The organism is Arenibacter sp. F26102 (assembly GCF_023015865.1).
GTDB lineage: Bacteria > Bacteroidota > Bacteroidia > Flavobacteriales > Flavobacteriaceae > Arenibacter.
Window position 1 is genome coordinate 1 of the sequence record NZ_JALKBC010000020.1, and the last position, 54,389, is coordinate 54,389.

Genomic DNA, 54,389 nt, shown 5'->3' on the forward strand with positions numbered 1-54,389 from the left:
CCGCTAGCGTTCATCCTGAGCCAGGATCAAACTCTTCATCGTTGATTCTTATATAACTTCGATCAACCATATGAGATATCTTCCCGGCCCGTTCTTTCGATTTCTTTTTCTGCACCACATCCCCGTTTCCGGAAATGTGGCGCGCTGTCTTTACAATATATCAATGAACTTATTTCTCTTTTATCGTTCGCCCTGTTTCCCAAAGCGGCTGCAAATGTACAGCCTTTTTTTAATCCGACAAGCTTTTTCGAAAAAATTTTATTTTTCTTTTTGCCAGTAGATCCGAAACAGTAACTTTAATGAACGTGGCGCTCCAAACACCCTTTCCGCCAATTCCGACATTGCTTCGTTAGCGGGGTGCAAATCTACCACCCTTTTTTAAATCCACAAGGGTTTTTTGAAACTTTTTTTTCCTTTTTTTCAAGGGCGCGCACAACGCCCTGTCAACAAGCATATTGCAACAAGGCAGCACACGCAAAAAAGGAAATTTACCTAAGAAAAGAAATTCCAAACCAGTCCAAATCGAATCACAAAATCCCTATAAGGATAATTGGGAGCAGCATAAAAATTATTACCAGAGAAAGAAGAGTTAAAGTGCTCGGCCTTTAAGAATATCCTAGTCTGCTGCACCTTGGCATTAATGAAAAAGTCTAACATGGGAAAACCACCCAATTCCTCCTGGTTCTGTAAATAGAATTCCCCCAACACCGGATTATAGGCATCCGCATTATAGGACGTAAAATACTTAAGGGTCACCCCTGTTTGGAAGTATAAGGCCTTTTTAAACCCGAAGTTCGAATAATACAAAGTGTTTCTTGTGACCACCTGCGGTACGTTTAAAACATTATTGGTCTGGGGTACATCCTGATACATTACCGTATTGTTGAGCGCAAACCCCTTCCATTTAAATTCCTTAGCATATTTGACCTTAAGAATATTAATGGTATTACCCTCCTGAAACGGTTTAATAAATGCCTGTTCCGCACCTTCGACCACAGTTTCCGCGGGATCTGAAGCAAAGTAGCTGTAATTGTCCAAAGAAGTGTATTTAGCCATTACATTGCCAAAAACCTTGGATTCCAGATCAAATTGAAAACCGTTATTGTTTATCTTATTAAAGTCTCCCGTATGTTGCCAGTTGTAATTACTGTAATCACTTTGATATAAAAGGAAATTAAAATTGGGCATACGTGAAGATGAGTGTATGGAAAATTTAAGCTTGTTGTTCTTATTAATGTCATAACTGGCAAAGGCATCCAATAAATTTCCTGACAAATCCCCCGAGATATTGACCTGGGCTGAGCCATTCAACTGAAAACCGCCAATCTTCTTTACATATTTGGCACCGGCAGAGATTTCATCGCCCCTTAGCTGGCTTTGGATAAGCTGGGTAGGTGTTTGTAATACCGAATTAAAAAAATAGCTGTAGTGGTAATGATTAATGAGCCCTGTCAATACACCTAATGTCTTATTGGAAAATTGGGCATAGACCTGATTATAAGTCGTTTTTAAGCTAGCCTTATCCGTAATACTGGACTCATAGCCATCCCCAAAATATTCGTTTTGGGCGGTTTGATTATATTGATAGTATTTGGTCTCATAATTAAACTCATGCCCAAGTGCCAAAGAAGTTGTCCTGGTCTTACCCGAATCTAATTTACTGCCAAATAGAATGTACTGATGATCCAAATAATACCTTTTACCCAATAGACGGTTGGTGGCATCGGAAAAAAGCACATCCAATCTGGAACGGTCGCTAAAATCGGAATCACCAGATTCAAATTGCAATTCCTTATTGGACAAACCACCATTTTCCTCCGTGGCGGAATTCTGGGCAGCAATGTGCGTTCTTAAATTATAGCGCTCATCCTTTGATACGTAATTGGCCGTCATTTTAAAATTTCCCGACTCGGCATCACTATATTGATATTTGCCCAAGGACCTAAAACCTTTGAATCCGATTGAAAAATTCAATCTTCTTGAGGTATTGAAAGCCAATAATGCATCCAAAAGCTGTCCTTGCTCAAAGGTGGTCTTAAACATTAGGTCGCTCATAGGGGTTGCCACATTGTAGTAATTAACATCCCTAGCTTCCATGTAATTATAATGCTTCGCGCTGGCACCCAATTTGGGATAGGTATCCTTTACATCAAAATTAACTCCCAATTTATTATACGGATGCCCTACATTGGCAAAAGGCATTAGCTCAAAATCGTCCCTTCGTAGAAAATTGTATTTATATTCCTTTTGGATAGAGATCGTAGTGTCCAAAAAAGTAGTATCCCTCTCGTAACTTATAATCTTGTAATCCTTTATAGTTACCTCTTGACCCTTTTCTTCACCATTATTTTTAGGTTTAAGGTTTTTAACCTTACGCTCCATACCGGCCTCCCCCTCGTTCCTTGAAGGGGGAATGGAATCTTCTTGTGCACTAATGGCCTGACTAAAAAACACTATTAAAAGTGTCAACAAATATCTCATGCTACGAACTTACGCTGACAAAGTTAATTTTTTTGTCCTTAATGAAATGTGAAAGTTTAAAAAACAGGAAAACAATACCTTATCAGGCGTTCCAAAATTAATGATAGCCGTATCCCTTAAATCTTGGAAATCCTATTAGCCAATTCCAAAACACACCAATTCCCATTCTGGCAACAAAAAAACCTGCAGGGGACACCTGCAGGTTTTAAGACTTAAAATTATAGTCTATTCTAGTTCAAATCCCAGAAAAGTTTGGTCTCTGCTTCATCACCTCCTATAGCAGAAGAAGCGGTACCGTAATTGGCCCCGTTCAAGGACTGTTCTATAATTGGGTAGGTATATCTATTAGGAAAACCGGAAACCGCCTCTACTGGAGTCGCCATAAGTGGATAATCCAATAATCTTATGGATGTCCAAGCTTCCAATCCCCTATTATAGAGCGCAATCCATTTTTGGGTCCCTATTACTTCTTTCCAAGGCGTAGTAGCCGTACTTGCCAAAATAGCCAAGTCATAATCTACATTGGGCTGAGACAAATACGTTGTTGCTTCGTCCTCAGTTCCACCCCAATCAAGGATAGAGGCCGTAATACCAGCGTCATAATGTTCCTTGGCCGTACCACCGACTTCAAATAACCTGGCCCTAGCCTCTGCAAGCAATAATTCTACCTCGGAATAGTCTAAAATTATACCAGGAAAAGTAGCTTCCTCCATCTGGGCATTTACATGGGTATGCGAGGAATAATTTGCAAGATTACCTATTTCCCCTCCAAAATACACCACCTGTTCAACTGAAGGATCCGCATCTATGTTGGATGCAAAATAATACTTCATCCTTGGATCGGTACTACTGACAGATCCAGGTACTACGGTAGGATCATCCTCATCATTGATGACACCATCCTCATTGGAATCTTCCAAGTACTCATAACTTCTTGGCTGCATAATATCTATAATGGTCATTCCCGCAACAAAATCCTTCCTTCCACTTAAAACCAAATTATCATAAATGGGATTGGTATTGGGGTCGGATCCCAAATATTCATATGCAGCATTATCCTCGTTGCTAGTAAACACACCTGCTGCAACCGCACTTTCTACAGTGGTTTTAGCGAAGGCCGCATCTACATCCGATAAAACAATACCCATTCTTAATTTCAGGGAAGCTGCGAATTTTTTCCATTTTGCCACATCGCCCCCATATATTCTATCCGCTGTACCAAAACTTTCATTGCTCTCGTCCAAAGCACTTATCGCGGCGGTCAATCTACCGATCAAATCCTTATAGACTGTTTCGCCATCATCGTACTTGGGAAGAAGATTGTCAATATCCAATGCTTCTGTATAAGGAACATCTCCAAATGTTTCCACCAAGATACTGTATGCATAAACATTAAGAATCTCAATAATAACCAATTTATTAGGTTTCAAAGCCTCCAACTCTGGAGTAGAGTAGGTTGTTGCCTCAATAACTATCTTGGCCTCATCCAAATCCTTTAAAACATCCTTGTACAATATGCTCCAATGTGTTGCAGGAATGGTTCTGGTCACCTGATCATAGTTACTTTCGTCCGTATACGTGGTTTCCTGTAAATATTGGGCCCAAAGTTTGGTATTATTGTTGTTCACATTCAAATCGACCACTTGGTCTACCAAGCTTTTCTGCGCCCCTGTGAACAAACTTTCACCTGGTACGGCCAAAGGATCCTTGATGTTCTCGTTCAGACTTTCCAAATCACTGGAACAAGAAGCAAAAATCACGGCAGTAATTAATATTGCTAGTTTTTTCATTTTAATTTTTTTTTAGAATTGTAATTTAAGATTGAAACCGAAATCCCTAGTGGTTGGCAAAGAACCAACGGAATACCCCTGAAGGTTACCAGCGGACAAACCTCCTTCCGGATCTTCATGTGGAATGTTTTTGTTTATTATCCATAGGTTAGACCCAATAAGGCTTAAACTAGCATTGGTCAAGAAGGTATTGGTCAATAATTTGCTAGGTAAATTATAGGTAAATGACACTTCCCTAAGTTTTACATAGCTAGCGTCATAGACAAATGCCTTATCCGGCAAGCCTCTTCTGTATCCAAAAGCACCATAATTACTTGCTTGGATCCTAGAAGTGTTTGTTGCACCATCAGGATTAACACCTTCATTGATAAAACCTCCGCCGTCGGCCAAGGTATTCCTAACAGGATTGCCCAAATCATTTATAAATACGGTCTCTGCATACAAGCCAGTGGCAAGACCATAATATTGGTCCAAGGAAAAAATGCTTCCTCCTTGTTGTATGTCGATCAAAAAGCTGAAAGAGAGATTTTTGTAGTTGAATTTATTGGATATCCCCATTAACCAATCTGGGTTAGTATCTCCTATGGTTTGATCCGAAGTAGACGTTTTTATAAATTGCCCGTCAGCCGGATCAACTACTCTCTGCCCATCAATATATGTATAGTCCGTACCATATAAGACACCGTATGGTTTTCCTACTTCGGCATTGAGGGTCACTCCTCCTTGGAAATCCCCTAACTGCAAAGTCTGGATTCCATCTTCCAATGATACTACCTCGTTTTTGTTCTTCGTCCAGTTGACCATGGCTGTCCAACTAAAATTATCCGTTCTTACCGGATTTCCAGAAATGGAAAGTTCCAGCCCCTTGTTTTCAATTTCACCAGCATTTAGGATTTTTTCCTCAAAACCAGTAGCCCTTGATACTGGAACTCCAAAAATTTGATCAACGGAATTAGTTTGGTAATATGCCATATCAAAACTTAATCTGTTGCGCAAAAATTTCATCTCCAATCCAACCTCAAAACTCTCCGTTTTCTCCGGTTTTAAATCGGGATTCTTTTTTTGATTGTCCACAGAAGTACTTGGTGACCCCGGTGGAATATTAACATTATAAGTGTCGTATAGAAAATCGAAAGGCGCACTGTTACCTACCTCTGCATAGTTGGCCCTTAATTTACCAAAAGTGATGAAATCAGCATTAAGAAGATTTGTAAATACAAAACTTGTGGCTATAGAAGGATAGTAAAAAGTACTATTATCTGCTGGCAAAGTAGAAGAGTGGTCCCTTCTAATAGTTGCATCAACAAAAATCATACTGTTATAGCCCAAAGAAGCGCTGGCATAAATACCGTCTACTCCTATTTTTTCAGCAATTTCCACAGGAAGTGCAAGAGGACCATTACTGTTTTGTAAAGAATACAGTTTAGGTACACTCAACCCACCACTTGTAGCAGAATAGATGGATTGAAAATCACTCCTTCTAATGTTGGTTCCAATTATTCCTTTTAGGTTGAAATCCTCGGAAAGATCCTTTTGAAAATTAAACATAAAGTCGTAATTGGTTTCCGTAACGTCCAAGTTTCTTCTACCGTATCCAGAATCCACATTTCCTCTGTTTCCAGCGCTATCAGGAATACCAAAGCTTGTAGGCACACTACCATTGGCCCTTCTCTCCTCCTGTATCTCAGAATAGGTATCGGTAGCTGCCCTTGCAGTAAAGTTTAACCAGTCTGTGAATTCATAATTCAAAGAAACATTACCTATAAAACGATTCCTACTATCGTTTTGGTAATTCTCGTAACGTGACCAATACGGGTTATCCCAAAATATTGGTGCCGAACCGGCTTCGCTTGTAGCTGGGTTCCAAGTAACATTTCTTTTAGTATCAAAATAAATGTCCTTTAAATCTTTAAGATCTACGTTAGTCTGCCACCATTGCTTAAAATTACTTATTTGGTTATCGTTATAACCTGTAGAATTACGGCCGAGCGCTTTGGTATTGATATAATTTGAATATCCGGTAACGGTCAATCGATCTGTCAATTTAAAAGAACCGCTCATCGAAAAATTATGCTTATTTATGGAACTGTTCGGCATAATACCACTTTGATCAAATCGAGTGTAATTTAATCTAAAAGACCCATCATCATCATAAGACCGTGCAAAAGAAACGGAATTGGTTGTTGTTATAGGCGTTTCAAAGAATGTTATTGGTCCGTTCTTGGCATTCACCCAAGGGGTAGCTGTTCTATAGTTGGGTGAATCCGGATCAAAAGAATCCCATTGGTACACCAACAAACTTGAATCGAAAGGCGCTCCATAAGAACCATCTTCGGTATACAGCGCTACCTGATCATCAATTCCGTCACCGGTAATATCTTCTTCGTACCAGAATCCGCCTGGGCCGTCGTAATATGCCCCGTATCCAGCACCGTATTGATCCTGATACTTGGCAAAAGTACTTTTATCTATAGATCCAAAGGTCATTCCAGAATTAACGGTAATGCCAATTCCTTGGGCATCCTTTCCTTTTTTAGTGGTTATCATAATAACCCCATTGGCCGCCCTAGAACCATAAAGGGCAGAAGCGGCAGCTCCCTTTAAAACGTTTACCGACTCAATATCATCTGGGTTTATGTCGGAAGCAGTATTTCCATAATCATAATAGTTACCACTTGCCTCACCTTGATACTTTGAATTGGTGTTGGTATTGTTTACAGGTACACCATCTATAACGAACAAGGCCTGGTTGCTTCCGGTCAATGAGGCATTTCCTCTAATAACCACATTGGTGGAACCACCTAAGTTGTTGTTCTTTTTAATCTGTATACCAGAGGCCTTTCCTGAAAGTGCATTTACGAAGTTTCCACTCTTAACAGTATTCAAATCCTCTCCCTGAACTTCCTGTGTAGAATATCCCAAGGATTTTTTGTCCCTTGAAATACCCAAAGCAGTTACTACTACTTCCTCCAAGGCCTGGGCATCCTCTTGCATAACCACGTTAATTGTGGACGATGCTCCAATTACTTTTGTTACACTCATTTGTCCAATATAGCTGAACAATAACGTTTGTCCTTCACTACCTTGAATGGTGTAATTACCATCAAAATCAGTTTGTGTTCCTGTAGTGGTCCCTTCGACCAAAATGTTTACCCCAGGCAAGGCTAGACCCATTTGGTCGGTCACCGTACCGGAAATTGTTTTTTCCTGTGCGTAGGAAAAACTCATTAATAACCCCATAATCGGAGCTAAAATCCAAGTTAGTTTTGATTTCATTTACTTTTTTTTAAGAATTAGTCAACCACAAACTTGTGAAAAAATCTTAAAAAAACCTAAATTTTTTAACAACATGAATATTTTATGTTAAAAAAATCCCTATTATTGTTTAATTGTTATTTATTAAGTCAATTCATAATCAATAGATCAAAAATAAGCCCATATACCGCTAATATTGTCATCAGATTATTCCTACTTTATTTGTAATAGTGCATTTTGAATTGGTTTTTAACATAAAAACCATACCTCAAAACTGTATTTGGCCATAAAAAATTGGTTGTTTACTTATTACTATTCCAATAAAAAATTACCAAAAGTTCCTCAATTCCTAATCTATAAGGGACTATAATTGATAATGTTAGCTCCATATAAATTAGATTCAATTGGGCACAAATCCTTTTTTTTTAAATTTTTATATTTGGCATCTGTGGTCGTAAGTAAAATCACTTGCTGCTAGGATTCGTCTTGTCAAGGTCCTATAAACAGTTTTCCTTACCCTGTAATACTTTTAGAAAACCTTAAATGTTAAAAGCCAAATACAAATACCTTTTAGAAGCCGGAACCGATGAAGCCGGTCGAGGATGCCTTGCAGGACCCGTAACGGCCGCAGCCGTTATTTTGCCCAAAGATTTTGCAAATGACACCCTAAATGATTCAAAAGTATTGACTGCTTTGAAACGCGATTTCCTAAGACCCATAATAGAAACCAATGCCACGACCTATGCGGTTGCCCAGGTTTTCCCTGAAGAAATAGACAGAATAAATATTTTAAACGCTTCCTTTTTGGCCATGCACAAAGCCCTTGATCAATTAACTGTAAATCCAAAATTGATTATTGTTGACGGCAACAGGTTTAATCCCTACCACAACATTCCCCACTGCTGCATAATTAAAGGAGATGGCAAATACCTAAGCATTGCTGCCGCTTCCATTCTGGCCAAAACCTATAGGGATGCCTACATGGAAAAAATTGACTTGGAATACCCCATGTACAACTGGAAAAAAAACAAGGGTTATCCCACCAAGGAACATAGAGAAGCCATCAGGAAATACGGTTTAACGAAATACCATAGAAAAACTTTTAGACAATTACCGGATCAATTGAAACTGGGCTTATAAAAATCTTAAATTTGTTCAAAGCATTATTTATGAAATTCAAATTAATTGCTGTACTTTTTTTACTCACCTTCGGATGTACAGAACAAAGCACTAAAACCTCGCCACTACTCTACTTCGTTCCACAGAACAGTGCCATTATCATAAAAATCAACGACAAACCCTCCTTTACCAGTGAACTGGAAAACAGCGACCTGATCAAGACATTATCCGCTACCACGGCCTATACCTCCGTATTAGACAAACTTAAGGCTCTAAAATACCTTCAACCCAATGGTGAAAGTATTTTGGCATTCGTAGAATTGGGCAAGGAAAGTTTTGAATTGCTCTTTATTACCCAAAAAAGCGACGACCTATTCCAAATTGATGATGAAAGCAATAAAGTTGTAGAAAATATTAGCTATGAAGGAAAAAACTTTAACAAGTACAGTGTGGATGGGGCTACTTTCTTTTCTACTGTATTGAATGACAAAATAATAGTAAGCTCAGCACAAATGTTGATCGAAAATATTCTTCGCAATGAAAAGGATTTAATGGTTAACGAATCATTAAATAAACTTAATCAGATCGCCAATAATCAGAGTAGTGCAAATGTTTTTGTAAACACCAAACAAAGCAACCCATTACTAGCCCATATTTTTGCCGATGCACAAAAGGCTGACATTTCGAAATTTACAGATTGGGTTTCCCTCGATTTTAACACCAATAAAGACCATATAAAACTCAGTGGTATTAGCATGGCCAATGATTCCATAATAAACTACAGTAATCTTTTTAGGGACAGCCATGCCTTAACCCCCAGAACTCCTAATCTTGCTCCAATGGCTGCCGATGCCATTATGGCCTACACCTTCGACAATTATAAAAACTTTGCGCTGAACCAAAAAAAATATCTGGACCGTTCCATAGTTATTGACACCACTTTTAAGGCAGTGGAAGAAATTGGTTTTGTTTATATGAACAATGAAAAGGCTGTAATTCATCACACTTACGGTTCCGAGAATATACTGAACTATCTGGATAAACTGGAAAAGGCATCCGAAGAATACCAGGGCAATGAAATTGTTGAGCTTTCCAAGTCCGACTTCCTTAATCACTATTTTAATCCTTTAGTACAAGATTTCGAAGCCAAATATTATACCATCGTAGAAAATGCCTTTGTGTTCTCCTCCTCATCGGAAACCCTTAAGACCTTCATTGGTAATTTTAAAAATGCTTCCACTTTTGAAAAAACATCAGTTTATAAAACGGCAAAAGAGCAATTGGCAGACGAATCTTCCATGCTTTTTGTGTCAAATGCAGATGGTGTTGAATATTTTTTAGATACCTATTTTGACAAAGAGATTACCAAGGATATTAAGACCAAAGACCTTTCGGAGTATTCGTTTGCTGCCCAAATGGTCTCTGATGATAATTTCCATCACACCAATATACTTTTTCAAAAAATAGCCCACGAAACCACCCTGAACAAGACTATTCCCTATTTCACACTACAGTTGGATACTGAAATAGTTACTCCTCCTCAATTTGTAAAAAATCATAGGACTAATAAAGACGAAATTATAGTTCAGGACCAGGACAACAACCTATATCTAATTTCTACCGACGGCAAGGTAATATGGAAAAAACAACTAAAAGGTAGGATCCAAGGACGTGTGGAACAGGTAGACCTATACAAAAATGGCCGTTTACAATTGGCGTTCACTACCGATAATGAGTTTCTTATAGTAGATAGGAATGGAAAAGATGTACCACCCTTTAACTTCTCATACGAAGGAGGGAATCTAAACCCTTTGGCCGTATTTGATTACGACCGTAAAAAGGACTATCGATTTGTAGTTGCCCAGGGAACAAAAGTGTTTATGTACAATCGTTTGGGACAGATTGTGAATGGCTTTAAGTACACCAAGGCAGAAAATCCCATTCTAGGCACACCCAAACATTTTAGGGTTGGCAAAAAGGACTACTTGGTAATGAAACAAGAAGGTGGAGTATTAAAAATATTATCTAGGACAGGTGATAACCGTGTTAACGTGAAAGACAAAATAAATTTTTCCGACAACGAGGTACTTCTCCATAAAAATAAGTTTACGGTAACCGACACCAAAGGACGTCTATTCCAAATTGACGAAAAAGGTAAAACAACTACAGCCAATCTAAATCTGCTCCCGGATCATGGTATAGATGCCACAAGCAATACATTAGCCTTAATGAACGATAATATACTGACCATAAGGAGCAAAAAAGTGGAATTGGACCTTGGGGTGTATTCAAAGCCTAGAATATTTTATTTAAACGACAAAATATACATTAGCGTTACGGATATACAGAACCAAAAAATCTATCTTTTCGACAGTCAGGCTGAAGTCATTTCCAACTTTCCAGTTCCCGGGAATTCCAGTATCGACCTAATTGATATGGACAATGACCATAAATTGGAACTGGTGGCAAAAGACCAGGACAACTCGATTATAGTTTATAAGATCAACTAGAAAATATTCTTGAATATAGATTTCCTCCTTAAATAACATCCTCCAGATTTTTCTTTAAATTTTATAAGAAAAATAATAGAATTTTATACGACTAATCCTATACTGCATGGTGGTTCCATGCCCCATTGAACCTCTTTTTTCAAAAACTTTTTTAACTCAAATGTTAACCATAGGGGTTACCATACTATTAATACATAAAAACGTGCAAGATATACACCATTACGGTCCTCAGGCTAAAATTTCGTTAATTTTAGTTAATTTATTGACATGTAGCACATTATAACAAAAATACATTGAGAACAATAAAAATTAAAGATTATGAATAGCTTCAAAATTTTCCCCAGAGTAATATTATCTTTTCTGTTGGTATTCTTTGTCAGCAGCGAAGTACATGGTCAAATATTGAAAAAATTGGGCAAACGCGCAGAAAGGGCCGTAGAGCGGACTGTAGAAAGACGTGTTGATCAAGAAACCACAAAAAAGACGGATGAAGTCTTGGACAGTATTTTGGAACCAGGCTCTAAAAAATCGCCAACAGACCCACAAATTGGAAACCCATTACCTCCTGCAGGCCAGAACAATCCCGGAAATGTGGGTGCAAACAACGGCAGTGGCGGCACGGACAACCAGACTACTAGAAAAACCATTGAGGTATACAGTAAATTTGACTATGTACCTGGAGACAAGCCTTTATTTTTTGATGATTTCTCCAACGATTTCATTGGCGACTTCCCATCCAGATGGAACACCAATGGTGGCGGGGAAGTTGTGTCCGTGAATGATTCTGACGAAAAGTGGCTGGAATTAATTTCTGGATACAACATTTATTATATTCCGGACATACCAAATTTGCCTGAGGAATACACTATTGAATTTGATATTTTGGCCTTAGGACTGGACAATAAGACGTCTTCAACAGCATTCCTTAGAGTAGCTTTAAGTGATGACGACAAATTTAAAGACGGCGCCAATTTTGTACATGCCCATATCCCTTTCTGCCAATACTCCCCAATAGGCATAACCATGGCCAATCACATTAATAACAAAAGAGAAATTTACAGTGTTGTTAGGGCAGATCTTAGGGAAGAGATTTTAGATAGACCACATGTTTCCATTGCTGTGAACAAGCAGCGTTTTAGATTATGGGTAAACGAAGAAAAACATATTGATATCCCCAGGATGGTACCCCAAGGGGCCGTATTAAAAACTTTAAAATTTCATATGAACAATTTTAAGGATGGCAAGGAACGCGTGTTCATTAGCAACATTAAAGTTGCCGAAGGTGGTTTGGACTTACGACGCACATTAATTTCTGAAGGGGAGGTCTCCACTAATGGGATTCTATTCGATTCGGGTTCGGCCAATATCCAACCACAATCCATGGGGATCATTCGACAAATTTCCCAAGTTTTACAGGAAGAAAACGGAATGAACCTAATGATAATTGGACATACCGACGCCGATGGCCCTGAAGACACCAATTTAAGCTTGTCACAAAAGCGGGCTGCTGCGGTGAAGAACGCCCTGGTGGATGTTTATGGTATTGCAGACAGCCGTCTGCAAACCCAGGGCAAGGGAGAAAGCCAACCCATAGGGGATAATAATACTCCGGACGGCAAAGCCCAAAACAGGCGTGTCGTTTTCAAAAAAATATAACATTAAAACATATCCATCTTAAATAAAAAATATGAGAACACTTACCTTTATTTTTAGCTTTTGCCTTGTAACCACAATCACTTTCTCACAGGATTGTAGCAAATACTTCCCAATGGACGAAGGCACCAAATTCCAAATTACCAATTATGACAAGAAAGATAAAGTGTCTGGAGTAATGGATTATGTGGTAAAGGAGTTTAGTGGCAATACTGCTACCCTGTTCTACGAAATGCACGACGAAAAAGGCAAAATGATTTTGAGTTCGGAATATGGAGTCACTTGCACGAATGACGGGATCAAAGTGGATTTCAGCTCCATGATGTCGCCAGAGGTAATGGGACAATACGAGGATATGGAGGTGGAAATGACCGGTACCGATCTTTTATACCCCAATAATATCAGTACAGGACAGTCTCTACCCGATGCCGATGTATTGATGACGGTTAAGATGCCTCCCCTCAACATGAAAATGAATATGAATTTTTTCAACAGAAAAGTAATAGGCAGCGAATCCGTAACCACTCCGGCCGGAACTTTCGATTGCTATGTAATCACCTTTGATACCGAGGCTAAAATGGGCGTAAAGATGACGAATAGTAATAAGTTATGGCTCGCCGAGGGTTATGGCATGGTACAACAGGAAACCTATAATAAAAAGGGAGATATTATAGGCAGGAGTGTACTTACCGGTTTTGAAAAATGATAGGAAAATCTTTTGAAGGATTAATGATATGAATGCTCAGGCCAATCGAAATTTTAATATGTCCAAGGTCATCTTCCTACGCCATTGAGACTAGAGTTAGCTTATTCTTGTTCTCTTTTGGACCTAGGCGCTACCTTCAACCATGAAGAATGTGGACTGCTTCACATCTGCCCAAAGAAAATATAACAAAACAGGTTCGCCAAAAAGGTAAACCGGACATTGTCCTCTAAAACAGAAAAGCCAACCCAACTATTATTTGGAGGATGGGCCAATAGGCTTAACGTTGACCTTAGTATAAGATAACAATTTACAACACCTGAAATAAAGAAAAGGGTAACCTTTTAGTGAAAAGTCATCATTAAGTAAAGTAAAAAATTAAAAATCGAGAATAATGAAAACGCTAAAAACATTTATAATATTAGCCAGTTTAGTTAGCCTTACCTTCGCCAATGCACAGACCGATCCCAAACAAAAACCTGAGGCCACCAATAACTTTTTAGATCTACAGGCCAGGACCCTTGGTAACATCCTTGGTGATTCATTAACGGGCGGCAATGGCATGGTTACCGATTATCTGGACCTAGTGAACAAGAGTGATATGCCCGAGGCTGATAAACAAAATTTACGGGACGCCTATCACCGTTATTCCCAAGCTTTGGATGCCCAGGGCAAAGATTCCTTGTCGATAGCCTTGACCCAAAAGTTTATATCAAAAAACAATAAAGACAGTATAAAATAAAATACACGTGAACTTAATTTGTCCCTTGCCAGAAATTTAGGCGGAATGAGTAGGATCAAGGAAAAGAAAAGTCCTGGACTGAAAATGATTCAGATAAAAATTGAGCAAAAAAATAAGAAGGAAGAAGTTTTGGTTTTACCCAATTATTAACTACTCCTACACTTGAGTTTTGGCCGAAATAAGTTGTGCTTCGAACAGTATCCCAAAATGCTTCAATAGTCTTTGCTTCACCTCGGCCATATCCACTTCCTTTTGGCCAAGTTCCACATTTAAGGAAGTAACGGCCTTACCTTTAATGCCGCAGGGAATCATCAGATCAAAATAGCCCAGATCGGCATTCACGTTCAATGCAAAACCGTGCATGGTTACCCAACGGCTGGCACGTACGCCCATGGCACATATTTTTCGGGCAAATGGTGTACCCACATCCAACCAAACCCCTGTTTCTCCTTTGGATCGCTCCGCCTTAAGACCGTAGTCCGCCAGGGTCAAAATAACCATTTCCTCTAAAATCCTCAGGTATTTATGAATATCGGTAAAGAAATTATCGAGGTCCAAAATAGGATAACCAACAATCTGTCCCGGGCCATGATAGGTGATGTCCCCGCCACGGTTTATCTTGTAGAATTTTGCACCTTTTTCGGTAAGTACGTTTTCATCCACCAACAGGTTATCCATATCACCACTTTTTCCCAAAGTGTATACATGTGGATGCTCTACAAACAAAAAATGATTGGGCGTTTCCAATTGGGAACCCTCCCTCCTATTCCTTATTTTTAAGTCGATAATAGATTTGAACAGTTGCTCCTGGTAATCCCAAGTATCCTTGTAATCTTTACATCCCAAATCTTCTAAGAGAATCCTTTTGTTCATTTTGCAAAGATACAAACTCCGACCATAAACCAAACCTAAAACCCCTAGTTGGGATTGTTAAGGATGATCAAGGCGGCAATAACGCCAGGCACCCACCCGCAAAGAGTGAGCAGAAAAACGATAATAAAGGAACCGCACCCCTTGCCAATTACGGCCAAGGGTGGAAAAACAATGGCCAATATGACCCTAAAACAACCCATGCTTTTTTAAATTTTTATTTGGTGCTGTCCCTCATCGGGACAAGTGCACTAATAAGACTAAAAAACGGGCATTTTGTTACAAGAAAATGGGAATAATTTGGATACGCTATTTTGAAAACAATCAATTCCAGTTTTTGGATTGATAGATTAACGGAGAGTGCCTATATTTGCAGCCTTAATTTATAAGAATATGCAACTTTCGGAACAAGAAGTAATTAGAAGGGAAAAACTTGGCAAGTTAAGGGAAATGGGCATCGACCCCTACCCCGCCGCTCTATACCCAGTAGATAGCACTTCTAAAAAGGCCAAGGAGAATTATGAAGAAGGTAAAAAGGTTGTTCTTTCAGGAAGACTTATGTCCAGAAGAATCCAAGGTAAGGCTTCTTTTGCCGAACTACAGGATAGTGAAGGCCGTATACAGGTCTATTTTAACAGGGACGAAATTTGTACAGGAGAAGATAAAACCTTGTACAACGATGTTTATAAGAAATTGTTGGACATTGGTGATATCATTGGCATTGAAGGGGAGCTTTTCACCACTCAGGTTGGAGAGAAAACCGTAATGGTAAGGAATTTTACCTTACTAAGTAAATCCTTGCGCCCATTGCCGTTACCAAAGGTAGATGCAGAAGGTAAGGTTTATGATGAATTTAACGACCCCGAATTGCGCTATCGCCAGCGATATGTGGATTTGGTAGTAAACCCAAGCGTTAAGAAAAATTTTATAAAGCGTACCAAAATCACCAATAGTATGCGTCAGTTTTTTAACGATGCCGGCTATTTGGAGGTGGAGACCCCTATTCTTCAACCCATTCCTGGAGGTGCTGCGGCTCGTCCGTTTATGACGCACCACAACGCATTGAACATTCCTTTATATTTAAGGGTGGCCAATGAGCTATACCTAAAAAGGTTGATTGTTGGTGGCTTTGATGGCGTCTACGAATTTGCGAAGGATTTTAGAAACGAGGGCATGGATCGTACCCATAATCCTGAATTTACGGTCATGGAACTTTATGTGGCCTACAAGGATTACAATTGGATGATGGACATGACCGAAAAGCTTTTGGAAAAGGTAGCCGTTGACTCCAATGGTACTTCAAAAGTTACCGTGGGCAAAAATGAAATAGAATTTAAAGCCCCTTACCCTAGAGTGCCTATTTTGGAAGCTATTAAAATCCATACCGGTTTTGATGTTGCCGGGATGAACGAGGTGGAACTTAGGGAAGTTGCAAAAAAACTAAATATTGAAGCCGACGACAGCATGGGTGTGGGGAAACTTATCGATGAAATTTTCGGTGAAAAATGCGAACATCACTACATACAGCCTACCTTCATCACAGATTACCCCAAAGAAATGAGTCCTTTGTGCAAGGAACATAGGGACAATCCGGCATTAACCGAACGTTTTGAACTCATGGTAAATGGAAAGGAATTGGCCAATGCCTATTCCGAGCTGAACGATCCCATTGACCAGCGAGAAAGGTTTGAAGAGCAACTTCAACTATCTGAAAAAGGGGATGACGAGGCCATGTTCATTGATCAAGATTTCCTAAGGGCATTGGAGTATGGAATGCCCCCTACGAGTGGTATTGGTATTGGCATTGACCGCTTGGTTATGTTAATGACCAACAACGCTTCCATTCAGGAAGTTCTGTTCTTCCCTCAAATGAGACCGGAAAAGAAACAAGTTGATCTTAGCGAGGAAGAAAAAGAGATACTTGCCCTCTTAAAACCGGAAGGCAAATTAGCTTTGGATGACCTTAAGACCAAAGCGGGACTAAGCGGTAAAAAATGGGATAAATCCATGAAGGCCCTTTCCAAGCACGAGTTGATTAAGGTTGCCACCGAAGGAGACACTAAAGTGGTGCTTCTAAAAAAATAATTTCCAAGGAAACTAACAAAAACTTCCAATAATTTTTAGGCGATTCTATCCTTATGATAGAATCGCCTAAAAATATTGTACCCCATCATCATCATCATCATCATCATCATCATCATCATCATCATCTGCTGTTAGTGTAATTTTATGTTGTCAATGCCTTTGCAATTTCATACTTTTATAAGGGTAAGATTCTGATTTAAATTTAAATTTAGGTCGAATTACTTGGGGTATTGACAGAAATCATCCAAAAATGATAGGTATTTGATAGAGAATGGGTTTATTTCCTATATAATTGATGAAAATACCCCCGTTTTATCACCTAAAATAATTTCATTTTGCATGTCGGAGAGATTGAACTCTTAAAACAAGGTGAATATTGGTGAACTGATAAGAACATTTGTATTAGTTTGGGATAAAATAGTATTAGAAATAGACCTGATCTGAATTGCACCTAATTTTATTAAGCTTATTGTTATACTTTTTAGAGCATATAGCTGAAATCCTTACTGATACCCTACCTCAATTATGGACAAGAGGTACGGATTTGAAAACATTGATAAAGAACAACATTTTAAAATATTAACGTGAAAAAGAAAGTATCATTTGGCCTTCTATTTATCGGCATCATTATACTTGTTATTTCCGTTTGGAGCCTTCTTAAACCTTCGGATACGGTAGATTTTAGTGCGGATATAAAACCTATTCTGAACAAGAATTGTATTACCTGCCACGGTGGGGTTAAAAAAAGTGGTGGTTTTAGCCTATTATTTGAGGAGGAGGCTTTTGCCAATACCGAATCCGGAGTTCCTGCCATTATTCCTGGCAATGCGGCCAAAAGCCCTTTCATTCAGCGTATAAGGGAAGATGATCCGGAATTGCGCATGCCCTATAAAAAATCCAAACTTTCAAAAGAGGACATAGAACTATTGACCAAGTGGATTGATCAAGGTGCCAAATGGGGCAAACATTGGGCCTATACCTTACCGGAAAAAGTTGAAATTCCGGAAGCAACACAATCTGCCGGTATTTCTTCCAATGATTCTGAAGGGTTTATTAAAAATGAAATTGACCACTTTATTTTAAGAACCCTGAAAAATAATGAGCTGATACCAAGTCCGGCCGCAGAGCCTAATATAATTGCTAGAAGGCTGGCCATGGATATTACCGGACTCCCACCGGACAATTCCCTATTTAATGATTATACATCTGGCAAAATTACCTATGAAAATATGGTAGACGAGCTGTTGTCCCGAGAGGCATATGGTGAAAAATGGGCCAGTTGGTGGTTGGACCATGCCCGCTATGCGGACACCAAGGGCTATGAAAAAGATATGGGAAGATCTATGTGGCAGTATCGCGATTGGGTCATAAAAGCCCTAAACAACGATATGCCCTACGACCAATTTACCATTGAGCAATTGGCAGGCGACCTGTTGCCCAACCCATCTGCCGATCAACTTATAGCGACTGCTTTCCACAGAAACACAATGAACAATGACGAGGGAGGAACGGATGACGAGGAATTTAGGGTAGCCTCCCTAATTGATAGGGTGAACACTACCTTTGAAGTATGGCAGAGCACCACTATAGGATGTGTTCAATGCCACAGCCATACCTATGACCCCTTTAAAAATAGGGAATACTACAATCTAATGGCATTTTTCAACAATACCAGAGATGAGGACACATCGGAAGATGAGCCTAATTTGAAATTTTACAACGAGGAGCAACAGGAGGAAGTAGACAAGATATACCAATGGATTTCTAAAAACGAGAATAAGGAGGTTGCCAAAGACTATACCAATTTCTTACAATATTCTGAACCGATATACCATGCCCATTTGGCCAAGAATTATACCAACGGAAATTTGGCGGACACAAAATGGCTAGCCTTAAGGGACAATGGCTCCTGTTACCTCAATGATGTCTATACCCAAGGTGCCAATTATATGTACATGAAGTATTCCTCTGAAACAGATGGAACCAAAGTAACCATAAGAAGAGATAATGCGGAAGGAGAAATTTTGGCCCAATTTACAACGAACAAAACCGAGGACAGGGAAATTCATAAGTTCCCTTTCAAAAAAACTAACGACAAACTAAACCTATATATTGAGGCCAATAACGATAAGATTTCTCCGAAAAGTCCCACGAGTTTTATTTCGTGGTTTGCTTTTCTTCCAGAAATAAAGGCAAAGAAAAATTCGGCATATACCCAAATTGATGACAGTTTTATGAAACTGTTGAACACCATTACTCCCACACTACCTATTATGGTGGAAAACCCAGATTACCTAAAAAGAACCACACAGGTTTTTGAAAGGGGCAACTGGCTTATGAAAACGGATACTGTTCAACCCGCTACTCCACAAAGCCTGCATGCCTGGAACGATGCATGGTCAAAAAATAGGCTGGGGTTCTCCAAGTGGATCGTTAGCAAGGAAAATCCTTTAACCGCACGTACCTTGGTCAATAGAGTATGGCAGCAGATCTATGGCCGTGGTATAGTAGCCTCTTTGGAAGACATGGGATCGCAATCCGACCCACCATCCCATCCAGAATTATTGGACTGGTTGGCATTAAGGTTAATGAACGAGCATAATTGGAGCATTAAAGCCTTGGTAAAGGACATTGTAATGTCCGGCACTTACAGACAAAGTTCGAAGAACAATGCCAAATTATACAATTTAGATCCGGAAAACAGACTCTATGCACGTGGACCAAGAATACGCTTGGGGGCCGAACAAATTCGAGATCAGGCCTTGGCCGTATCCGGGCTTTTGAGTACAAAAATGTACGGCCCCAGTGTAATGCCACCACAACCGGAAGGTATATGGCAAACTGTATACAACGGTGGCAATTGGGTAGAAAGCCAAGGGGAAGACAAATACCGAAAGGCAGTATACACTTATTTAAAAAGAACCAGCCCCTACCCTTCCTTTCTGACTTTTGACGCAGGAAGTAGGGAAGTATCAACAGTGCGCAGGACGGTAACCAACACCCCTTTACAGGCCCTGGTTACCCTAAACGATCCTGTATATCTGGAAACTGCCTATCATTTGGCCAAAATTATGAGGCAGGGCAAGAATGTGGACTCGAGCATACGGACAGGATATAAAAAAGCTGTTTTGGCGGACCTTAGCGAGGAAAAATTGAGCGCTTTAAGGGAATTGTACAACGTTTCCCTTTCCGATTTTCAAGAAAAACCAAAGAATATTAAGGAATTTATTCCTTTTGAAACCGACACAGATGCCAATTTAGCAGCATTGACCGTAGTGGCCAATGCGATCATGAACCTGGATGAGTTTTTAACAAAATCGTAGTTATGAACAGTTTGGACCGATTAATAAAAGAAAAGTTACAACGGGAAATACAGGCCAAGACCCGCAGGCACTTCATTAAGGATTGTGTTGCCGGCATGGGCGGTTTGGCCCTAGGCTCATTTTTTATGTCCTGTAATTCCTTTCTGGGAAACAAGGACAACGCAAAGATCGCCTTAACCGAAAGGGACATCAACCCCTTGGCTTCCATGGCGCCTCCTTTCCCTGCCAAGGTAAAATCGGTTATTTACCTGCATATGGCCGGCGCTCCATCACAGTTGGAAATGTTCGATTATAAGCCTACACTACATAAACTGAACAATCAGGCCTGCCCCCAATCCCTATTGGAAGGGAAAAAATTCGCTTTTATTAGGGGAACACCTAAACTTTTGGGACCTCAGGCCGAATTTAAACAACATGGTGAATCCGGGAATTGGGTGTCCAACTTCCTGCCGCACTTTTCAAAAGTGGTAGATGAAGTTGCTTTTCTAAAAGCCGTAAACACAGATCAATTCAATCATGGGCCCGCCCAATTGTTCATGCATACGGGAAGCCCCAGATTGGGCAGACCAAGTATCGGGTCGTGGGTCACCTATGGTTTGGGATCCGAAAATCAAAATTTGCCAGGCTTTGTAGTACTTACCTCCGGAGGGAAAACACCAGATGCGGGAAAGAGTGTCTGGGGTAGTGGTTTCTTACCTTCAGTTTACCAAGGAGTCCAATGCAGATCCAAAGGAGATCCGGTACTTTATATAGATGACCCCAAAGGCATTACCCGGAATCTTAAAAAAAGCACCATAGATGCCATAAACAACATCAATAGGAAAGAATTCAATGAATATTCCGATCCCGAAATTTTAGCAAGGATCAATCAGTACGAAATGGCCTACCGCATGCAGACAGCAGTGCCAGAGGTCATGAACATAAACAATGAACCCGAACATATCAAGGAAATGTACGGAGTGCAACCAGGAAAGGAATCCTTCGCCAACAATTGCCTATTGGCTAGAAAACTAGTTGAAGACGGGGTACGTTTTGTTCAATTGTTCGATTGGGGATGGGATAGCCATGGCACAGGTCACGATACCGCAGTAGATCTAGGGCTTAGAAATAAATGCACCGAGATAGACAGACCCATGTCCGCCCTACTCCTAGATCTTAAACAAAGGGGATTACTGGATGAAACCTTGGTAGTCTGGGGAGGCGAATTCGGCCGGACCCCCATGCAGGAAAACAGGGAAGGACAGGAAATGGCCTATAAAGGCAGGGATCATCACGGAGATGCGTTTACCATGTGGATGGCCGGAGGAGGCATAAAAAAAGGTGCCAGTTGGGGTGTGACCGATGAGATAGGCTTTTCCGCCTTGGAGGGCCAGGTCTCCGTACACGATGTCCATGCCACCATGATGCACTTATTGGGCTTTGACCACGAACAATTTACTTTTGATTTTCAAGGAAGACCCTTCCGCCTTACGGATGTTGAAGGGCATGTAATACAGGAAATACTTGCCTAAAAGAACCAACCAAACCAACACAATGCGATTATTTATCATACTTTTTAAATCTTTACTCTTTTCCCTTGGCCAATTAGCAGTCCTATTTTATCAAAAAGATTGGGGAAACAAATTCACTTGGGATAACTTTTTAAAACCGCCTAACACCCAGGGTTATGACTGTGTGGAATTAGGGATGTTTTCTGGTCCTGCCATAAAGGAAGTCTTAAAAGAACGCCTAACATTGAACAAATAATTAATCGATGGAAGTTATTCAACAACTAATAGGACGTTTACATCCCGTTGTAGTGCATTTGCCGATAGGTTTCATAATTGCAGGATTACTTTTGCAATGGTATGATAGAAAGAACAATGAATGGTCCAAAATAATTGGTATCATATTTAAATGGGGATTTATTTTCGCAACCTTAGCGTGCATGAGCGGCTTCCTGCTGTATCAAAGCGAAGGTTATTCCTTTGACACCGTGAAATTTCATTTATGGATGGGCATTTTTACTGCCCTGTTTTGTTTGTTGATGTATCTGCGATTGGCTGAACCCTCAAATATCGAATTTATAAAGCGATTGCCCATTGTGCTTTTATCGCTCTCTCTATTTTTTCTAATATCATTTACCGGGCATCTAGGAGGTAATATCACCCACGGGTCCGATTACCTCATTGAGCCCCTACCTAACAATATAAAAACATTTTTGGGTATTGGTCCTGAAGTATACGAAATGCCTACTTTGGACGAAGATAATTGGGAAGAAGCCGTTCTCTATGCCGATCTGGTCCAGCCCATTTTGAACACTAGATGTGTCAGCTGCCACAATTCCAAAAAGGAAAAAGGCGAATTACAATTAGAGGAGGAAAATGGGATTCTGAAAGGCGGGGAAGACGGAGAAGTAATAGAGCCTAACGACCCTGATAATAGCGCCCTATATGCCAGATTAATTTTGCCCTTGGAACATGAAGACCACATGCCCCCAAAAGATAAGACCCAGCCCTCAATAGAAGAAATTGAAATTATTAAGACATGGATAGCCAATAAGAATTCTTTTGATAAGACCATAGGGGAACTAGGCCTAAAAAAGGAATTGTTCTATGCGTTTTTCCCTAAGAAAAAAGATGATACCTATCCTGATGTAGAGGTTGCGGAAATTCCAAAAGATACTATCTCTGCCATAAAGAAAAAAGGTTTCCATATAGAACAAGTAAGTGAAAACAGTAATTTTATACGGGTGTCCTGTATCAATAAACCCACTTTTACGGATAAGGATTTTAATCTGCTGTCCTCTGTAAAAAATCAGATCGTATACCTAGATCTTGGAGAAACGCAGATTACGGATGGCATTTTTGAAAAATTAAGTACTCTGCCCCACCTCACGGTATTAAAAATGGACAATACCAGAATAACGGGTAAAAACATTGAAACCTTGGAAAAGCTTGAGTACCTAAAAAACCTGAATCTTGTGGGGACAAATTTTGAAGAGGTACATCTAGACCATTTAAAAAGGTTCAAAAAATTACAGATAGTTTATTTACTCAACACCCCTATTAAAAAAACGTATCAAACGGACAAGCCAAAAGAAGGTGAAGTGTTTTTTGATTATGGAGGTTATGAATTGCCCAAAATAGCTACCGATTCCATTATTTATTGATTTGTCAATCAACTTGTTGTTTTCACCGTTTAAACCCCTGATTACAACGAAATATTGAAACAACAATAACATTAGGACGTTAATACTATTAGGATCCCAAATCTTAATGGTATGAAAAAAAAATACTCGCTTATTTTAATGTTAATGTTAGTGGTTTCCTGTACCAAGGATGAAAAGACCGATGGCATGGATCCCGAGCTTGAAAGAAATTTAACCGCTTGTTTTACCGTAAACAAGGATACCTTAACCCTCGGAGAATCCTTACACTTGACCAGTTGCTCCAAAGATGCTGTAATTTATTCCTATAATTTTGGCAATAATGAAATCAGTAATCAGGAAAGCCCTTCTATAATCTTTAAGGAAGGAGGTAATTTTACCATAACCCTTGTAACCTATGACGACCAAAGAAATAGTGAAACCTTTAGCCATACCGTTTTTGTAGAGACCCCGGTGGAATCTTATTACCACTTCCCAGATATTTCACTCGGATTAAATGGTCTACCTATAGGTATAGGCATAAATCCTCAGAACGGTAATATTTACTATTTAGAGAAATCCGAAGACCTGGTAGGCCTTACTATACCTAAATTCTATTACAAAGAACTAAATAGCAATTTAATACCTACTTCCAATTACATTGCAGATATGCAATTTAATTCTGGACATGGCTTTGTAAATTTTCAGGACAATGGAAATAAGAACATCCATTTTTCCCGAACACTGCCAGAATTATACGGATCTCAAGAAATTACCCTAAAGAGCACCTGGCTATTAATGTCCACTGTAAATTCTGCCACCAAATACCTTTATGGATACTTGAAAGAAGATGTGAATTCTATATTTTATGGAACACAAAAGGATAACGGGATTTATAAGGCCGTAATTGAAAAAAGAAATGCCAATGGTGACGCCTTTAATGTTCAATTTAAAACTATAGGGTCTAATAATGCCATGCTGGCCGATATGATAAAGACTGAAAATGGCTATGTGGCATTTGGAGGAACGTTCGACAAGAATATTACAGCTCCAAATATCACAAACTATAATCCAACACTTATCTTCCTTGACACCAATCTAGCAGTAACCAAAACAGTGGTATATGGCCATACTGTGTTGGACACGCATATCACTGAAGCCAACCATTTAAATGGGGCCTACCACATAATACAATTGTCAAATGGAAATTTAGCTACTTATGGCAATGGAGAACTTACTGTTTCCAAGCCGGATGGTGGGCTTATCGTCTCCCATTATTTTAGTATCAATAATGACATCCAAGCCATGATTTCTTTGGAAGACACCTTTATAATCTCAACAGGGGATGGCTATTTGCGCAAATATGACTCCTACGAAACAGAGATTGGAAAGCTGAAGTACAATGGAAATTTTATACCGGATCTATTGGAAATAAATAATAATCTATTCTTTGTTGCTGGATACCGAACCACGGATACGATCATCAACTTGGGAGATCTATCCGTTGTTAAAATTTTATTTGGCGCAGTGGATAAAGACCTAAATTTGATATCCTTGGAGTCGGTTTTTAATTAATTGGAATCATTGTGAAAAAACCTTAAGTGACTTTTTGCTTTTGATTTTTATAACTGCGGGAAATAGCCTAGTTTAGAAGACCATAAACCTCCCGTATGGATTTAAGCAAAAAATTGGGACTAATATTCGGCCCACTATTCTTTTTTATTCTTTTAAACCTACCCACTACCCTGGTTTCCGAAAAAGGGGATGCCGTAATAGCCGTTGCGGTTTGGATGGTAATTTGGTGGATAACGGAGGCCGTTTCCATCTCAGTGGCCGCACTGTTGCCTCTAATTCTATTCCCCTTACTTAAGATTATGCCGATTGGCGACGTTGGTGCCAATTATGGAAGCCCAATCATCTTTCTGTTTTTTGGCGGCTTTGTCATGGCACTTGCCTTGGAAAAAGTGAATTTACATAAACGTATTGCCCTTAACATTATAAAAATTACTGGAACAACTCCGAACAAAGTAATCCTAGGATTTATGATTGCCACGGCGGCCTTGAGCATGTGGATCAGCAATACGGCTAGCACGGTTGTTATGCTCCCGATTGCCATGTCCGTTATTGGATTATTGGTAAATGATGCCGATGGTTTCACCAAAGATGATCGCAATTTTGCACTAAACGTTATGTTGGGGATTGCTTTCTCTGCCAATGCTGGCGGTATAGCCACTGTTATAGGCACCCCACCGAATTCAATTTTAATTGGTTTGCTGGAAAACGAATACAACATTGAAATCTCCTTTCTTAAATGGATGGTTATTGGATTACCATTTTCCATTGTCATGGTAACCATTAGCTATCTGGTTCTTGTAAAATGGTTATTTCCCAATAAACAATTGAAATTTACGGGCTCCAAACAGATTATTCAGGAAGAATTAATAAAGTTGGGCCCTACCAGTGGGAAAGAGAAAATGGTACTCGTAATCTTCGGTATTACTGTTTTCCTATGGATTTTCAGGACGCTCATAAATGGAATATTTCCTCTTTTAGGCTTATCGGATACCATAATTAGCATGGTGGCCGCAATTGCGCTGTTCGCGATTCCCTTTAACCTTAAAAAGGGTGACTTTATAATTGGTTGGAACGATACCGAAAAATTGGCCTGGGGAATATTAATATTATTTGGCGGAGGACTGGCCTTGGCCGAAGGAATGTCTACCAGCGGCATAGTAGATATGGTGGCAAACACAATTTCCACCAGCGATATCAGTATATTTTTTACGGTAGCCCTATTAATAACATTAATGCTCTTCATGACAGAATTGATGAGCAATGTTGCCTTGGTCGCAGTTCTGGCCCCAGTGGTTGCAGGAATAGCGATAGGGCTTGGAGTTCCTATACTTTATTTGTTGATTCCGGTTACCATGGCTAGTAGCTGTGCGTTTATGTTGCCCATGGCAACCCCTCCCAATGCCATAGTTTTTGCAAGTGGTTATATAAAAGTATATCAAATGGCAAGGGTAGGAATAATTCTTAACCTAATCTCAGTAGTTCTCTTGATCTTGTTGTTCCAATTTGTAATTCCCCTACTCTTCTAATTTATAAGTTGGATAAAAAATACATGCAGGTAATGGTCTAACAAAAGTAGAGCCTTTGCTCTCACAAAGGCTCTATTCTTGCCTGGTTCAAATAATCTATAAAAAGAAATTCTCTATTTATATAGACTTTTAAAAAGTAAAAATGTTACACATTATTTGTAGAAATTTCTTCTTTTCCCCTAAATATTCAAAAATCAACCCTCTAAGATTCACAAAGGCATGCAATTCCGTTAATAATATTGTAATAGGGCAATAATGCCAATCCACTTCCAAAATCTAAATAATTTTAAGTTCTTTGAAAGGATTCATGAATTCATCAAAAAAGAGTGAAATATGTTTAAAAGTATACTCGCGAAAGCGTTATTTGCATTTTTGTTAATAGGAAGCTTCCATACTACAGAAGCTCAAATATTTAAAAAGAAGGAAAAAAAATCTGAAGAAACAGATGCCAAAGAAAAATCCAAAAAAGGAAAAATAGAATCCTATGAAAATGTAATTACTAAAGAAGCAAAAACGGATAAAGGCCTTTTTGATGTCCATGTGGTAGACGATAATCATTATTACGAAATACCGGACTCCTTATTCAACAAGGAAATGCTGATGGTAAGCCGAATTTCCAAAACCGCCACCGGTATTGGATTTGGAGGAGGAAAAATAAACACCAAGGTACTTAGATGGGAGAAGTTGCCAAAAAAGGTTTTACTAAGGGTAGTGAGTTACGATATTGTTGCCGCAGATTCGCTTCCGGTAAGTGAAGCCGTGCTAAATTCCAATTTTGAACCCGTCCTATACACATTTGATATCAAGGCGTTTAAAAAAGATAGCTTAAAGCCAGCAACGGTTATCCAAGTCAATGATCTTTTTGAAAAAGATGTAAATGCTCTTGGAATGCCTGAATATTATAGGAAGGAATATAAGGTTTCACGTCTGGATGAATCCAGAAGTTACATAAACACTCTTAAAAGTTACCCCCTAAATATAGAAGCAAGACACGTAAAGACCTACGTGGCCAGCAATGCTCCCTCCAATGAAAGTTTGGGATCTATTTCCATTGAAATTAATAATTCCATGATATTGCTGCCAGAAGAACCTATGAAACGCCGTTATTTTGACAAACGTGTTGGTTGGTTTGCCCGTGGCCAGGTAGATTATGGTTTGAATACCCAAGAAAGTAAGACTGTCCGTTTTCTTGACCGTTGGCGACTTGAAGTGAAGGACGAGGATATTGAAAAATTCAAAAATGGAGAACTTGTAGAACCCAAAAAGCCAATTGTTTATTATGTGGATAGGGCTACACCAAAAAGCTGGGTTCCCTTTATAAAGCAAGGAATTGAAGATTGGCAAGTAGCTTTTGAAGCAGCAGGCTTTAAAAATGCCATTTTGGCCAAAGACCCTCCATCTGTTGAGGAGGACCCCGAATGGTCACCTGAGGATGTGCGCTATTCGGTAGTTCGTTATTTGGCATCACCAATTCCGAATGCCAACGGACCTCATGTTAGTGACCCTAGAACCGGTGAAATATTGGAATCCGATATCAACTGGTACCACAACGTTATGACCTTGTTGAGAAATTGGTTTTTTGTGCAAACGGCTGCCATCAATCCTGAGGCCAGGGGAGTTGCCTTTAAGGAAGAGGTAATGGGCCGCTTAATTAGATTTGTATCTTCGCATGAAGTTGGTCACACCCTTGGCTTGCCTCACAATATGGGCAGTAGTGTGGCTTATCCAGTAGATTCGCTCCGTTCAGCTTCCTTCACCAAAAAATTTGGTACGGCACCATCCATCATGGATTACGCCAGATTTAACTACATAGCCCAACCAGAAGACGACGGTGTTGCCCTAATGCCAGATATTGGGATATACGACAAATACGCCATTAGCTGGGGTTATCGTCCCATATTGGACAAATCCGATAAAGAAGAAAAAACAACCTTGGATAGTTGGATTTTAAAGCATTCAGGAGATCCACTATACCGATTTGGACATCAGCAGACAGGAGATGTAGTTGATCCAAGTTCCCAGACTGAAGATTTGGGAGACGATGCCATTAAAGCCAGTGCCTACGGTATTGAAAATTTAAAAAGAATTACCCCAAAGCTCATAGAATGGACCGCAGAAAAAGGTAAGGAATACGATGATTTAAACACCTTATATGGTCAAGTAATCTCTCAATTCAACCGTTATATGGGCCATGTTAGCAATAACATTGGCGGGGTATATGAACTCTATAAAACCTACGACCAAGAAGGGGCCGTTTATACCCCTGTAGATAAGGAGCACCAAAAAAATTGCTTGCTTTTTGTCCAGGAGCAATTATTCCAAACGCCCGAATGGCTAATTGTCCCAGACATTTTTAATAAAATTGAATATTCAGGTTCTTTGGAGCGAATAAGAAGCCTACAGGTTAAAACCTTGGACAATATTTTGGGTTTAGGCAAACTGGCTAGATTAATCGAGAATGAAACTGCCAACGGTAAGGACGCCTATTCCATATTGGAAATGATGACCGACCTAAGAAAAGGCCTATGGTCTGAAACGCGGAATGGGAATAAAATTGACACCTATAGAAGAAACCTTCAAAAGGCGCATATTGAAAGATTGGCCTACTTGATGACCGCTGAAAACGAAACTCAAAAAGGAAATTCAGGTGGATACCGCAAATCCACCCCAATTAACACCGGCCAATCCGATATAAGATCGATTGCAAGAGCGGAATTGAATATACTTAGAAAGGATTTAAAAAATGCTATTTCGAGAACAACCGATACAATGAGTAAATATCACTTACAGGATGCTGTGGAACGCATAAATATAATACTAGATCCAAACAGTTAAATTGATCATTACTTAAATAGGCTACCTAAAATTGTATAATGGTCATATTGAATGAATTGAACAGGGCTACTTATTTCAGGTAGCCCTATTTTATGTCCCATAATTAAGATTTTTCCGTTGAATGGATGCCTTTTATCGATAAAACGCAAATTTTAACATAATTTATTTCTTGGCATTTATTATTTTTTCTACTTTGAGGCATTGTTTAACACCCCCCTTATCTATGTCCTATAAAATTAAAAGCTTATTGTATTTTGTCACTTTTGTAGCATCGGCTGTTTTGTACTACGCAATGGAGCCAGAATTTGAAAATGAAAACAATCGTGATTCTGCCGAAATTAATCAACTAAAATCCAATAATCTGGATATAGACTCTAAAGTAGCAAAACTGGACAAAATACTTGAATAAAACGATATCCACATTTATTTCAAAATTTCTACCACAGTAAATTGGACTTTTACAACAATTTTGGATGCGTTTCACAACATTGGCCAAATTCGAGGTCATAGATTATTTATCTTAGAGGTATAATTAAAACCCCAAACCTATGTCCTACAAAATAAAAAGTCTATTATATTTTATATGTTTTTTAGTATCAGCTCTGGTTTACAATAATCTATCCAATGATACTACAACAGAAAACGAAATAATCTCAATTGAAAAATCTAAAGTCAATATTGAAGCCTTGGCTAACAACTCAGGGAATCAATTCTTGAATATACAATAACAACGATCCAATAATTCATTTTGAAAAAGGGTGTAAACTTAGGTTTATGCCCTTTTTTATTGGTAAATACACGTATCACTGGTAATTTGGGTTTAGATAATTTCTCTGACTATATTAAATATACTCACCCATATCCATAGGCCAGCATCTGTTAAAATTACGCTAAATCAATAATTCTCTTTAAACTAATCTGTCATTGTATTGTCCTAAATACAAAACAGTAAATAATAAACAGATGAAAAAATTAATTGTATTAGTTGTATTAATGGCCGGTATAACCACCATGGCACAAAAACCAGAGCGAGAAAGAGGTAGTAGGGGCGATATGAAAGACATGACCCCGGAACAAATCGCCACTCTACAAACGAAGCGGATGACCTTGGCCCTGGACCTTACCGATGCCCAACAAAAACAAATTCAGAGTATAAACTTGGATAATGCCAAGAACCGTGCAGAGAAAATGCAGGAAATGAAAGCTAAAAGGGAAAGCGGCGAGGCTAAAAAGTTAACTTCGGAAGAGCGTTATGCCATGAAAACGGCCATGTTGGACCGTCAGATTGCACAAAAGGAAAAGATGAAAAAAATACTGAATAATGAACAGTATGAAAAATGGGAGAAAATGAAAGGAGAAGGACATAGAAGAGGTAAAGGAATGCAACGCCACAAAGAAAGAACTGACGATAAATAAAAACCTCCCCTTATTAATCAGGAAGGCTAAATGGACAAATTGATGTCTATTTAGCCTTCTTAATTTTATTATTGTAGATCTTTTGCAATTTTGGAAAGCGCCGCAATGGTCTCATCCAAATCCTGATAACTCAGGGCATCGTTCAAAAAGTAGCTTTCAAATGCACTCGGCGGTAGGTATATTCCTTGGCTAAGCATCCCGTGGAAATATTTCTTAAAAATGGCATTGTTACCTTTAGCCGAAGATTCAAAATCTGTCACCGGTTCGTCCGTGAAATGAATGGAAATCATGGAACCGAACCTGTTCATCTGAAAAGGAACCTTGTTATCCGTCAATACTTTTGCCAAGCCCTCTCCCAAGTACTTGGTCTTATCTGCCAAACTCCTGAAAATTTCCGGATTATTGTTCAACTCGGTCAGCATTGCCAAACCGGCACTCATGGCCAAGGGATTTCCACTCAGTGTTCCTGCTTGGTAAACCGGTCCATCCGGAGCTAAATACCCCATAATCTCGTCTCTTGCTGCAAAAGCACCAACAGGCAAGCCCCCGCCAATTACTTTTCCAAAAGTTACTATATCCGCTTTTATTCCCAACACTTCTTGGGCGCCACCCTTTGCCAATCTGAATCCGGTCATCACCTCATCAAAAATCAATAATATATCCTCTTGGTCGCAAAGTTCACGAAGTCCCTTAATAAAACTTTCTTCAGGAATAATGCAGCCCATATTTCCTGCTACAGGCTCAATTATAATGGCCGCAATTTCTCTTTTGTTGGCCGCAGCCAAGGCCTTTACACTTTCTAGATTGTTATAGTCTGCCAAAAGGGTATCCTTGGCCGTACCTTGGGTAACTCCTGGACTGTTGGGACTACCAAAAGTAACAGCTCCACTACCGGCCTGAATTAAAAATGAATCGGAATGACCGTGGTAACATCCCGCAAATTTTATTATTTTATCCTTACCAGTAAATCCCCTGGCCAAACGAACGGCACTCATACAGGCTTCGGTTCCACTATTCACAAAACGTATCTTATCAATATTGGGCACCATTGAAACCGCCAATTTTGCCAGCTGTGTCTCTATTTCAGTAGGCATTCCAAACGAGGTACCCTTTTTTGCCTTCTCAATAACCGCATTGATGACAGGTTCATGGGCATGCCCCAAAATTAAAGGCCCCCATGAAGCTATATAATCGATCAATCGGTTGCCATCCTCATCGTACAAATAAGCCCCTTTGGCCTCTTTCACAAATATAGGATTACCACCAACGGCCTTAAAAGCCCTTACGGGAGAATTCACCCCGCCAGGAATATAACGCTGTGCTTCAGCAAATAAAGCACTGCTTCTTCTATAAATCATAAATTATCTAATTTTTTCGGATTTTACGGTCAATTTTTGGCCCTCTGCCAAATTACTGTTCGTCATATTATTCAACTTCATCAATTCCGGAATGGAGACAAAATACCGTTTGGAAATAGAATATAGGGTATCTCCCCTTTGCACCACATGAATCTTGTAATCGTACTGCTTTGGCTCCCTTTTGACAATTGCTCCCGACCCAACAACTTTCCTGTCATATTTGTCCAATTCATAGCGCTCTATAAGAGCGATCAACTTATGTGGATATTTACGGTCCGTTGCATAACCAGCCTCCCTTAAACCATAGGCCCAACCCTTATAATCATCATGTTCCAAATCGAATAAAAAGGCATAACGTGCCCGAGAGGACAAAAATACACTGTGGTCCCTGAAAGAATACATGGGATGATTATATTTCCTAAAACATTCCCCTTTTGCATCATCATCATGAAAATCATAATCCCCTTCCCAATCTGTATGACATTTAATACCAAAATGATTATTGGTCTTGGCTCCCAGCACCCCTCTGCCCGCACCACTTTCCAAAATACCCTGGGCCAAGGTTATACTGGCCGGGATGCCATATGCCTTCATTTCAAATTGGGCAATTTCAGCAAAGGTTTCTATATATTCCTCCGTGGAGTTTACTGTAAATTTCACAAAATTGCCATTGTCCTCCGGTAAGGCATAAGCCGCTTCATTTTTGGACTCGTTCAATGGTTTGGACACGGCCTTGGGCGAGGCGGTAGTAGTCCTAACATTAGGTTTTTTAGCATAGGTAGTTTTCTTTTTAACACCACAGCTAACTAGAAACATACCCAAAAACATTGTTATCGCTATTCTTTTTATCATACTTTTATTAATGGAAGATTCTTCTTTTTTAACACTAAATTCATCCCAGCAACTCCCTGTAAACCACCACTGTGTATCGCTAAAATTTTGGTTCCAGGTTTAAAATAATCGTTCTTGACCAAATCTAAAATACCAAATAGTAATTTTCCTGTATAAACGGGATCAGTTGGTATATTGGTCTTTTCCTTAAAATAATTAATAAATATTAAAAGCTCTTCTGAAACCTTTGCATAACCCCCAAAATGATAATCAGTATTGATTTCCCAGTTTTCTTTGGCCGTAAAATTACGAATATCTTTTTTTAGAAAATCACCTTTTAAGGATGGAAACCCTATAATTCTCTGATAGTTAAATGAAGAATTGATTATTCCGGCCAAGGTCCCACCTGTTCCAACACTCGAGCATATAACGTTAAAACCCTTATCTTCCTGGGTCAATATTTCCTCGCAACCTTTAACGGCCAACAAATTTGTCCCCCCTTCAGGTATCAAATAATACTGCCCAAATTCCTTTTCCAATACCTCTAAAAAGGACCTATCCGCCTTTTCCCTATAGGCTGTTCTTGAAACAAATTTAAAATTCATCCCATGCTCATGGGCCTGGGCCAGAGTAGGGTTATGCATCCAATTCCGACTGAGCTCTTCACCCCTAATTACCCCAATGGTTCTTATGCCGTATAATTTTCCGGCATAGGCCGTAGCAGCAATATGATTGGAATAAGCACCTCCAAAAGTAAGAATGGTGTCCAAACCCCTTTGTTTTGCCTCTAATATATTGTACTTAAGTTTTCGGTACTTATTACCAGAGATAAACGGATGGATCAGGTCTTCTCTTTTAACTGATAGAGCGACTTGTTTTTCACTTAAAATAGGAAGATCTACTTTTTGATTTATTCCCTGCACGTTGAAGGCTTTTCGCGCCAAAGATATTTAATAAAGCTATACGGCCTTCTCTCTTGTAGATAATATAAATTGGTTTCATTGTCATAGGCCTCACGTTCAAAACTTATATTTTGGTATGCTCTATAGGCATCAAAATAAATGAGAAACCGAATAAGGCCCTCCAATAAATACAAGCAATAAAAAGGGACTATCAATAATTCCCGTTGTTGCCTCAAATGTATTCTTTCGTGATTAAGCAGCGTAGCGTCCCTTTTTAAAGAAGAGTTCTTTAAAATAATGAACGGCCAGAGAGATAGTCCAACGTAGTTCTTGTAAAATAAATGTTTAAATACTACTATCATTTATTCGGATAAATAACGCGCTTATCAAATATAAGGGGGTATGATCAAAAATATTTTCCACAATCGGCTTACTACGAACAAAATAGGTTAAAATGCAAAAAGTATGCTAAACTCTGTTAAAATAAGCACCCCAAGCTTCTCTCCTTAAATAAATTGGTATAAATCCCATAAATTTACATCAATGAAAAAATTTATACCATTGGAGGAAGGGGATTTTTACTTTTCGGAGGAGGGATACAAAGTTTTCACAAAACAATATCATCTAAAAAGGGGGTATTGTTGTGAAAGTGGCTGCAGACATTGTCCTTTTGGCTACAATCAAAAAACGAATGCACAGCGCCACAGCTAAGGTCTTCGGCATGATTTTTGCGAATATTTAATTGGAATATGATGAGTACTAATTCAAATAAAATAGCTATGAAAAAAATTAGATTTTTAGTCGTCCCGATTTTGGTGTTGCTTTTTGCAAGTTCCTGCACTTCGGTACGCGTATTATCAGATTATGATAAAGAAGCAAATTTTAATTCATTTAAAACCTATGCTTTTTACAAGACTGGTATAGACAAGGCCCAAATATCGGATTTGGATAAAAAAAGAATATTACATGCCATAGATGATGAGATGAGCTCTCGAGGTTTTGTGAAATCCGAAGATCCTGATATTTTATTGAGCATATTTACCAAGGAGAAACAACAGGTAGATGTGTACAACAACTATTGGGGCGCTGGCTACTATGGCTGGGGCTGGTCTCCTTTTTACTGGGGATTTCCCTATTACGGCGGAAACAATGTTAGCACAAGGACCGAAGGCTCTTTGTACATAGATATCATCGACGCCAAAAACAAGGAATTGGTCTGGCAGGGACGGGGCATTGGAACCTTGAACAACATTCGAAATATAGAGAAGAAAGAAGCAAGGATAAAAGAGTTTGTTTCTGAAATTTTAGAAGCCTATCCTCCAGGGACAGCTGTAAACTAGATATAACTCCCTTATCAAATCTATTGGCCAAAAAATAATTAAGTGGCGTTAGAGCAATATATTGGATTAGACCCCCCTTGATTCCCTTCCCCTTTTTTGGAAGGGAATTTTTTTATTGGTAGCTACAGAAAACCAAGCTATGTTAATAAAAGCAACGCCTTTAATCCACATTCCTCCGCCACCGAGATAGATAAATAGCCACACAATAATATAACATCCTTCTTGGGGGAGATGAGGGCATTTTGTACCTTTAAAAGGATTAAAAGCCGTTGTATGTCCTACGAAAGCAACTACATATTGGATAAGCTTCCCAAGCATTTGAAGCAGTATATAAAACCTCAAAATTATGAGGAATACTCTCCGATTGATCAGGCGGTGTGGCGCTATGTAATGCGCAAAAATGTGGACTATTTAAGCAAGGTTGCCCATAAAAGCTATCTAGAGGGGCTAAAAAAAACAGGCATTTCCATAGATCATATTCCCAATATGTACGGTATGAACCGAATTTTGAAGGAAATAGGGTGGGCTGCCGTAGCTGTAGATGGCTTTATTCCCCCATCGGCCTTTATGGAATTCCAAGCCTACAATGTCTTGGTCATAGCCTCGGACATACGGCAATTGGAACATATTGAATATACACCCGCACCAGATATAATACATGAAGGGGCCGGTCACGCTCCCATCATTGCCAATCCCGAATACGCGGAATACCTAAGGCGTTTTGGGGAAATTGGATCCAAAGCCATTTCCAGTGCCAAGGATTATGAACTTTATGAAGCCGTAAGGCATTTATCCATTATAAAGGAAGCCGAGGGCACCCCGCAAGCTGATATAGATAAGGCTCAAAAGAGAATTGAGGTCTTACAGGAGAATATGGGGGAGCCAAGTGAAATGGCCCTAATAAGGAACCTTCATTGGTGGACCGTTGAATATGGCCTAATCGGCACTCTGGACGAACCTAAAATATACGGGGCAGGTCTACTTTCTTCCATTGGGGAAAGTGCCTGGTGCATGACGGACAAGGTTAAAAAAATACCCTATTCCATTGAAGCCGCACGAACTTCCTTTGACATTACACAGCCACAGCCCCAACTTTTTGTTACTCCGGACTTTGCCTACCTCAGCCAAGTTTTGGAGGAATTTGCCAATACCATGTCCCTGAGAAAAGGTGGATTAAGTGGTTTGGAAAAACTTATAAACTCTAAAGAATTGGGGACCGTGGAACTAAGTACCGGCCTACAAATATCAGGTATTTTCGATAGTGTGATCGCCCATGAAGAAAAACCAGTCTATTTACTAACCAGTGGAAATACTGCCCTTGCCTATCGAGAAAAGGAATTGATCGGACATGGAACCATACAGCACCCCAATGGGTTTGGATCGCCAATAGGAAAATTAAAGGGAATAAATTTAGCCATTGAGGATATGAGTCCCCGTGACCTAAAAGCCTATAATATTTATGAAGGTGAAGTTGTATCCCTTGAATTTATTGGCGATATAAAAGTTTCCGGCGAAATTATTACAGGTACTAGAAACCTAAAAGGAGAAATAATACTGATCACATTTGCCAATTGCACCGTTACCCATAATGAAAAAATACTCTTTCGCCCCAGTATGGGACTATACCATATGGCGGTTGGAGAAAATATCGTTTCCGTTTTCAATGGTCCTGCGGATTTAAAGAGTTTTGATTTGGTGACCCATAAAGTTACGGACACCACTATAAAATCGGCCAAAACTCAAAAAAGGAAAAAATTAGAGCAGTTGTACAAGCAAGTAAGGGAATTTAGGGAAGGTAAAAATGTAACTATATCCAGAAACAAGGTTTTTCAGGAAATAAAAACCAATCACCCAGAAGATTGGCTACTTGCTGTTGAACTTTACGAATTGGCAAAAAACAATGGGGATGAAAATTTTGCCAAAGACTTAAAATTATACCTGGAAACCCTTAAACAACATAAACCGCAATTAGGACATCTTATAGACGATGGCCTAGGTTTGGTAGATATAAGCCTGGTATCCTAGCCTGCGTCATATTTACAAATGGATTCCCTATATTTATGGCACTACCTTTAAAAGACCTGAAATGAAATTATTGTCTTATTACGTTTGTTCTTTTTTAATGCTATCTATGTCCATTGTAAAATCCCAAACCATTTATGACGAAAGTAAAGTCCCCACTTTTGAAGTGCCGGATCCCTTGGTGGCCTTTAATGGTGAAAAAATAAACTCCGTTCGGAAATGGGAAAAAGTAAGAAGACCGGAGCTACTCAAATTTTTTGAAAACAACGTATACGGAAAGCTGCCAAAAGACCTAAAGATAGATTCTTATACCATTTTGGAACAGGACAACAATGCGCTCAACGGAAAAGCCAAACGCAAGCAGGTAGAACTTACTTTTAAGAATAACGACAAAATATTGAGCTTTACCATTTTACTATATCTTCCAAAGAATTTGGACAAAGCACCCGTATTTTTGGGCTATAATTTTTATGGCAACCATACCATCACTGAGGACAAATCGGTCTTAATCTCATCTGCCTGGGCCAATAATAATGAGGACTTTGGTATTGAAAACCATACGTTGACAGAGGAATCACGAGGCATAAGAACGCATCGCTGGGCAGTGGAAAAAATATTGGATGCCGGGTATGGATTGGCAACCATTTATTACGGTGAGGTTGACCCAGATAAAAATGATTTTTCTGACGGAGCCCACAAACTATTGTATCAACAAACCCAAACTCAACCAAAACCGGATGAATGGGGCAGTATTGCAGCATGGAGTTGGGGTATGGTAAGGGCGCTGGATTATTTTGAAAAAGATCCAGATATTGATGCCACGAAGGTCATATCCTTTGGCCATTCACGATTGGGAAAAACATCACTTTGGGCAGGGGCAACAGATGTAAGATTCGCCGGGGTAATTTCCAACAACTCCGGATGTGGGGGTGCCGCCCTTTCCAAGCGAAAATTTGGAGAGACCTTAGGGGTCATAAACGATAGGTTCCCACACTGGTTTTGCGATAATTTCAATCAATATAGCGATAATGAAGAAGCCTTACCAGTAGACCAGCACCAATTATTGGCCCTTATTGCGCCAAGACCACTTTATGTAGCTAGTGCCCAAGAGGATGAATGGGCCGACCCCAAGGGCGAGTTCCTTTCCTCTTATTATGCATCATCGGTCTATGAATTATACGGCAAGAAAGGAATAGCGACCAAAGTAATGCCCAAGGTAAATGAGCCCATCCAAAACACGGTAGCCTATCACATTAGGACCGGCAAACACGATGTTACCGAATACGATTGGGAAAATTATATTAAATGGGCAAACGCCTTTGTGAAATAATGGAAGAATTAGTTTAATTAAGGGACGTTTAATCCAACAACCTTAGCTCATCTAAATTTTCGATATTGCTATCTCCATAAACCAGTGTCCACCCCATGGAATTGGTAAGCATCAGGAATTTGGAAAGCTCACTTAAGAGCCGGTTCTCCGCATTGGATTTCAAGGTAGAGGCCTCTATTTTCTTCATTAGGGACGCATTAACATTGCGCTTAATTTTGTTGTAGTCTTCAGCATTGAATTGGTTTAGATAATCCGAAGTAACATCGTAATACTCAAAATCTGGGTTTATTTTAATTTCCGGATCAGGTATATCAATTATTCGCAGCGTCTTGGTAGCCTCGTCTATTTCAAATTTTATCAAACTTAAATCGTACCCCACCGTTACCTCAGCATTTACTACTACCAAAGCCTTTTTATTGGCAGTTATCAACGGGCCGAACAATTGCTGGGAATCCTTATAATTGTATACTTCTGCAAAATGCCCTTCAGTAACTATAAGTTTAGAAACATTATTGATCTGCTCTTGGATGAGCATGGAATTCTCTTTTAAAATGGACTTTTTTTCTTTCTCCTCCGAACAGGAGCGGAAGATCAGTACAGCTGCCAAGGTTAGGATTACTCCGATCAATATTTTCTTCATACACTAAAATTTCATAAAAGGATACTCCTTTTGAAGGTACGCAATTTTTTGATCAAGTGTTTTAAGGAATTCTTGGTGCTTTCCGGATTCAGGATTAAACGGCCTATGGTTTAAACCATTCTGAACCGCTACCACTTTCTCCATTACGGCCATTGATTCTTTATCAATCCACACAGAGGTAAATTTTTCCCAGATATAATCTATGGCCAATTGATTGGGATGTACCATATCGGTATCATAGAAACGATAGTCGCGCAATTCATCCATCATTATTTCATAAGCCGGAAAATAGGCCACCTCAGGTGATTTCTCCAAGACCTCATGGACAGCGGTAATTAAGTTGGCCTTACTGCGCTGATTTTCCAAAAATCCGTCCTTTAAATGACGAACAGGGGAAATGGTCAAAATAACTATTACTTCTGGAGACCTCTTTTTTAATAACGAAATAGTTTCCAAAAGGGAATCTTCTATCGATACCGAATCCAATAGCACTTTATTAAAGTTACTTTGGGGCAATTTATGGCAATTGGCAACAATACTGTTGGTAGATTTGTACTCATAGGCCCAGGCCGTACCCAAGGTAATTACTACATGGGTAAGCCCATGTAGCCAATTATCCGTCTTTTTGGTGGCGTTTTCAATAGCCTCCAAAGTCTCTTTTTTTGAAGATCGTCCCAAATCGGAATGAACATCCAAGCACTGCCATTGGTCACTTGATGATACCATGTGATCCCCCAAAAACTCTTGGCCGGACACCACCTTCTTGGCAATATTTTGAATAGCCGTTGATTGATAAAGTATTCCAAAGGGATTTACAAGAGACTGAAACTTATAATACCCAAATTTATCCCCAATGTTTTCCGCAAAACAAGACCCCAATAATAGCAATCGACTATTGTAATCAATGCTATCAGTGGCTCGTGATATGGGTATTTGGGTTTGTAGCTTCATTTTTCATAGTTGATACTAAACCTACAAGGTCTACATCAAATAACTTTTAGCCTTTTCCAATGCTTCGGGGATTCCGGCTGGATTTTTACCTCCGGCAGTAGCGAAAAAGGGCTGTCCCCCACCGCCACCTTGGATATATTTTCCAAGTTCGCGTACAATGGTACCAGCATTTAATTTTCTATCGTTGGCCAATTCCTTGGAAATATAGCAGGACAAAATTGCCTTCCCATCTTTTTCCGATGCAAATAACAAAAATAGGTCCTTCTTATTCTGGCCCAATTCAAATGAGATATCCTTTATTCCCGCGGAATCCAAATCAACTTTTTTGGCCAAATATTGAATTCCGTTCACTTCCGTAAGTTCATTTAGCAATTCACCCTTCAGGTTTTTGGCTTTGTCCTTCAACAGGTTCTCCACTTCTTTTTTCAACCTTAAGTTCTCCTCCTGCAAGGCTGCTAAAGCTTTCACGGGCTCCTGGGAATTGTTTAAAAGTTCCTTTAATTCCAAAAGGGTGTTATTGCTTTCAGAATAAAAGTCCTTTACGGCATCCGAGGTTATGGCCTCTATTCGACGGATTCCCGCAGCAACGGCCCCTTCAGACTTAATTTTAAAATGCCATATTTCGGCAGTATTCTGCACATGGGTCCCACCGCAAAGTTCTATTGATTGTCCAAACCGAATTGTTCGTACCGCATCCCCATATTTTTCTCCAAACAAGGCCATAGCTCCTTGTTCCAATGCCTTTTCCATAGGCAGGTTTCGCTGTTCTTCCAAAGGAAGTCCATTACTTATCCTTGCATTTACAAAACTTTCAATAGCCCTTAGTTCATCTGTACTAAGTTTGGCAAAATGGGAAAAATCGAATCGCAGGTATTTGGAATGTACCGCCGAACCTTTTTGCTCCACATGGGCTCCCAAAATTTCACGTAATGCCTGGTGCAACAAATGGGTAGCTGTATGGTTACATTCCGTTCTTTTACGCTGCTTTGCATCGACCACAGCCTTAAATTTTTCTCCAGTATCCTTTGGTAGGTTTTTTGTAAAATGGATAATCTCGTTATTTTCTTTTTTGGTATCCAAAACATATACCACATCACCATTGGGAGCCTCCAAATATCCCTTATCCCCTACTTGACCTCCCCCTTCGGGATAAAATGGGGTAAGGTTGAACACCAATTGATATTGCTCCCCCTCTTTTTTGGAAGTTACTTTTCTATACTTTACAATTTTTACCGTTGTGTCCAAAACGTCATATCCCACAAATTCCTCTACTTCGTCATTGGATAAAATTACCCAATCATCCTTGGAAACTTCCGATGCCGATCGTGACCGATCCTTTTGCTCTTGCATGGCAATATCGAAACCCTTTTCATCCAGTTCAAAACCTCTTTCACTGAGAATAAGCGCTGTAAGGTCTATAGGAAATCCGAAAGTATCATAAAGTTCAAATGCCTTTCTTCCGTCTATTTTTTTGTCCTTGTTTTCTCCTGCAATATTATCCAACAATAATAACCCTTGGTCCAAGGTCTTTAAAAAGGAATGCTCCTCTTCCTTGACCACATTTTCTATTAACTGGCGTTGATCCCTAAGCTCTGGAAATGATTTTCCCATGGTTTCGGAAAGGACCTTCACCAAATGGAACATAAAGGGTTCCTTGGTATTTAAAAAGGTAAATCCGTAACGTATTGCCCTTCTTAAGATTCTACGGATTACATAGCCTGCCCCTGTATTACTGGGCAATTGTCCGTCCGCAATAGAAAAGGACACTGCCCTTATGTGATCGGCAATTACCCTAATGGCAATATTTATTTCCTCGTCCTTTCCATACTTGGAATTTGTTATGGTTTCTATCTCCCTGATAATAGGTGTAAACACGTCTGTATCATAATTGGATTGCACCCCTTGCATTACCATACATAAACGCTCAAATCCCATACCGGTATCCACATGCTTGCCAGGCAAGGATTCCAATTGTCCGTTGGCCTTCCTGTTGTACTGCATAAAAACCAAGTTCCATATCTCCACTACTTGTGGATGATCCTTGTTTACCAAAGAGGCACCGGAAACCTTGGCCTTTTCTTCGGCGGAACGAATATCTACATGTATTTCGGAGCAAGGTCCACAAGGCCCTTGGTCTCCCATTTCCCAAAAATTATCCTTCTTATTTCCAAAAAGGATTCTATCCTTGGCCACTATTTTACGCCATAGGTCCAATGCCTCTATATCCTGCTCCAACTGATCCGCATCCTTACTTCCCTCAAAAACGGTTACATAGAGGCTATCTTTATCAATTTTGCACACATCGGTTAAAAACTCCCAGGCCCATGCAATGGCCTCGGCTTTAAAATACCCGCCTGCCGGACGGGCAGGATCGCCAAAACTCCAGTTACCCAACATTTCGAACATGGTGTGGTGATAGGTATCCTTACCTACTTCTTCCAAGTCGTTGTGCTTGCCGCTTACCCTTAGGCATTTTTGGGTATCGGCTACCCGTGCGGACTTTGGTACAGAGATACCCAGGAAAAATTCCTTAAACTGATTCATTCCCGCATTGGTAAACATCAAAGTTGGATCATCTTTGATCACCATAGGTGCAGATGGAACAATTTTATGGTTTTTTTCCTTAAAAAATTCTAAAAACTTGGCTCTAATTTCTTGGGATTTCATGTAAATTGGTAAGCTTTTTATATATTTAACGGTTGGTAGAAAACATTTTGCAAATTTGCAAGTTATCTATAAACACAACCACAAAAATAGAATAAATTAGATACATGTCTAAGGTAAAATACTATTACGATCCGGACACTCTATCTTATCGCAAGATAGAACCCAGAAAATCCAGAAGATATAGAAATATAGCCCTGTTTTTCCTAGGGTCTTTCCTTTTTGGATTCTTAGGTCTCATTTTACTTTTAAATACCAATCTGGTTAACACCCCGCGTGAGCTTTCATTGGCCAGGGAGGTGAAAAATTATGAACTCCAGTTCGAATTTTTGGGCAAGAAAATGGAGCAGATAGAAAATGTATTGGCCAATATTGAAGACCGGGACAACAATATCTATAGATTGTATTTTGAGGCCAACCCTATTCCTGAAGAACAGAGAAGAGCTGGGTTTGGAGGGGTCAACAGATACAAATCGCTGGAAGGCTTCAACAATTCCGAAATGATCATCAGCACTACCAAAAGGCTAGATATTATCCAAAAACAAATGGTGATACAATCCAAATCCTTGGATGAGATTACCAAACTGGCAGAAGAAAAAGAAAAACTATTGGCGGCTATTCCCGCTATTCAGCCCATAAAGAACGAGGATCTTGCACGTATGGCCTCTGGTTACGGTTGGCGTTCCGACCCCTTTACCAAGGCAAGGAAAATGCACTGGGGAATGGATTTTACCTCACCCAAGGGAACTCCGATATATGCTTCCGGAGACGGAACGATTACTCGTGCGGACAACAACGCATCGGGTTACGGTAAACATATCAGGATAGATCATGGTTATGGATATATGAGCCTATACGGCCATTTAAGTCAGTACAATGTTAAATCGCGCCAAAAGGTAAAAAGAGGCGACCTTATCGGCTTCGTGGGTAGCACAGGACGTTCTGAGGCGCCCCACCTACATTATGAGGTATGGAAAGACGACGAACGCATTAACCCGATCAACTTCTATTACGGCAGTTTAACCGCGGAAGAATTCGAAAATATGTTGAAATACGCAACCCAAGAAAACCAATCCCTGGATTAATGCATATAGATCTTCCGGAAAAACGATATTATGGTATTGGTGAAGTGGCCAATGCCTTTGATGTGAACGCCTCCCTTATCCGTTTTTGGGAGAAGGAGTTCGATGTACTGAAGCCTAAAAAAAATGCCAAGGGCAATAGAAAGTTTACCCCCCAGGACATTAAAAACCTCCAATTGATCTACCATTTGGTAAAAGAACGTGGTTTTACCCTGGAAGGGGCCAAAATCCATTTGAAGGAAGATAAGTTAAAGACCTTGTCTACTTTTGATGTTATCCAAAAATTGGAAAAGGTAAAAGCCGAGCTGATCAAAATTAAAAATCAACTATAAATAACTCTAAATACTCTGATCATGAAAAAATGGTTAATTCCTGTAATTATCCTTGTAGTTTTGGGCATTGGTCTATACCAATGGGCTGTAGGCTTCAACAATACCGCTGTTAAACTTAAAGAAGCCTCTACCCAGACTTGGGCGAATGTGGAGAGCGCATACCAAAGGCGAAACGATCTTATTGGCAACCTTGTTAATACAGTACAGGGTGCGGCAGACTTTGAAAAGGGAACACTTACCGCGGTTATTGAAGCAAGGGCCAAGGCTACCTCCGTAAGCATTGACCCCACCAATATTACACCTGAGCAACTCGCAAAATTCAATGAGGTGCAAGGAGGATTGAGCGGTGCTTTGAAAAGTCTTTTGGTCACCGTGGAGCGTTACCCGGACCTGAAGGCAAATCAAAATTTCCTGGAACTACAGTCACAATTGGAAGGCACTGAAAACAGAATAAACATAGAACGAAATCGTTTTAACGAAAGCGTATTGCCCTATAACAATCATATAAAAACCTTCCCCAACTCTGTATTGGCAGGTCTTTTTAATTTTGATGAATTGGCTTACTTTAAATCGGAAGCCGGTGCGGAGCAGGCTCCTGACGTGAATTTCGAATTCAATTAAAACAAGATGTCCAAAGTAGAAGATTTTTTAACGGCCGATGAGGAATTGGAAATAGTGAATGCCATTGTTAAGGCCGAAAGAAATACTTCCGGGGAAATTAGGGTGCATATTGAACCGCAATCCAAAAAACCCCATTTTGAACGCGCCCAGGAAGTATTCCACTACTTAAAAATGGATAATACCAAAGAAGAAAATGGTGTCCTCATCTACATCGCTGTACATGACAAAAAATTTGTGGTATACGGTGACAAGGGAATAAACAAAGTAGTCCCCGATAATTTTTGGGACACTACAAAAACGGTCCTTGAAAATCATTTCAAAAAAGGGCATTTTAAGCAAGGTATCATAGAAGGAATACTCATGGCCGGCAAAGAATTGGAAACCCATTTCCCATGGAAGCATAACAATCCCAATGAATTAAGCAATGAAGTATCTAAAGGGTAGTCTCTTATTCCTGGTATTATGCAGCTTCTCCATAACTGTTGCCCAATTTAAAATACCCGAAAAGCCAAAACTTGAAGAACAGACAAGTGTTTATGATTATATAAACCTACTTTCTCCCCAGGAATCAAATAGTCTGGAACAAAAATTGATCCGCTATTCGGACAGTACTTCCACACAGATCGTTTTGGCCATTATTTCCTCTACCGACGGGGAAAACATAAACTTTTTAGGCGCAAACTGGGGACATGCCTGGGGTATAGGACAAGCCAAGGAAGACAATGGTATTTTAATTTTGTTGGCCAGGGACGACCGTAAAATTGCCATTAATACAGGTTATGGCATTGAGCCACTATTGACAGATGCACTGTCCAAACGGATTATAGAAACGGTAATTATCCCAGAATTTAAGCAGGATAGATATTACGACGGACTCAACAAAGGAGCGGACGCCATATTTAATGTCTTGAACGGAGAGTTTAAAGAAGACCGAAGTTTCGACAAAACCCCTGGATTTCCATTTCAGACCCTATTGCCTTTCATCATTTTCATTGTAATACTCATCATTCTTTCCAACAAGGGAAGACGAGGGGGCGGTAAAGGAGGTAACCGCAAAGGAATGGACCTATGGGACATTATTATCCTTAGCAATATGGGACGAGGCGGTTATAGATCGGGCTCATCCGGTGGTGGGTTTGGCAGTGGAGGCAGCTTAGGCGGAGGAGGTTTCGGTGGCGGTTTTGGCGGTGGAGGCTTTGGAGGAGGTGGTTCCTCGGGAGGGTGGTAGTGCTAATGTAGCAATGTTTAAATGTACCAATGTGATAATTTGAAAATTGGTCAATTTGAAAATACTTCAAACCTGAAACACTTCAAACTAGAGACTAGAGACTAGAGACTAGAGACTAGAAGAAAGAAAATAGACGGTCAAGCAATATCCAAGAGAATGGAACAATGTTCTAATGTATCAATGGGTTAATTTGAAAATTGGTTAATTTGAAAACACTTCAAACCTGAAACCCTTCAAACCAGAAACTAGAGACTAGAAACTAGAAAAAAGAAAAAAGACTTATAGCGATATCTACAAGAAGGCAACAATAGGTTAATGGAACAATGTGGAGATTTGGAAATGAAAATGTACAACCATTCAAACCTGAAACACTTCAAACCAGAAACCAGAAACTAGAGACTAGAGACTAGAAAAAAGAAAAAAGACTTATAGCGATATCTACAAGAAGGCAACAATAGGTTAATGGAACAATGTGGAGATTTGGAAATGAAAATGTACAACCATTCAAACCTGAAACGCTTCAAACCAGAAACAAGAGACTAGATAATAGTTACTAGAAAAAAGAAAAAAGACGGTCAAGCAATATCCAAGAGAATTCAACCAAGGGGCAAGGTGATTATTTGAAACCCTTAAAACCGTGAACCAATCAAACAAAAGCATTAATTGTAATAACGTCTTCCCCTTGATTCCATATCGGGTTTTTTACCCCCAAATTGATCAAATTTATAAGTAAAGCTCGCCATAAAATATTGCTGGAGAACCGTCCCCTGAAAATCCTGTATGTAATCTTCCCCGGTAGTCCTACGGGTATTTATATTTTGATCCAACAAGTCATAGGCCAACACTTTGAGGGTGCCTTTATCTTCTAGGATTTGAAGACCCAGACTCATATTCCAAAAAAGGGCATCCTTTCTATATCCTGGACCCACATTTCCGTTATAACTATATTTAAGGTCGTTGCCCCAAATTAAATTCTTAGGCCAGTAAGAGGTCACCCTAAGATTGGCATTTTGGGAAGTATATTCCACATCCTCTATATTATCCAGATTGTAGGTGGTATTGTTGAAAGAAATACCATAACCTGGTTCAATTTCCAGTACCTCCTTATAATTATAGGTTGTAGAAACATAAGGCGTTACATCAAATCTTTTGGCCTTAAGTTCCACTCCATTGGTAAAACTTATCTGCCTACCGTAACTTAATCGTGGCCTTACATTAAATTTTAAGGTATAAAGACTATCCTTTTTTATCTGCTTCGAATAACCAACTCCACCATAGCCACTGTAATTACCATCTATATTGGTATATCTGGTGGTCCTTAGAAAATTCTCATCGGTAGTTGAAATAGCAGAAACCCTATCCTTTTGTATATCCAGCCCCGTATATAAAAAGACCCCACTCCGATCTTTCCAATTATAATTATTATAGTTAAAATCTATCCCATGATTCACACTCGGCAACAAATTGGGATTACCTATCACCACGTTCAAAGGATTATTTACGTTGGGTACTGGCTGCAACTGACTTATCGAAGGAAGATTGAGTCGAGAGTCGTACCTTAAATAAACCCGACTATTTTTCCCCAAGGAATACCTTATTCTACTTCTTAGCAATAAGTTTTTGTACGATTTGGAGAAGGATGTTCCTTGAAGGAAGTCCTGATTGTCCAGCTCGGTCATTACATAAGAAGCGTTCACCCGTAGGTTTAGCTTATCTCCGTTATGGCGTAATCCCAAGAAAGGCGACTGTTGAATATTTTCAAAGTTAAAATCGGAACTCAAAGTCTCGTTAAACTGGGTATACCTGTTATCATCCACATCATAGTCCATAACCTCCTTGGTATTGTCCCTATGATCATTCTTAAATTCGTAGCCAATATCCAAGAACAGCTTACTAGTCAAAGGCTGCCTATAACGGGCTTCCAGTTCATAAGAATTTCTTTTGTTATTAATGTCGGACAGTTGATCCACATTCTCTACACTGGGATCGTCCCCAAATACTTCCCTAACGGAATTGAGGTTGGAATTGCTTATGTTTTCGGTATTGTCATTGGAAAATGAGAAAGTGATCAGTTTACCAATCGTATCCAACTTTTTCATTACACTTAATCTATTGGAAAAATTTCTTTGAAAACCGTCATTCACCGTAATACGGTTATTGCTGTTTATCAAATCACCTTCCTCATCCGTAGAAAATGTATTGTTCCTGTTCACAGAATTGGTCCTATTGACACTCATGGAAGGCTGCAGGCTAATGCGAAGGGTTTTATCCACATCATATTCAATATTTGCAGCTCCTCGATTAGAATTGGTAGAACCATCAAAGTTAGATTCGTTTTCCGTAAAATATCTGCTATCCGGTAAAATATTCTCTCGAGATGTTTTTTGATCATTATAGGAATCACTGTATCCAAAAAAGTAATTGGCATCGATCTTATACTGGCCTTTTTCCGCATTGGCATAACTGGCCCCCAAGTTGGAAGAAGTTGTAATACCGTTGCCAAAGTTATTGATCAAGCCCGATTCCTGTGCACCGGAATACCCTCCATTGGTATTCCCTACCATATCGTAGATCTCATCATAGGAAAATCCGGAATTGTTAATATTATTGGAACTGGCAATAAAACTCAACCTTTTTTTATTGCTAAAATAATTGAGCAGTCCATTGAGTTGATATCTCTCGTCAGTACCGTAACCTGCCGCCATTCTTCCTAGATATCCTTTATTCTTATCTTCCTTTATGGTCAGGTTAATGGTTTTGTTCTCCCCTTCCCCTTCTTCTCCACTAAACTCCTGTTCTTTGGTCTTGGTGTCCGAAATCTGTATCTTACTTATAATATCCTTGGGTAAACTTTTGGTTGCCACCTTAGGGTCGTTACTAAAGAATACTTGACCATTTACCAGGACCTGATCTACTTCCTTCCCGTTTACAGTGATCTTGCCATCACTATCCACTTCTACTCCTGGCAACTTTTTCAATACGTCCTCTACAGTAGCGTCGGGCTTTGTCTTAAAGGAATCCGCATTAAATTCCAAGGTATCCTTTTTAATGGTAATTGGCACCCTATCGCCCACGATCAGCACTCCATCCAACTCTTGTGCCTGCTCCTCCAATTGTACTTTACCCAAATCTACCTGTGACCCCAGTTTAACTTTTATATAATGTGATTTATACCCATTATAGGAGAAGAATACATTTACCTCCTTAAGACTGGTATCCCCTTCCAATTCAAATACTCCTTTTTGATCCGATACGGTGTATGACACCAAAGCACTGTCCTTTACCGATTCCGCATATATGGTGGAGGCCTCCAATGGGGTCTGGGTAATGGCATCTACAATCTTCCCACTTAAAACAAAATCTTGGGAAAAGGAAAGGCTAAAAAATAAAATGGAAAATAGGAGAGAAAAGTGAAATTTCTTCATTTGGTTAGTGTGTCTTGTACTCTTGGTAATTTGGTAAGTCCCCAAAAATATAGCAACAGCTACTACGACCCAAATGGTTAACAGAACTTTAAGACCCTGCCTTCAGAAATAACCCGATTTAATTTGCGCTCCTTATTTTTTTCTCATAAAAACCGAAACAGGCACCCCTGTAAAATCGAAATGCTCCCTTAATTTATTCTCCAAGAACCGCTTATAAGGATCCCTTACATATTGTGGAAGGTTACAAAAAAATGCGAACTGCGGATAAGGCGTTGGCAATTGGGTACAGAATTTTATTTTCACATACTTATCTTTATAGGCAGGTGGAGGATAGTTTTCAATAATGGGCAACATGATATCGTTCAATTTTCTGGTCACCACCTTTTTTTGTCTATTTTCATACACCTGAACGGCAGTTTCAATGGCCTTAAAAATTCGCTGTTTTGTTAAAACGGAGATAAAAAGAATAGGCACATCCGTAAAGGGTGCTATGGCCTCCTTAATTTTCTGAGTATACTGCTTAATGGTATTGGTCTCCTTATCTTCAATCAAATCCCATTTATTTACCAAGATTACGATTCCCTTGTTGTTGCGCTGAGCCAACCAGAAAATATTTTCTACCTGTCCGTCAAAACCACGGGTGGCATCCAACATAAGAATACAGACATCGGAATGCTCAATAGCCCTTACCGAACGCATTACGGAATAGAACTCCAAATCTTCCCTTACCTTGGACTTACGACGAATCCCGGCAGTATCTACCAGATTAAATTCAAAACCAAATCTATTGTATTTAGTATCTATACTATCTCTAGTAGTACCCGCAATATCGGTCACTATATATCGTTCTTCCCCAATAAGGGCATTGATAAAAGATGATTTTCCCGCATTAGGTCTTCCAACTACGGCAAAACGTGGCAAGTCGTCCTTCTCCTTTTCCTTTTCCGGCAATACCTTTACCAAATCGTCCAGCAGGTCTCCTGTTCCACTACCACTAATACTGGCAATGGTATAATACTCGCCTAGGCCCAAAGAATAGAACTCCACGGCATCTTCCGCTCTTTTGCTGTTGTCCACTTTATTGACCACTAAGAAAACAGGCTTATTTACACGTCTCAATAAATTGGCTACATCTTCATCCATTCCGGTAACACCAGCTTCTACGTCCACCATAAAGACAATAGCATCGGCCTCGTCTATGGCCAATTCTACCTGCTTATCTATTTCTTTTTCAAAAACATCATCGCTCCCCAATACATATCCACCAGTATCGATCAATGAAAACTCCACTCCGTTCCAATCACTCTTTCCATAATGACGATCACGGGTAACCCCACTAACGGCATCAACAATAGCCTCTCTTCTCTGAATTAATCTATTAAAAAAGGTTGATTTGCCTACATTAGGTCTTCCTACAATGGCTACAATAGCACTCATACTTTTAATTTGCTGCAAAAGTACTATTTATATTCGAAGAAAAAACAGTATCTTTTATCCTAATTATCAGCCATCTAGTTTGAAAGTATTACCCAACGAAATTATCCTAAGACCAAGATTCCAAATTAATCTAAATGGTCCTGCAAAATCCGTATTGCAATTATTCGAAAATGCGGACACTCCTCCTTTTATCGTAAAGATATCCGACCATCATGTTTTTATAAAATTCAATAAGGCTAAATCCCATTTTTGGTCCCCTCAACTACAGATCGAGGTAGTGGACCAGGAAAACGGAGATAGCATTATATATGGATTATTTGGCCCCAACCCCACCCTATGGACATTTTTTATGTTCGTGCATTTCGGAGTGGCCACATTGTTCATCATTTTTGGAGTTTGGGCTTATTCCAATAACGCCTTGGGCAAAGGGATCGGGCTCCAATTGGGATTAATGGCTTTAATGGTAGTTGCATGGGTGGTTCTTTACGTCTTTGGAAGGATCGGAAAAAGAAAGGGCAAGCCTCAAATGCATCAATTGCACGAGTTTATGTTGCAGCACACCAAGGTTGAAAGTTCAGAGTTTCTGGTTTAAAGTTTCATGGTCTTAACGGAGATTGAGCGTAGTCGAAATCGAATAGAGTCAGAAAGAAAAACCATTGAATGTGGCTTCGGCTCCGCTCAGCCACCAAGCAATAATCGGAGAATGTTATTCATCCAAATAAATATCTAGAGTTACCAAACCGCTCCAATGGGTCCGGCCTAAAATGTTCGACTTCTAGTCGTCCAGAAAATAGACTCTGTCGAAGTGACTATTACAAAAAATAATCCCCGAGTATACAAGGCAGATACCCAGGGATTACTTACAAAACAATTTACAATCTATTTTATTTCGTAGATCGCTACGGTATTGGAAACCTCATTGGTAACAATTGCCAAGGCATTTCCTGTTGGGCTATTTTCCTCTGAAATGGTCAACAAACCTTCGGGACCAACATCTGAGGCATCAAAAAGCCAATTTACGTATTGCGGACTGTTGGGATTGGTAATGTCGTATACCAAAACTCCTCCAGTACGCTCCAAACCAACAAACAACAAGGTAGAATTGCCCACCTTTAAAGTAGTTACAGATTCTGGCTCGGCACCTTTATCATCACTTCTTCCATCGGTCTCGCCCTCATCGGCATTAAAATAAGATGGATTAAGCTCCAAAGTCTTTCTGCCTATTTCATCCGCACTGTCATATACCAAAGCTCCAGAAGTAGACCAAATAGTAAACGACCTTCCACCGTAGGCATAAATTTTATCAAAGTCACCATCGCCATCGATATCTCCATTTGCTGTGGTAATTTTTAACCTTCCCAAATTTTCCTCCATTTGTAGGTCAGCGGCATTAGGGAAAGCTGTTGGGTCCAGGATTATATCCTCAACCCTTGCCTCTTCCGAATATCCAATATAATCCCTAGAATCCCCTTCATTGGCCGTAATAATATAATCCATGCCATCTAGCTTGGTAAATGTAATGGCATCCGGCATATAAAAACCAAGCACTGGCCAATTCTGAAAGTTCCCTACCACGTCATCCTTATTGCTGGCGTCCATCTTGTTTTCACCAAAAGAATAATCCTTTACACCTAGACCAAAAACATTGGCAATGACCATATTCTTTAAATCCACTACCGCTATACCGTTATTTTCCTGAAGCGTTACATAAGCAAACTTACTATCGTCCGAAACTGCCACATATTCCGGTTCCACGTCTTGGGCAATACTTGCTGAGGGACCAAAAACCCTAAAATCGTTACCTATTGAAGCTACACTGAAGGAAGTAAAAAACATAGTATTAACTTCACTTTTTTGAACGTCAACTATAGAAATGGACCCCTCTGGATCTACCGAATAATCAGCATTTGGCTCCCCTTCATTGGCAGAAATTATATATTTCCCATCAGGACTAAAAGCAACCATATCCGGCAATGCCCCTACATTATAAGCAGTGACCAAGGTTTGGGTTTCGGTATCGTAAGTCTGTACGGTACCATTCATTTGTTTATTGGCATTTTCCACGGCCACGGCTAAAAGTCCGTCGTGAACCGCAACACTGTTTGGAGTTCCCGACAATGAAATAGAAGTTAATTTAACTGATGATGAAGGTGTTGAAATATCCCAAACCGAAACTTCGGACTGAACTGGATTTACGATAAACAATTTGTTGGTCTTGGGATCAAAGGCACTAATTTCAGCAAAACCTTCCTCTCCGGTACCGTTGGAGAACCCGCCGATTTTAGCAAAGGTCAGAGTTGATACATCTACATCGTCATTATCGGCACCATGGCCGATATGATCTTTAATACAGGAGGTGAATAGCATTCCACCTACGAAAAGAGTTAAAAGTGTTTTTTTCATTTTCTTTGGTTATTTATTTAAAAACCAAAGATGTAAACCAGCTATAAGCTAAGCGTAAAACAAATAACAACTTTTTGTTAAGGATCAGAACTGTAGGTTAAAGATAAAGTAAACTAAGAACTGGAAACGAACTTTGGAATTTATAAGATAATATTATGGAGGATCAATTAGGTCTCGATTGCTGTTGCATTGGTATTGTTATAGGGTAGCCGACATTTCCCCTATAAAAGCCGCATTTTAACGAAATAAACATTAATTTATAGCAATGTCCGGTCGAGCGCAGTCGAGACCTCTTCCTTTTGAGTCTTATGAAATCCTATTATGTATACATATTACTGTGTTCTGACGGATTAGCCTATACCGACATAACAAATGATTTGGCTAGAGGGTTTAAAGAACACCAAATGGGATTAAACAAAACTTGTTTTACCCATAAAAGGAGACCGGTCAAATTAATCGTTGAACAAGAATTCAATGACGTTATACAAGCCATATATTTTGAAAAAAAGTTGAAAAAATGGAGTAGCAAAAAGAAATTGGCACTGGCCAAAGGCCAATTTGATCTTCTACAAATTTTAGCAGAATGCCGAAACTCCACACATTCCGATTATAAACCAGAAAATGAAAATTAGTTAGGTCTCGACTGCGCTCGACCTGACAAACCTCGACTGCGCTACCATTGACGTCTATCACAGAAAGCTGTTAATCAACACTTTGCATTTTCAATGGAATTGTCTCCAACCCTAGTTCTTGTGCCATTCTGGTTACTGCCCTTTGTTTGTTCAGGAGCATTTTCTCTTGGTATTTATGGAT

The 54,389-nt window shown here is 39.5% G+C and carries 39 protein-coding genes; 25 read left to right on the top strand and 14 right to left on the bottom strand.

Going from position 1 to position 54,389, the window contains the following annotated elements; genetic code table 11:
* Positions 1–492 precede the first annotated feature (492 nt).
* The 3 genes from MWU78_RS20215 to MWU78_RS20225 all read right to left on the bottom strand — a co-directional run bounded on the left by MWU78_RS20215 (position 493) and on the right by MWU78_RS20225 (position 7,547).
* Positions 493–2,481 carry a putative porin gene (locus tag MWU78_RS20215; RefSeq protein WP_247001220.1) on the bottom strand — a complete coding sequence of 663 codons (1,989 nt, stop codon included), beginning with the start codon at positions 2,479–2,481 and terminating at the stop codon, positions 493–495.
* Positions 2,482–2,711: 230 nt separating this feature from the next.
* The gene (locus MWU78_RS20220; protein ID WP_247001222.1) at positions 2,712–4,271 is read right to left on the bottom strand and encodes a SusD/RagB family nutrient-binding outer membrane lipoprotein; all 1,560 of its coding nucleotides are present in this window, start codon (positions 4,269–4,271) and stop codon (positions 2,712–2,714) included.
* A gap of 12 nt (positions 4,272–4,283) precedes the next feature.
* Positions 4,284–7,547, bottom strand: a complete 3,264-nt coding sequence (locus MWU78_RS20225) for a SusC/RagA family TonB-linked outer membrane protein (RefSeq protein WP_247001224.1) — start codon at positions 7,545–7,547, stop codon at positions 4,284–4,286.
* A 522-nt stretch (positions 7,548–8,069) separates the two neighbouring features.
* Between MWU78_RS20225 and MWU78_RS20230 the strand changes: the two genes are divergently transcribed.
* The 5 genes from MWU78_RS20230 (at position 8,070) to MWU78_RS20250 (ending at position 14,253) form a co-directional block, all read left to right on the top strand.
* Positions 8,070–8,666, top strand: a complete 597-nt coding sequence (locus MWU78_RS20230; RefSeq protein WP_247001226.1) for a ribonuclease HII — start codon at positions 8,070–8,072, stop codon at positions 8,664–8,666.
* A gap of 29 nt (positions 8,667–8,695) precedes the next feature.
* On the top strand, positions 8,696–11,155 hold the full coding sequence (locus MWU78_RS20235; protein ID WP_247001228.1) for a ribonuclease HII: 2,460 nt from the start codon (positions 8,696–8,698) through the stop codon (positions 11,153–11,155).
* Between the two features lie 318 nt (positions 11,156–11,473).
* The gene (locus tag MWU78_RS20240) at positions 11,474–12,811 is read left to right on the top strand and encodes an OmpA family protein (RefSeq protein WP_247001230.1); all 1,338 of its coding nucleotides are present in this window, start codon (positions 11,474–11,476) and stop codon (positions 12,809–12,811) included.
* Between the two features lie 31 nt (positions 12,812–12,842).
* Positions 12,843–13,514, top strand: coding sequence for a DUF3108 domain-containing protein (locus MWU78_RS20245; RefSeq protein ID WP_247001233.1), 672 nt, complete (start codon positions 12,843–12,845; stop codon positions 13,512–13,514).
* 391 nt (positions 13,515–13,905) lie between these two features.
* Positions 13,906–14,253 carry a hypothetical protein gene (locus MWU78_RS20250; RefSeq protein ID WP_247001235.1) on the top strand — a complete coding sequence of 116 codons (348 nt, stop codon included), beginning with the start codon at positions 13,906–13,908 and terminating at the stop codon, positions 14,251–14,253.
* A gap of 156 nt (positions 14,254–14,409) precedes the next feature.
* Here MWU78_RS20250 and lipB read toward each other — a convergent pair whose 3' ends face one another.
* Positions 14,410–15,126: a lipoyl(octanoyl) transferase LipB gene (gene lipB, locus MWU78_RS20255; protein WP_247001237.1), complete on the bottom strand. Its 717-nt coding sequence runs from the start codon at positions 15,124–15,126 to the stop codon at positions 14,410–14,412.
* 44 nt (positions 15,127–15,170) lie between these two features.
* Entirely contained in the window at positions 15,171–15,326 is a 156-nt protein-coding gene (locus MWU78_RS20260; RefSeq protein WP_187588110.1) for a YqaE/Pmp3 family membrane protein, read from the bottom strand.
* A gap of 190 nt (positions 15,327–15,516) precedes the next feature.
* On the opposite strand from MWU78_RS20260, the gene lysS reads away from it, so the two are divergent.
* The 9 genes from lysS (at position 15,517) to MWU78_RS20305 (ending at position 31,010) form a co-directional block, all read left to right on the top strand.
* Positions 15,517–17,208: a lysine--tRNA ligase gene (gene lysS / locus MWU78_RS20265; protein ID WP_247001239.1), complete on the top strand. Its 1,692-nt coding sequence runs from the start codon at positions 15,517–15,519 to the stop codon at positions 17,206–17,208.
* Between the two features lie 584 nt (positions 17,209–17,792).
* Complete coding sequence (locus MWU78_RS20270; protein ID WP_247001241.1) at positions 17,793–20,531, top strand: PSD1 and planctomycete cytochrome C domain-containing protein; 2,739 nt, start codon at positions 17,793–17,795, stop codon at positions 20,529–20,531.
* A gap of 2 nt (positions 20,532–20,533) precedes the next feature.
* A complete protein-coding gene (locus tag MWU78_RS20275; protein WP_247001243.1) occupies positions 20,534–22,042 on the top strand; it encodes a DUF1501 domain-containing protein in 1,509 nt (502 codons plus the stop codon).
* Positions 22,043–22,284: 242 nt separating this feature from the next.
* Positions 22,285–23,682 carry a c-type cytochrome domain-containing protein gene (locus MWU78_RS20280; protein WP_247001245.1) on the top strand — a complete coding sequence of 466 codons (1,398 nt, stop codon included), beginning with the start codon at positions 22,285–22,287 and terminating at the stop codon, positions 23,680–23,682.
* Positions 23,683–23,793: 111 nt separating this feature from the next.
* Positions 23,794–25,233, top strand: coding sequence for a PKD domain-containing protein (locus tag MWU78_RS20285; RefSeq protein WP_247001246.1), 1,440 nt, complete (start codon positions 23,794–23,796; stop codon positions 25,231–25,233).
* A gap of 95 nt (positions 25,234–25,328) precedes the next feature.
* The gene (locus tag MWU78_RS20290) at positions 25,329–26,759 is read left to right on the top strand and encodes a DASS family sodium-coupled anion symporter (protein WP_247001248.1); all 1,431 of its coding nucleotides are present in this window, start codon (positions 25,329–25,331) and stop codon (positions 26,757–26,759) included.
* A gap of 333 nt (positions 26,760–27,092) precedes the next feature.
* Positions 27,093–29,594 carry a zinc-dependent metalloprotease gene (locus MWU78_RS20295; RefSeq protein WP_247001250.1) on the top strand — a complete coding sequence of 834 codons (2,502 nt, stop codon included), beginning with the start codon at positions 27,093–27,095 and terminating at the stop codon, positions 29,592–29,594.
* Positions 29,595–29,817: 223 nt separating this feature from the next.
* The gene (locus MWU78_RS20300; RefSeq protein ID WP_247001252.1) at positions 29,818–30,003 is read left to right on the top strand and encodes a hypothetical protein; all 186 of its coding nucleotides are present in this window, start codon (positions 29,818–29,820) and stop codon (positions 30,001–30,003) included.
* Between the two features lie 554 nt (positions 30,004–30,557).
* Complete coding sequence (locus MWU78_RS20305; RefSeq protein ID WP_247001255.1) at positions 30,558–31,010, top strand: hypothetical protein; 453 nt, start codon at positions 30,558–30,560, stop codon at positions 31,008–31,010.
* Positions 31,011–31,078: 68 nt separating this feature from the next.
* Here MWU78_RS20305 and hemL read toward each other — a convergent pair whose 3' ends face one another.
* Genes hemL through MWU78_RS20320 form a run of 3 tightly spaced genes read right to left on the bottom strand, consistent with a single transcriptional unit; the run spans position 31,079 to position 34,143 of the window.
* Positions 31,079–32,368, bottom strand: a complete 1,290-nt coding sequence (hemL, locus tag MWU78_RS20310) for a glutamate-1-semialdehyde 2,1-aminomutase (RefSeq protein ID WP_247001257.1) — start codon at positions 32,366–32,368, stop codon at positions 31,079–31,081.
* A 3-nt stretch (positions 32,369–32,371) separates the two neighbouring features.
* Positions 32,372–33,220, bottom strand: a complete 849-nt coding sequence (locus MWU78_RS20315) for a glucosaminidase domain-containing protein (RefSeq protein ID WP_247001260.1) — start codon at positions 33,218–33,220, stop codon at positions 32,372–32,374.
* Positions 33,217–34,143, bottom strand: a complete 927-nt coding sequence (locus MWU78_RS20320) for a pyridoxal-phosphate dependent enzyme (protein WP_247001262.1) — start codon at positions 34,141–34,143, stop codon at positions 33,217–33,219. The genes MWU78_RS20315 and MWU78_RS20320 overlap by 4 nt, the downstream gene beginning before the upstream one ends.
* Positions 34,144–34,644: 501 nt before the next feature.
* Here MWU78_RS20320 and MWU78_RS20330 point away from each other — a divergent pair.
* The 4 genes from MWU78_RS20330 (at position 34,645) to MWU78_RS20345 (ending at position 38,793) form a co-directional block, all read left to right on the top strand.
* Positions 34,645–34,812: a DUF5522 domain-containing protein gene (locus MWU78_RS20330; protein ID WP_247001266.1), complete on the top strand. Its 168-nt coding sequence runs from the start codon at positions 34,645–34,647 to the stop codon at positions 34,810–34,812.
* Between the two features lie 68 nt (positions 34,813–34,880).
* Positions 34,881–35,441, top strand: a complete 561-nt coding sequence (locus MWU78_RS20335) for a DUF4136 domain-containing protein (RefSeq protein ID WP_247001268.1) — start codon at positions 34,881–34,883, stop codon at positions 35,439–35,441.
* Positions 35,442–35,714: 273 nt separating this feature from the next.
* Positions 35,715–37,466 carry an aromatic amino acid hydroxylase gene (locus tag MWU78_RS20340; protein ID WP_247001270.1) on the top strand — a complete coding sequence of 584 codons (1,752 nt, stop codon included), beginning with the start codon at positions 35,715–35,717 and terminating at the stop codon, positions 37,464–37,466.
* A 61-nt stretch (positions 37,467–37,527) separates the two neighbouring features.
* Positions 37,528–38,793: an acetylxylan esterase gene (locus MWU78_RS20345; RefSeq protein ID WP_247001272.1), complete on the top strand. Its 1,266-nt coding sequence runs from the start codon at positions 37,528–37,530 to the stop codon at positions 38,791–38,793.
* A gap of 28 nt (positions 38,794–38,821) precedes the next feature.
* Here MWU78_RS20345 and MWU78_RS20350 read toward each other — a convergent pair whose 3' ends face one another.
* From MWU78_RS20350 to alaS, 3 genes are read right to left on the bottom strand one after another with little or no spacing between them, the layout of a single operon-like run.
* The gene (locus MWU78_RS20350; protein WP_247001274.1) at positions 38,822–39,433 is read right to left on the bottom strand and encodes a DUF4230 domain-containing protein; all 612 of its coding nucleotides are present in this window, start codon (positions 39,431–39,433) and stop codon (positions 38,822–38,824) included.
* Positions 39,434–39,436: 3 nt separating this feature from the next.
* Positions 39,437–40,384 (bottom strand): GSCFA domain-containing protein, encoded by a 948-nt coding sequence (locus MWU78_RS20355; RefSeq protein ID WP_247001276.1) that lies wholly within the window; start codon positions 40,382–40,384, stop codon positions 39,437–39,439.
* Positions 40,385–40,414: 30 nt separating this feature from the next.
* On the bottom strand, positions 40,415–43,051 hold the full coding sequence (gene alaS, locus MWU78_RS20360) for an alanine--tRNA ligase (protein ID WP_247001278.1): 2,637 nt from the start codon (positions 43,049–43,051) through the stop codon (positions 40,415–40,417).
* A 104-nt stretch (positions 43,052–43,155) separates the two neighbouring features.
* Between alaS and MWU78_RS20365 the strand changes: the two genes are divergently transcribed.
* From MWU78_RS20365 to MWU78_RS20385, 5 genes are read left to right on the top strand one after another with little or no spacing between them, the layout of a single operon-like run.
* Complete coding sequence (locus MWU78_RS20365; protein ID WP_247001280.1) at positions 43,156–44,133, top strand: M23 family metallopeptidase; 978 nt, start codon at positions 43,156–43,158, stop codon at positions 44,131–44,133.
* On the top strand, positions 44,133–44,462 hold the full coding sequence (locus tag MWU78_RS20370; protein ID WP_247001282.1) for a MerR family transcriptional regulator: 330 nt from the start codon (positions 44,133–44,135) through the stop codon (positions 44,460–44,462). The genes MWU78_RS20365 and MWU78_RS20370 overlap by 1 nt, the downstream gene beginning before the upstream one ends.
* Positions 44,463–44,483: 21 nt before the next feature.
* Entirely contained in the window at positions 44,484–45,083 is a 600-nt protein-coding gene (locus tag MWU78_RS20375) for a LemA family protein (protein ID WP_247001284.1), read from the top strand.
* Between the two features lie 6 nt (positions 45,084–45,089).
* On the top strand, positions 45,090–45,527 hold the full coding sequence (locus tag MWU78_RS20380) for a TPM domain-containing protein (RefSeq protein ID WP_247001286.1): 438 nt from the start codon (positions 45,090–45,092) through the stop codon (positions 45,525–45,527).
* Complete coding sequence (locus tag MWU78_RS20385) at positions 45,508–46,311, top strand: TPM domain-containing protein (protein WP_247001288.1); 804 nt, start codon at positions 45,508–45,510, stop codon at positions 46,309–46,311. The genes MWU78_RS20380 and MWU78_RS20385 overlap by 20 nt, the downstream gene beginning before the upstream one ends.
* Before the next feature lie 659 nt (positions 46,312–46,970).
* Here MWU78_RS20385 and MWU78_RS20390 read toward each other — a convergent pair.
* Positions 46,971–49,736, bottom strand: coding sequence for an outer membrane beta-barrel protein (locus MWU78_RS20390; protein ID WP_247001290.1), 2,766 nt, complete (start codon positions 49,734–49,736; stop codon positions 46,971–46,973).
* Between the two features lie 132 nt (positions 49,737–49,868).
* Complete coding sequence (gene der, locus MWU78_RS20395) at positions 49,869–51,173, bottom strand: ribosome biogenesis GTPase Der (protein WP_247001292.1); 1,305 nt, start codon at positions 51,171–51,173, stop codon at positions 49,869–49,871.
* A 79-nt stretch (positions 51,174–51,252) separates the two neighbouring features.
* On the opposite strand from der, the gene MWU78_RS20400 reads away from it, so the two are divergent.
* The gene (locus MWU78_RS20400) at positions 51,253–51,765 is read left to right on the top strand and encodes a GTP-binding protein (protein WP_247001294.1); all 513 of its coding nucleotides are present in this window, start codon (positions 51,253–51,255) and stop codon (positions 51,763–51,765) included.
* A 287-nt stretch (positions 51,766–52,052) separates the two neighbouring features.
* Here MWU78_RS20400 and MWU78_RS20405 read toward each other — a convergent pair whose 3' ends face one another.
* Positions 52,053–53,576 (bottom strand): choice-of-anchor I family protein, encoded by a 1,524-nt coding sequence (locus MWU78_RS20405; RefSeq protein WP_247001296.1) that lies wholly within the window; start codon positions 53,574–53,576, stop codon positions 52,053–52,055.
* Positions 53,577–53,884: 308 nt separating this feature from the next.
* Here MWU78_RS20405 and MWU78_RS20410 point away from each other — a divergent pair, with 308 nt between their 5' ends.
* Complete coding sequence (locus MWU78_RS20410) at positions 53,885–54,208, top strand: GIY-YIG nuclease family protein (protein WP_247001298.1); 324 nt, start codon at positions 53,885–53,887, stop codon at positions 54,206–54,208.
* Positions 54,209–54,389 lie beyond the last annotated feature (181 nt).

Bases quoted from the DNA above. Each gene is read 5' to 3' on its own strand.
- MWU78_RS20285 (WP_247001246.1), top strand. From the start codon at position 23,794: ATGAAAAAAAAATACTCGCTTATTTTAATGTTAATGTTAGTGGTTTCC.
- lysS (WP_247001239.1), top strand. From the start codon at position 15,517: ATGCAACTTTCGGAACAAGAAGTAATTAGAAGGGAAAAACTTGGCAAG.
- MWU78_RS20240 (WP_247001230.1), top strand. From the start codon at position 11,474: ATGAATAGCTTCAAAATTTTCCCCAGAGTAATATTATCTTTTCTGTTG.
- hemL (WP_247001257.1), bottom strand. From the start codon at position 32,368: ATGATTTATAGAAGAAGCAGTGCTTTATTTGCTGAAGCACAGCGTTAT.
- MWU78_RS20315 (WP_247001260.1), bottom strand. From the start codon at position 33,220: ATGATAAAAAGAATAGCGATAACAATGTTTTTGGGTATGTTTCTAGTT.
- MWU78_RS20345 (WP_247001272.1), top strand. From the start codon at position 37,528: ATGAAATTATTGTCTTATTACGTTTGTTCTTTTTTAATGCTATCTATG.
- MWU78_RS20335 (WP_247001268.1), top strand. From the start codon at position 34,881: ATGAAAAAAATTAGATTTTTAGTCGTCCCGATTTTGGTGTTGCTTTTT.
- MWU78_RS20225 (WP_247001224.1), bottom strand. From the start codon at position 7,547: ATGAAATCAAAACTAACTTGGATTTTAGCTCCGATTATGGGGTTATTA.
- MWU78_RS20280 (WP_247001245.1), top strand. From the start codon at position 22,285: ATGGAAGTTATTCAACAACTAATAGGACGTTTACATCCCGTTGTAGTG.
- MWU78_RS20350 (WP_247001274.1), bottom strand. From the start codon at position 39,433: ATGAAGAAAATATTGATCGGAGTAATCCTAACCTTGGCAGCTGTACTG.
- MWU78_RS20370 (WP_247001282.1), top strand. From the start codon at position 44,133: ATGCATATAGATCTTCCGGAAAAACGATATTATGGTATTGGTGAAGTG.
- MWU78_RS20385 (WP_247001288.1), top strand. From the start codon at position 45,508: ATGAAGTATCTAAAGGGTAGTCTCTTATTCCTGGTATTATGCAGCTTC.
- MWU78_RS20250 (WP_247001235.1), top strand. From the start codon at position 13,906: ATGAAAACGCTAAAAACATTTATAATATTAGCCAGTTTAGTTAGCCTT.
- MWU78_RS20220 (WP_247001222.1), bottom strand. From the start codon at position 4,271: ATGAAAAAACTAGCAATATTAATTACTGCCGTGATTTTTGCTTCTTGT.
- MWU78_RS20230 (WP_247001226.1), top strand. From the start codon at position 8,070: ATGTTAAAAGCCAAATACAAATACCTTTTAGAAGCCGGAACCGATGAA.
- lipB (WP_247001237.1), bottom strand. From the start codon at position 15,126: ATGAACAAAAGGATTCTCTTAGAAGATTTGGGATGTAAAGATTACAAG.
- MWU78_RS20410 (WP_247001298.1), top strand. From the start codon at position 53,885: ATGAAATCCTATTATGTATACATATTACTGTGTTCTGACGGATTAGCC.
- alaS (WP_247001278.1), bottom strand. From the start codon at position 43,051: ATGAAATCCCAAGAAATTAGAGCCAAGTTTTTAGAATTTTTTAAGGAA.
- MWU78_RS20330 (WP_247001266.1), top strand. From the start codon at position 34,645: ATGAAAAAATTTATACCATTGGAGGAAGGGGATTTTTACTTTTCGGAG.
- MWU78_RS20405 (WP_247001296.1), bottom strand. From the start codon at position 53,576: ATGAAAAAAACACTTTTAACTCTTTTCGTAGGTGGAATGCTATTCACC.
- MWU78_RS20355 (WP_247001276.1), bottom strand. From the start codon at position 40,384: ATGAAGCTACAAACCCAAATACCCATATCACGAGCCACTGATAGCATT.
- MWU78_RS20305 (WP_247001255.1), top strand. From the start codon at position 30,558: ATGAAAAAATTAATTGTATTAGTTGTATTAATGGCCGGTATAACCACC.
- MWU78_RS20260 (WP_187588110.1), bottom strand. From the start codon at position 15,326: ATGGGTTGTTTTAGGGTCATATTGGCCATTGTTTTTCCACCCTTGGCC.
- MWU78_RS20235 (WP_247001228.1), top strand. From the start codon at position 8,696: ATGAAATTCAAATTAATTGCTGTACTTTTTTTACTCACCTTCGGATGT.
- MWU78_RS20365 (WP_247001280.1), top strand. From the start codon at position 43,156: ATGTCTAAGGTAAAATACTATTACGATCCGGACACTCTATCTTATCGC.
- MWU78_RS20290 (WP_247001248.1), top strand. From the start codon at position 25,329: ATGGATTTAAGCAAAAAATTGGGACTAATATTCGGCCCACTATTCTTT.
- MWU78_RS20215 (WP_247001220.1), bottom strand. From the start codon at position 2,481: ATGAGATATTTGTTGACACTTTTAATAGTGTTTTTTAGTCAGGCCATT.
- MWU78_RS20300 (WP_247001252.1), top strand. From the start codon at position 29,818: ATGTCCTATAAAATTAAAAGCTTATTGTATTTTGTCACTTTTGTAGCA.
- MWU78_RS20375 (WP_247001284.1), top strand. From the start codon at position 44,484: ATGAAAAAATGGTTAATTCCTGTAATTATCCTTGTAGTTTTGGGCATT.
- MWU78_RS20275 (WP_247001243.1), top strand. From the start codon at position 20,534: ATGAACAGTTTGGACCGATTAATAAAAGAAAAGTTACAACGGGAAATA.
- MWU78_RS20380 (WP_247001286.1), top strand. From the start codon at position 45,090: ATGTCCAAAGTAGAAGATTTTTTAACGGCCGATGAGGAATTGGAAATA.
- MWU78_RS20295 (WP_247001250.1), top strand. From the start codon at position 27,093: ATGTTTAAAAGTATACTCGCGAAAGCGTTATTTGCATTTTTGTTAATA.
- der (WP_247001292.1), bottom strand. From the start codon at position 51,173: ATGAGTGCTATTGTAGCCATTGTAGGAAGACCTAATGTAGGCAAATCA.
- MWU78_RS20390 (WP_247001290.1), bottom strand. From the start codon at position 49,736: ATGAAGAAATTTCACTTTTCTCTCCTATTTTCCATTTTATTTTTTAGC.
- MWU78_RS20245 (WP_247001233.1), top strand. From the start codon at position 12,843: ATGAGAACACTTACCTTTATTTTTAGCTTTTGCCTTGTAACCACAATC.
- MWU78_RS20340 (WP_247001270.1), top strand. From the start codon at position 35,715: ATGTCCTACGAAAGCAACTACATATTGGATAAGCTTCCCAAGCATTTG.